The organism is Roseofilum sp. SBFL (assembly GCF_017746885.1).
GTDB lineage: Bacteria > Cyanobacteriota > Cyanobacteriia > Cyanobacteriales > Desertifilaceae > Roseofilum.
Window position 1 is genome coordinate 1 of sequence record NZ_JAGHZH010000092.1, and the last position, 57671, is coordinate 57671.

At 45.4% G+C, this 57671-nt stretch carries 49 protein-coding genes and 1 pseudogene (1 of these 50 running past the window's edge); 19 read left to right on the forward strand and 31 right to left on the reverse strand.

All coding sequences use genetic code 11. The features are described 5' to 3' along the window. The 8 genes and pseudogenes from J7545_RS24005 to J7545_RS10035 all read left to right on the forward strand — a co-directional run. Positions 1-125, forward strand: a pseudogene (locus J7545_RS24005) (DUF4157 domain-containing protein); the annotation flags it as partial. Next, positions 104-1726 (forward strand): hypothetical protein, encoded by a 1623-nt coding sequence (locus J7545_RS10005; RefSeq protein WP_413039288.1) that lies wholly within the window; start codon positions 104-106, stop codon positions 1724-1726. The pseudogene J7545_RS24005 and the gene J7545_RS10005, both read left to right, overlap by 22 nt. A gap of 105 nt (positions 1727-1831) precedes the next feature. Then, complete coding sequence (locus tag J7545_RS10010; RefSeq protein ID WP_318698609.1) at positions 1832-3433, forward strand: tetratricopeptide repeat protein; 1602 nt, start codon at positions 1832-1834, stop codon at positions 3431-3433. Between the two features lie 150 nt (positions 3434-3583). Next, positions 3584-5344 carry a response regulator gene (locus tag J7545_RS10015; RefSeq protein ID WP_318698610.1) on the forward strand — a complete coding sequence of 587 codons (1761 nt, stop codon included), beginning with the start codon at positions 3584-3586 and terminating at the stop codon, positions 5342-5344. Between the two features lie 106 nt (positions 5345-5450). After that, positions 5451-7931, forward strand: a complete 2481-nt coding sequence (locus J7545_RS10020; protein WP_318698611.1) for a DUF4157 domain-containing protein — start codon at positions 5451-5453, stop codon at positions 7929-7931. 406 nt (positions 7932-8337) lie between these two features. Then, positions 8338-11595, forward strand: a complete 3258-nt coding sequence (gene carB, locus J7545_RS10025; RefSeq protein ID WP_318719518.1) for a carbamoyl-phosphate synthase large subunit — start codon at positions 8338-8340, stop codon at positions 11593-11595. Positions 11596-11948: 353 nt separating this feature from the next. Next, positions 11949-12101: a hypothetical protein gene (locus J7545_RS10030; protein ID WP_271936213.1), complete on the forward strand. Its 153-nt coding sequence runs from the start codon at positions 11949-11951 to the stop codon at positions 12099-12101. Between the two features lie 213 nt (positions 12102-12314). After that, positions 12315-13271, forward strand: coding sequence for an RNA polymerase sigma factor, RpoD/SigA family (locus tag J7545_RS10035; protein WP_318698613.1), 957 nt, complete (start codon positions 12315-12317; stop codon positions 13269-13271). Positions 13272-13398: 127 nt separating this feature from the next. Here J7545_RS10035 and J7545_RS10040 read toward each other — a convergent pair whose 3' ends face one another. From J7545_RS10040 to J7545_RS10055, 4 genes are all read right to left on the reverse strand, one after another. Continuing rightward, positions 13399-14292 (reverse strand): tRNA-dependent cyclodipeptide synthase, encoded by an 894-nt coding sequence (locus tag J7545_RS10040; RefSeq protein WP_318698614.1) that lies wholly within the window; start codon positions 14290-14292, stop codon positions 13399-13401. A 142-nt stretch (positions 14293-14434) separates the two neighbouring features. Further along, positions 14435-14914 carry a TerB family tellurite resistance protein gene (locus J7545_RS10045; protein WP_318698615.1) on the reverse strand — a complete coding sequence of 160 codons (480 nt, stop codon included), beginning with the start codon at positions 14912-14914 and terminating at the stop codon, positions 14435-14437. Between the two features lie 134 nt (positions 14915-15048). Then, a complete protein-coding gene (locus tag J7545_RS10050; RefSeq protein WP_318698616.1) occupies positions 15049-16746 on the reverse strand; it encodes a mechanosensitive ion channel in 1698 nt (565 codons plus the stop codon). 266 nt (positions 16747-17012) lie between these two features. Next, positions 17013-17720, reverse strand: coding sequence for a 16S rRNA (uracil(1498)-N(3))-methyltransferase (locus tag J7545_RS10055; protein ID WP_318698617.1), 708 nt, complete (start codon positions 17718-17720; stop codon positions 17013-17015). Between the two features lie 241 nt (positions 17721-17961). Between J7545_RS10055 and J7545_RS10060 the strand changes: the two genes are divergently transcribed. Next, positions 17962-19296 carry a histidine phosphatase family protein gene (locus J7545_RS10060; protein WP_318698618.1) on the forward strand — a complete coding sequence of 445 codons (1335 nt, stop codon included), beginning with the start codon at positions 17962-17964 and terminating at the stop codon, positions 19294-19296. 38 nt (positions 19297-19334) lie between these two features. Here J7545_RS10060 and J7545_RS10065 read toward each other — a convergent pair whose 3' ends face one another. The 13 genes from J7545_RS10065 to J7545_RS10125 form a co-directional block, all read right to left on the reverse strand. Then, the gene (locus J7545_RS10065; protein ID WP_271936220.1) at positions 19335-19979 is read right to left on the reverse strand and encodes an LON peptidase substrate-binding domain-containing protein; all 645 of its coding nucleotides are present in this window, start codon (positions 19977-19979) and stop codon (positions 19335-19337) included. 144 nt (positions 19980-20123) lie between these two features. Continuing rightward, positions 20124-20441 carry a 30S ribosomal protein S10 gene (gene rpsJ / locus J7545_RS10070; RefSeq protein WP_271936222.1) on the reverse strand — a complete coding sequence of 106 codons (318 nt, stop codon included), beginning with the start codon at positions 20439-20441 and terminating at the stop codon, positions 20124-20126. 116 nt (positions 20442-20557) lie between these two features. Continuing rightward, entirely contained in the window at positions 20558-21787 is a 1230-nt protein-coding gene (gene tuf / locus J7545_RS10075) for an elongation factor Tu (protein WP_318698619.1), read from the reverse strand. Between the two features lie 155 nt (positions 21788-21942). Further along, positions 21943-24021, reverse strand: a complete 2079-nt coding sequence (gene fusA / locus J7545_RS10080; RefSeq protein ID WP_318698620.1) for an elongation factor G — start codon at positions 24019-24021, stop codon at positions 21943-21945. A 190-nt stretch (positions 24022-24211) separates the two neighbouring features. Then, a complete protein-coding gene (rpsG, locus tag J7545_RS10085; protein ID WP_318698621.1) occupies positions 24212-24682 on the reverse strand; it encodes a 30S ribosomal protein S7 in 471 nt (156 codons plus the stop codon). Positions 24683-24805: 123 nt separating this feature from the next. Next, on the reverse strand, positions 24806-25177 hold the full coding sequence (gene rpsL / locus J7545_RS10090) for a 30S ribosomal protein S12 (RefSeq protein WP_271936249.1): 372 nt from the start codon (positions 25175-25177) through the stop codon (positions 24806-24808). A 119-nt stretch (positions 25178-25296) separates the two neighbouring features. Further along, on the reverse strand, positions 25297-25623 hold the full coding sequence (locus J7545_RS10095; protein WP_318698622.1) for an iron-sulfur cluster assembly accessory protein: 327 nt from the start codon (positions 25621-25623) through the stop codon (positions 25297-25299). Positions 25624-25650: 27 nt separating this feature from the next. After that, positions 25651-26109 carry a phosphomannose isomerase type II C-terminal cupin domain gene (locus tag J7545_RS10100; RefSeq protein WP_318698623.1) on the reverse strand — a complete coding sequence of 153 codons (459 nt, stop codon included), beginning with the start codon at positions 26107-26109 and terminating at the stop codon, positions 25651-25653. Between the two features lie 101 nt (positions 26110-26210). Beyond that, positions 26211-26906: a Uma2 family endonuclease gene (locus J7545_RS10105; RefSeq protein ID WP_318698624.1), complete on the reverse strand. Its 696-nt coding sequence runs from the start codon at positions 26904-26906 to the stop codon at positions 26211-26213. Between the two features lie 8 nt (positions 26907-26914). Continuing rightward, the gene (locus J7545_RS10110) at positions 26915-28723 is read right to left on the reverse strand and encodes a phosphodiester glycosidase family protein (RefSeq protein WP_318698625.1); all 1809 of its coding nucleotides are present in this window, start codon (positions 28721-28723) and stop codon (positions 26915-26917) included. A gap of 232 nt (positions 28724-28955) precedes the next feature. After that, complete coding sequence (locus tag J7545_RS10115; RefSeq protein WP_318719519.1) at positions 28956-29843, reverse strand: hypothetical protein; 888 nt, start codon at positions 29841-29843, stop codon at positions 28956-28958. 211 nt (positions 29844-30054) lie between these two features. Beyond that, complete coding sequence (locus J7545_RS10120; protein ID WP_318719520.1) at positions 30055-31410, reverse strand: TIGR03279 family radical SAM protein; 1356 nt, start codon at positions 31408-31410, stop codon at positions 30055-30057. A gap of 3 nt (positions 31411-31413) precedes the next feature. Then, positions 31414-32364, reverse strand: coding sequence for an undecaprenyl-diphosphate phosphatase (locus J7545_RS10125; protein WP_413039092.1), 951 nt, complete (start codon positions 32362-32364; stop codon positions 31414-31416). A 186-nt stretch (positions 32365-32550) separates the two neighbouring features. On the opposite strand from J7545_RS10125, the gene J7545_RS10130 reads away from it, so the two are divergent. From J7545_RS10130 to cobD, 8 genes are all read left to right on the forward strand, one after another. After that, complete coding sequence (locus J7545_RS10130) at positions 32551-33294, forward strand: DUF3120 domain-containing protein (RefSeq protein ID WP_318698629.1); 744 nt, start codon at positions 32551-32553, stop codon at positions 33292-33294. Between the two features lie 149 nt (positions 33295-33443). After that, positions 33444-33689: a hypothetical protein gene (locus J7545_RS10135; protein ID WP_318698630.1), complete on the forward strand. Its 246-nt coding sequence runs from the start codon at positions 33444-33446 to the stop codon at positions 33687-33689. A 143-nt stretch (positions 33690-33832) separates the two neighbouring features. After that, on the forward strand, positions 33833-35350 hold the full coding sequence (gene trpE, locus J7545_RS10140; RefSeq protein WP_318698631.1) for an anthranilate synthase component I: 1518 nt from the start codon (positions 33833-33835) through the stop codon (positions 35348-35350). Between the two features lie 233 nt (positions 35351-35583). After that, complete coding sequence (locus J7545_RS10145) at positions 35584-35877, forward strand: ferredoxin (RefSeq protein ID WP_318698632.1); 294 nt, start codon at positions 35584-35586, stop codon at positions 35875-35877. Between the two features lie 178 nt (positions 35878-36055). Further along, entirely contained in the window at positions 36056-36382 is a 327-nt protein-coding gene (locus tag J7545_RS10150) for a 2Fe-2S iron-sulfur cluster-binding protein (protein WP_318698633.1), read from the forward strand. 143 nt (positions 36383-36525) lie between these two features. Then, a complete protein-coding gene (locus J7545_RS10155; RefSeq protein ID WP_318698634.1) occupies positions 36526-38796 on the forward strand; it encodes a calcium-binding protein in 2271 nt (756 codons plus the stop codon). 251 nt (positions 38797-39047) lie between these two features. After that, positions 39048-39335: an HU family DNA-binding protein gene (locus J7545_RS10160; protein WP_271944720.1), complete on the forward strand. Its 288-nt coding sequence runs from the start codon at positions 39048-39050 to the stop codon at positions 39333-39335. Between the two features lie 25 nt (positions 39336-39360). Continuing rightward, a complete protein-coding gene (gene cobD / locus J7545_RS10165) occupies positions 39361-40413 on the forward strand; it encodes a threonine-phosphate decarboxylase CobD (protein ID WP_318698635.1) in 1053 nt (350 codons plus the stop codon). 64 nt (positions 40414-40477) lie between these two features. Here cobD and J7545_RS10170 read toward each other — a convergent pair whose 3' ends face one another. The 4 genes from J7545_RS10170 to J7545_RS10185 form a co-directional block, all read right to left on the reverse strand. Further along, on the reverse strand, positions 40478-41371 hold the full coding sequence (locus J7545_RS10170) for a metal ABC transporter permease (RefSeq protein ID WP_318698636.1): 894 nt from the start codon (positions 41369-41371) through the stop codon (positions 40478-40480). Further along, a complete protein-coding gene (locus tag J7545_RS10175; protein ID WP_318698637.1) occupies positions 41368-42150 on the reverse strand; it encodes a metal ABC transporter ATP-binding protein in 783 nt (260 codons plus the stop codon). The genes J7545_RS10170 and J7545_RS10175 overlap by 4 nt, the downstream gene beginning before the upstream one ends. Before the next feature lie 81 nt (positions 42151-42231). Further along, on the reverse strand, positions 42232-43191 hold the full coding sequence (locus J7545_RS10180) for a metal ABC transporter substrate-binding protein (protein ID WP_318698638.1): 960 nt from the start codon (positions 43189-43191) through the stop codon (positions 42232-42234). Positions 43192-43327: 136 nt separating this feature from the next. Continuing rightward, the gene (locus J7545_RS10185) at positions 43328-43813 is read right to left on the reverse strand and encodes a carboxypeptidase-like regulatory domain-containing protein (RefSeq protein ID WP_318698639.1); all 486 of its coding nucleotides are present in this window, start codon (positions 43811-43813) and stop codon (positions 43328-43330) included. A gap of 362 nt (positions 43814-44175) precedes the next feature. On the opposite strand from J7545_RS10185, the gene psb34 reads away from it, so the two are divergent. Then, complete coding sequence (gene psb34 / locus J7545_RS10190; protein ID WP_318698640.1) at positions 44176-44346, forward strand: photosystem II assembly protein Psb34; 171 nt, start codon at positions 44176-44178, stop codon at positions 44344-44346. Positions 44347-44414: 68 nt separating this feature from the next. Here the strand turns inward: psb34 and J7545_RS10195 are convergent, their stop codons facing one another. The 10 genes from J7545_RS10195 to J7545_RS10240 form a co-directional block, all read right to left on the reverse strand. Further along, a complete protein-coding gene (locus J7545_RS10195; RefSeq protein ID WP_318698641.1) occupies positions 44415-45248 on the reverse strand; it encodes a metal ABC transporter permease in 834 nt (277 codons plus the stop codon). A 216-nt stretch (positions 45249-45464) separates the two neighbouring features. Next, complete coding sequence (locus J7545_RS10200; RefSeq protein ID WP_318698642.1) at positions 45465-46238, reverse strand: metal ABC transporter ATP-binding protein; 774 nt, start codon at positions 46236-46238, stop codon at positions 45465-45467. A gap of 265 nt (positions 46239-46503) precedes the next feature. Beyond that, positions 46504-47676: an esterase-like activity of phytase family protein gene (locus J7545_RS10205; RefSeq protein ID WP_318719522.1), complete on the reverse strand. Its 1173-nt coding sequence runs from the start codon at positions 47674-47676 to the stop codon at positions 46504-46506. A 211-nt stretch (positions 47677-47887) separates the two neighbouring features. Then, positions 47888-49654 (reverse strand): sodium:solute symporter family protein, encoded by a 1767-nt coding sequence (locus J7545_RS10210; protein WP_318698645.1) that lies wholly within the window; start codon positions 49652-49654, stop codon positions 47888-47890. A 181-nt stretch (positions 49655-49835) separates the two neighbouring features. Continuing rightward, entirely contained in the window at positions 49836-50567 is a 732-nt protein-coding gene (pflA, locus tag J7545_RS10215; RefSeq protein ID WP_318698646.1) for a pyruvate formate-lyase-activating protein, read from the reverse strand. A 102-nt stretch (positions 50568-50669) separates the two neighbouring features. Then, positions 50670-52958 (reverse strand): formate C-acetyltransferase, encoded by a 2289-nt coding sequence (gene pflB / locus J7545_RS10220; RefSeq protein WP_318698647.1) that lies wholly within the window; start codon positions 52956-52958, stop codon positions 50670-50672. A 213-nt stretch (positions 52959-53171) separates the two neighbouring features. Next, positions 53172-53987, reverse strand: a complete 816-nt coding sequence (locus tag J7545_RS10225) for a YwiC-like family protein (protein ID WP_318719523.1) — start codon at positions 53985-53987, stop codon at positions 53172-53174. 30 nt (positions 53988-54017) lie between these two features. Continuing rightward, positions 54018-54347: a cupin domain-containing protein gene (locus J7545_RS10230; protein WP_318698651.1), complete on the reverse strand. Its 330-nt coding sequence runs from the start codon at positions 54345-54347 to the stop codon at positions 54018-54020. 10 nt (positions 54348-54357) lie between these two features. Beyond that, positions 54358-55134: a class I SAM-dependent methyltransferase gene (locus tag J7545_RS10235; protein ID WP_318698652.1), complete on the reverse strand. Its 777-nt coding sequence runs from the start codon at positions 55132-55134 to the stop codon at positions 54358-54360. Positions 55135-55496: 362 nt separating this feature from the next. Then, positions 55497-56252, reverse strand: a complete 756-nt coding sequence (locus J7545_RS10240; protein ID WP_318698653.1) for an amino acid ABC transporter ATP-binding protein — start codon at positions 56250-56252, stop codon at positions 55497-55499. A 148-nt stretch (positions 56253-56400) separates the two neighbouring features. Here J7545_RS10240 and J7545_RS10245 point away from each other — a divergent pair, with 148 nt between their 5' ends. After that, a protein-coding gene (locus J7545_RS10245; RefSeq protein WP_318719524.1) for an ABC transporter permease subunit crosses the window boundary here: on the forward strand, positions 56401-57671 show its 5' portion. It continues 244 nt past the right edge of the window; only the first 1271 of its 1515 coding nucleotides appear in the window; it begins with the start codon at positions 56401-56403; the stop codon falls past the right edge of the window.

Here is a 57671-nt window from a genome sequence, read left to right on the forward strand (position 1 = left end):
CAAAGCCTTCACCACCGGGCAAGATGTATTCTTTAAGCGTGGAGCATACAACCCAGGCTCTCAGGGAGGGCAGGAGTTAATTGCCCATGAATTAACCCATGTTATGCAGCAGGGAGGAGCTAATCCGCAAACAGCTCAACGCAAACCAGCAAACCGTTCCCAGTCGCCTGAGCAAGTACAGACTCGTGTCAGAAGCTCAAGCTCTCCAGTCGTGCAACGTTATGCTAATTTTACCTCCCAGCTTAACGGACTCGAACCAGCACCCAAAAATGACGTAGACCCCCATAGTGCAAAACGAGATGCATTAACAGCATTGCAGGGGTATCTTGGCAGTCAAAATGGGGCGATTGTAGTCAAGGGGAGCGGCGATAGATTTGCTTGGGCGAGTGAACAGATAATCGAACATTCTAATGAACAACTAGAGGCTGGCGGATCTTTTGTTACCTTAAAACAAGGGAATGTATTCTCTAAGCAAAGTCATTTAAATACGGCTTACAATCAAGAGCTACCCAATCTTTACGAGATCAAGCCCATATGGAACCCACGAGAAGAGGCTCAAAGTAAGGATAACGTACACTATCGCACCCAGCAACAGAACTTGGGGAACCCAGTACCTGCGCCCAAAGAAGAAAAGCAGATTGATGACAATGATGAAAATCATGAAAATGTGGCTCCTCAAAATGGCTCAGATATGGCTCCTCTAGCTCCTCTAGCTCCTCTAGCTCCTACAGCTCCAATGCCTAACAATGGTCTTCCTCAGCAACAAGAAATACGCCATGTAGAGCTTAATGAGCAGAGTATCATCAACAGTACTCTGGAATTATGGAAAGATTGCCGCAAATCCTCTGGTGCTGTAATGGGATCTCAACTAGAGAGAGAAATACGATATGACACTAGCCCTCCCGATGAAAAACAACAAGAGGACTTGACTCCAAAGATCATCAAAAAGTACAAGTCGGACATGCCAGAATTGATGCTTTCCAAGATCAATTTCGATTTGCTTAAGGCATGGTTCAAAACATATCCAAGACCTAATCAAGAACAGGCTAAAAAAATGGTTCAGCGTCTGATGCCTCCTGTGAAACCGGAGAAGGAAGATCAAAAATCGTATGATAAGAGGCTGAGGAAATGGAAGAGGAGGAATAAAAACAAAATCTCGGCTGACGATGTTTATTTTGGGCTAGACGATGAAGAGCAAGACCAATTCAACGAGCATCATGGTATGGGTAAGTATGCTCTCCCTGATGTAGGAGAGGGTTACGTTATTATATCTGGGCAAAGAGCAACAGGTTTTGACACACACCACAAATATGCAGATAAAGGTAAGGCTTACATCTTTCCTTATCACTGGGGAGGAGTCGTGGCACAAGATGGTAATGATCGATTAACTTTAGAGGCAGCATCTGAGGGAGATGAACATGCCATAAAAGAAGGTTGGACATTTGAGCTTTATGGTACGGAAGAGGGTCAATCGTTTCACGAAAAACATGCTGCTACCGGAAGGTATGGTAACATGCATCAAACGCTCCGAGTATACAAGCCCACAGAGAGGAACAAACAGAACCAATTAGACGTTCCAGTCATGGGAGGAGGTGGACTTGCACCTATAGCACCTGTGCCTGGAATCCCTGCGCCTATGGCACCTGTGCCTGGAAATAATGATAACCTTCCTCGCGTCGCTCCTATGCCCAAACCTCCCATGGCTCCTAAAAACGAGCAGGAGTAAGTAAAGGAGGTCAGATGGGTAAGGGTCTTTAATCTGTTGAATTCAGGCTAATATACCCTGTCTTTTTCCGTGCATAAAATAGTTCTTGTAACTATGAAGGAGTTCATGCAACCTAACCGTGTTAAATCTAGCATTTTAGAAACCCATCAGCGCTTCTCTCAATCCTTGCTGTGGCGGTTTCAACGCGAGTTTTTCAACCAAGAGGGGGTGCAAGCATGGAATACAGGAAAAGTCCCCCACTATGTCACGAGCAACCCCTTTATCGCGAATGCTTATGGAAAAGTGGTACTGGGTTTTCTGCGTGACTGTGTGCAACATCCCCAAGATCAAATTGATTTTAGTCAACCGGTCTATATTGTAGAGTTAGGGTCTGGATCGGGTCGATTTGCCTATCACTTTCTGAAGCAATTTTTTACGTCCCATTTTAACTCGGCATTGCGAGCAATTCCGGTCAAATATATTATGACGGATTTAGCCGAGCAAAACCTAGAATTCTGGGATACTCACCCTTCATTACACCCGTTTATCGAAAAAGGATTGCTGGATTTTGCGCGATTTGATATTGAAGAGGATGTCACTCTTAGCCTACGGCATTCTGGAGAGGTTTTGTCTTCTGAAACGATCAAAAATCCTCTGATTGTTTTTGCTAATTATTTCTTTGATAGTATTCCCCAAGATCTATTCTCGATCCAAGGGGGGAAACTCTACGAAACGTTGCTGACGGTTACTGCTCCTGAAGCGAATCAGGATCTGACGGATGCTGCTTTACTGGACAATCTGGATATTACTTACGAAGATGCAGAAATTGATGCCGATCGCTATTACGAGAATCCGGCGTTTAACCAAATTTTACAGGATTACCAAACTTATTTAGGGGATACCACGCTCTTATTTCCCTCTGTGGGTTTGCAGGGGATGGAGAATTTGCAGAAACTGAGCCGCGATCGCCTGCTTCTGCTCTCTAGTGATAAAGGTTACGGTTCTGAAGAACAGTTGCAAAAGCGACCCAGACTGAAACTCTCCTTTCATCAAGGTTGCTTTTCCCTGATGGTGAACTATCCAGCGATCGCCCGATACACGGAATATGAAGGGGGTATGGCTCTGCTTCCCCATCATAAATCCCGCAGTATTGTGATTGGTGCGTTTCTATTTGCACCAGAGATCGAGTGTTTTGTCGAAACATCCCATGCCTATCAAACGGCGATTGAAGAATCGAGTCCCGATGACTTTTTTGTCCTCAAAAAGGCGATTGAACCCCATTTTGATAGCCTCACCCTAGAGCAAATTTTGACCTATTTGCGCTTCAGTCATTGGGACACTAAGCTCTTTTTCGGCTGCTTTGATACTCTCATGCGACAAGTTGAAAGTGCCTCCGAGGTCTTACTCCAAGAGCTAACCCGTGCCATTCACCAGATCTGGGAAACCTATTACTTTATTGGCGAACCGGAAGACTTACCCTTTCATTGCGCCATGTTACTGTATAAAATAGAAGCTTACGATCGGGCGATCGCCTTTCTACAATATTCCCTCTACTTCTACGGTGAAGATCCAGGCATGTATCATAACCAAGCCCAATGTTATTGCAAACTGCAACAGTGGAATAGGGCATTAGAGGTACTCGATAAAGCTTTGGCACTGCATCCAGAATTTACAGCAGCACAAGAATTAAAACAACAGATAGAAGGCGAGAACTTGAAAAAAATGTAAAAATTGTGCCATCTGGACTCAGCAAAATTATAACCGAGGATTAATGTCATTTTAAAGTTGGGTTGCTTCAATAATAGAGCGCGATCGAACAATTGCTTGGGTGCTGACTAGGCTGAACTGTTCTTAAACATTTTCACTGATTTTCCTGTGATGACTTTACCTCGCCCCATTTCCTCTGCTTCCCCTCAAGTTCCTCTACGTTGGGTTCTCGTGGTTCCCTTTGTCCTGCAAATTTTTGCGGCTGTAGGATTAACGGGGTATCTCTCCATTCGCAATGGACAACAAGCAGTGAATGAAGTCACACAGCAGCTCCGGAGCGAAGTCTCCAGTCGTATTCAAGAACGGTTAGACTCCTATTTAGAAAGCCCTCATTTGGTGAATGCTCTAACGGCTAAAGCCATTCGTCGCTTCAACTTGTGGAATGTAGAAGACATGAGTGCCATGGAAGGCTATGTTGCCGAGCAACTGATTCAATTTCCAAATCTCAGTTATCTGGGATTTGGTGGAGAGGAACAGGAATTTGCCGGAGCAGGACGAAACAATGATGGATCTTTAGTGACTTATTTGACCGATCGTAGCACCAATTTTGTCAACACGGTTTATGAGGTTGATGCTGAAGGAAACCCTGGTGAATTTATTGAAGAAAAGCCAAATTATAATCCCACAATTCGCCCTTGGTATCGAATCGCAATAGAAGCCAACCAAGCAGTTTGGACAAATATTTATTTAACGTCCGAGAAACGTCCTGTTTTTTCTGCGGTGGAACCGTTTTATGATTCCCAAGGAATCCTACGAGGAGTCTTGGTTGTCGATTTGAGTCTTTGGCATATTAGCGAGTTTCTGAGAGAGTTGAAGATTGGCAAAACAGGACAAGCATTTATCATTGAACGCAATGGCTTTTTAGTTGCTTCATCCAATCCGGAACAACCTCCGGTTAATGAAGAGGGAGAACCGCAACGTTTACCAGCTTCTGAAAGTCGTAATGAACTGATTCGCTTTAGTGTCGCGTCTCTAAAAGATGAATTTAGTCGTTTAGAAGCAATTACAGAAACCAGACAACTCAAGTTTACAATGAATGACCGTCCGCAACTGCTGCAAGTTACTCCAGTTACAGACGATCGCGGATTGGATTGCTTAATTGTTGCCATGATGGGCAGTGAAATACAAGTTAAAAGTACCTTTGGAGCTGGAAGTACCTTTTGGTTTGATGTTGATTTTCCAGTGTCTACAGAATGGGTGAGTAGTGCCACCGTTTCAGAACAGGGGAAAATTATAGGCTATTTGGGAGAGCCAAAGAAAATCCTCGTTGTAGACGATCGCCCCGTCAATCGAAGCGTAGTCGCAGAAGTCTTAAAACCCCTAGGATTTTCGATTGATGAAGCGGAGAATGGGGAAGAAGGATTAGAGCATTTACAAGACTTTCAACCCGATTTAGTGATTACAGATATTGTCATGCCAATCTTAGATGGGTATGAATTCGCTCGACAAATCCGCACACATCACTCAAAAGAGTTACCTATTTTAGCCGCTAGTGCCAGTGTATCCCTAGCCGATCAAAGTTTAGCGATCGCCGCCGGATGTAATGATTTTCTAGAAAAACCGTTGGATTTACAAACACTACTGATTCGCTTACAGAACTATCTGCAACTGAGTTGGATTTATGAAGAGACTCAATCTGCACCAGAAACTCCAGTCGAAGATCTCAACATTCCCTCTGAATCAGAAGTGGCTCTTCTCTATCAAGCGACCAAAATTGGAGACATTGAAGCCATAGAAGAGAGAGTTCAACACTTAAAAGAGCAAGATTCCATCTATGACGTATTCTGCGATCGCATTCTAGCTTTAGCCAATGAGTTTGATGACGAAGGAATCCTCAAGTTCCTGGACTCGGTAGGTTGCCTGCAAAACTAAGTCACGATCGCTCTACTCAAACTCAAGTGTTTAGGTTTGAGAAAATAAAGATAAAATAGAAGAAGCCACTCCATGATAGGGCGATCGCCAACAGGAGAAAAAACTTATGGCACGTGGACAGATGCGAATCAGGAAACGTTCAATCCTTTCATCTCCAGGTAAAGGTAAAAAAGTCCGCACAATGCAAGCCCAGTTTAATACCATCCAACGAGAAGGCAATCAAGATACTGCCATGAGGAAAGATTGCCCCCTAGTGTCTCATGGCAATATCCTACAACGGATTATGGAGCGAGAGGCCCGGCAACACGTTGTCCAGCGAGATAATGAAGGTCAAGAACAACAATCGGTCAATCTCTACCCCACAGGCAAAGGAGAACCCCTACCGAATGAAATTGTAGACAACTTTACCCAGCAAGGCCATCCAGAAGTGGCAAAAGCTGAAGTTCATGTCGATGATGTTGCCACCCAAAGCATCGGCGCTCAAGCTTACACCACCCAGAAAAAAGATATTGTCGTCCAATCAAGCGTAGCCAAAGACCCTAAAGTATTGACCCACGAGGCAACCCATGTAGTACAACAACATAACATGGATGTGCAACCCACCATTCCCAACACTCCCATCAACGATACCTTAGAAAAAGATGCCCAAGATAACGAAAAACGAATCAGTCAAAATCAACCCGTTTCCGTACAACTCAAACACCAGAATAACAATAGTTCCGGTTCCCCAATGATCCAACGTCGGGTAACAGCCAGCACGTTTCCAGAATTTTTACACGATCAACACCAACTACAAAATCGTGCCCAAAGCTTGAATCCTGACGAACATTACACCACCGTGGGATTTGAACATGAATTTGCTCAAATGGAAGATGGTCCTTTGCAAGGTTTAACCCATGTTGAGGTGGGAGAATCCCACGAAAGTATGCCCTACACAGGTATCAACTTTAAGTTAGAAACCGATGCAGCCGATGCCCTAGAACTGGTAAGTCCCCCCTTCTTTGTAGAAACCCTAGAACCCGGTAGTACCATTCCCGTCCCTGAAGATGTCCAAAAAATTAATCGCATGATTACTACTCAGTTACAAAGTACGGTTGTTAGTGGCTCAACAATTGGGGACTTTACTAAAACGATGAAAAGCTCTTCAAACCTCAACTTTAGCTTAAAATGGAGACCCTCAATTAAAGCAGAAAACAAAAGCGGTGATAATAAACGCCGGTTTTTTAGCCGGAAAGAACGACGATGGTTTAGATTTGATTGGAAAAAGGGATTCCGCAAGGTAATTCCTGGAATTCACCTCAAACCCTCAAGTAAAAATGGTGGGATTTCTGCCCAAGCGAACATTGCTTTAGGCGGTAAAGATATTGGAAAAATCACCGAACTGATGCAAGCTCCAGAGTCTTCATCCATTGACAAAGCGGCAGCATTTGGGAAAATACAAGTCGCGATCCAAAACAAACTCTTGGAAAAGGCACAAACTTTACAAGAAGGCCCCTTAACCCATGAAATGGTAATTTTTATTAGACAACTGGCTCGAACCCTAAGCGGGATCTTTTCTGTCCCTTCTCAAAGCAAGCAACTCGCGGCAAAAGGGAAGAACACTAAAATGTTTACGAGGGAAGCTAGGCAATATTGGAGAGGCTATGGCGATAGTGAAGGAGATAAAAAAGAGAAAAAATATGCTCAAAAGTTTCAGGATGCCCGTCACGCTTCTAGCTATGTTAAAGATGTACAAGACGTTTGGGTCAAGGATACGATTATGAATTTTGGATTGGGCATATTGAAGCCTGGTGATTGGGCAAGTGTTCTACAAATTATCAGTGATGATTCAGTTCGCACTATGGTCTCCTCAATTGAACAAGATGATGGTCTGATGGGAGATATGAAGAGGGAATATCCTGAAGCCTTCAAAAAAGACCGGGGAATTGGTCAAAAGATGATCGCTGCCCTAAATCAAATTGTTGGTGATATTAACAGCAATAACCTGACCCAAAAAGAAGATGTATCGGGACTCTATTTAGGCCCAGAGCAACAGCCAGGTTTTCTATCCCATGACCCCAAATACATTGGTGTTCGTCAAGATACTTATTTACCCGGCAGTAAAGTTCGTTTGCCCAACAGTGATAAACGTACCCATGTTTTGGAAACTCGACGAAATATTGATAATTTTATTGGGAAAATAGATACGTTAAACACAACCAAAGCCCCCTTAGCACCTTTGGCCCCGATCCCCGTTACCAATAATCCAGAACAGGACAAAGTAAAACTAAGGAAGCGATACCCAATAGGTTCGTTTATTCGATACAGAGCTGCCGATCGGGTGAACAGAAGGGGTCAAAATCATAGTGTTGATTGTTTAGCTAAAGTGGTTAGATATGGCCATAACGACCAAGGCACTCAATACCAAATAGCCGTAAAAGGACTTCGTTTTGTAGAATCTAAAACTTTCCAGTTGGTTAGTAATGATTTTTATGATTATGGCTCATCTAATTTTACAGTGTATCCAGAAGATTTCAATGTTGAAGAACAAGGTAGAACTCATTTCCGAATGCATTTTATTCAACAAGAGGCAGTTCTAAGCAGTTAGGAATTCATGATGGCCAGTGATGGGTCGCATTATTGCTCAGGAAAGAATCAGGGTTTGACCCCCTTTTTCAGAAACTGAACAGAAGAAGGAGAATGACCTTAACAGTCATCCTTAAGCCTCCCTTAATAGGGAGGATACCAAAATTTAGCTAAAGGAAATACAGCACCATCCTCCCAAACCCGTAAAATAACTGTTGGCCATTGGCTGTTGCGTCTTGCCTCTATAGTAGGCTGGCTTGGCGGCAGGTCACTGGTAACTGAATAATAGACCTCTTGCATAAGTGGGCAGAACATGAATAGTCATGCAGTAATCATCTATTCTTATGACTATTGCCTATTGCTTATTGCCTCTTGCCTGACTTCTGCAAGAAGTCTAATCTCTCTTCGCACTCTAAAACTCAAGAACTATGCCCCGTCGCAACGATATTAAAAAAATTCTTCTCCTCGGTTCTGGTCCGATTGTCATTGGCCAAGCCTGTGAATTTGACTATAGTGGCGTACAAGCGTGTAAAGCGCTACGCTCCGAGGGATATGAAGTGGTGCTGATTAACTCCAACCCAGCAACCATCATGACCGATCCAGAAACGGCAGAGCGGACCTATATTGAACCGCTAGTGCCTGAAATTGCTGAGAAAGTGATCGCCCAGGAACGCCCAGATGCTCTATTGCCGACGATGGGCGGGCAAACGGCGCTCAACTTGGCGGTTAACCTGGCGAAAAATGGCACACTGGAGCGTTATGGGGTGGAACTGATTGGAGCCAAACTTGAGGCAATTGAAAAGGCAGAAGACCGACTCTTGTTCAAGGAAGCGATGCAGCGCATTGGGGTAAAAGTGTGCCCGTCGGGAATTGCCAACACCCTGGATGAGTCCAAACAAATTGCAGCCGAGATTGGGGTGTATCCCCTGATTATCCGCCCAGCGTTTACCCTGGGGGGAACCGGGGGCGGTATTGCCTATAACCAAGAGGAATTTGAGACGATGGCCCAGTATGGGCTAGATTGCTCGCCCATGTCCCAGATTCTGATCGAACAGTCGTTGATTGGCTGGAAGGAGTACGAGCTGGAGGTGATGCGCGATTTGGCGGATAATGTGGTGATTATCTGTTCGATTGAAAATATTGACCCCATGGGGGTACATACGGGGGATTCGATTACGGTGGCTCCAGCACAGACGCTGACGGATAAGGAGTATCAGCGCCTCCGAGATGCGTCGATCTCCATTATTCGTGAGATTGGGGTGGAAACCGGTGGCTCGAATATCCAATTTGCAGTCAATCCGGTGGATGGGGATGTGATTGTGATTGAGATGAATCCCAGGGTATCGCGCTCCTCGGCTCTGGCTTCTAAGGCAACAGGGTTCCCGATCGCCAAATTCGCCGCTAAACTGGCAGTCGGCTATACTCTCGATGAGATTCCCAACGATATTACCCAGAAAACACCGGCTTCCTTTGAACCGACCATTGATTATGTGGTCACCAAGATTCCCCGGTTCACATTCGAGAAGTTCGCGGGAACGGAGCCGATTTTAACGACGCAAATGAAGTCGGTGGGCGAAGCGATGGCTATTGGGCGCACGTTCTGCGAGTCGTTCCAGAAGGCCCTGCGAAGTCTAGAAACCGGAAGAGCCGGTTGGGGTTGCGATAAGTCCGAGGTACTGCCCAGTTTAGAGTCGATTCGCCAGGGTTTGCGGACACCGAATCCCGATCGCATATTCACCTTGCGTCATGCCCTGATGGCTAAGATGTCGCTGGATGAGGTGTACGAGCTGACAGGAATTGACCCCTGGTTTTTGGACAAGTTTAAACAACTCTTGGACGCGGAGAAGTTCTTGAAGCGTACGCCCCTGTTAAGTATCAAGACCGACGAGATGCGGGAGGTTAAACAATTGGGATTTAGCGATCGCCAAATTGCCTTCGCCACGTCTACCAATGAAACTACCGTACGATCGCGCAGACAAGAGTTGGGTATTATACCCGTATATAAAACAGTGGATACCTGCGCGGCGGAGTTTGAAGCCTTTACGCCCTATCACTACTCCACCTATGAACTAGGGGAAACCGAAACCCAACCCTCTGAACGGCGGAAAGTGATGATCCTCGGTGGTGGTCCCAACCGCATTGGCCAGGGGATTGAGTTTGACTATTGCTGCTGTCATGCTAGTTTCTCGTTGCGCGATGCTTCTTTTGAGACGATTATGGTCAACTCGAACCCGGAAACGGTTTCAACGGACTACGATACGAGCGATCGCCTCTATTTTGAACCTCTCACCCTGGAGGATGTCCTCAACATTATTGATTCGGAACAGCCAGAGGGCATCATTATTCAGTTTGGAGGACAAACGCCCCTGAAGTTGGCAGTTCCCCTGCAGAGAGCCTTGGAAGATCGTCCCAAAACTAAGATTTGGGGCACATCCCCCGATTCCATTGATACGGCAGAAGACCGGGAGCGGTTTGAGGCAATTTGCCAGCAGTTAAATATCTTGCAGCCACCCAATGGGATTGCGCGATCGACTCAAGAGGCGATTCGCGTGGCAGGTCGCATTGGCTATCCGGTGGTGGTGCGTCCCTCCTATGTTCTAGGAGGAAGAGCGATGGAGATTGTCTATTCCGATGGCGAACTAGAGCGGTATATGACGACCGCCGTGCAGGTGGAGCCAGACCACCCGATTCTGATTGATAAGTTCTTGGAAGGGGCGATCGAGGTGGATGTGGATGCCCTCTGTGATGCCACAGGTGAGGTGGTCATTGGCGGCATCATGGAGCATATCGAACAGGCAGGAGTCCATTCGGGGGACTCTGCCTGCGCGCTTCCGCCGTTTACGCTCGCCTCATCGGTATTAACGACAATTCGCACTTCGACGGTGGCTTTAGCGAAGGCTCTGAACGTGATTGGCTTGATGAATATTCAGTTTGCGGTGCAGCGCACTTCGGCTCCGCTCAGTGACCGGGTTTATATCCTGGAGGCAAATCCGAGGGCTTCGCGAACTGTACCCTTTGTGTCGAAGGCCATTGGTAAACCTTTGGCTAAGTTGGCTTCTCTCGTAATGTCAGGGAAAACCCTAGCAGAGGTGGGACTGACGGAAGAGATTATTCCACAGCATGTGTCGGTGAAAGAGGCGGTGCTGCCCTTTGAGAAGTTCCCGGGCGCGGATACCTTGTTGGGGCCAGAGATGCGCTCGACTGGGGAGGTGATGGGGATTGACTCGTCGTTTGCGACGGCGTTTGCCAAGGCAGAGGTGGCGGCTGGGGTGCGGCTGCCGTTGTCGGGTTGTGTGTTTGTCAGTTTGAGCGATCGCGAGAAGGAGGCGATCGTTCCGGCGATCGAGGAGTTGATGGAGCTGGGCTTTAGCGTTATGGCGACTGCGGGAACTCGGCGGGTGCTGAGGTCGAAGGGGCTGGAGAATGTGCAACCGATCTATAAGCTCCATGAGGGACGGCCCAATGTCCTTGATGAGATTAAGAACCACAATATCCAATTGATTATTAATACACCTTCTGGTGAAGAGGCCCAGGCTGATGGACGGTTGCTGAGGCGATCGGCTCTGACCTATAAGTTGCCCATTATTACTACGATTGCTGGCGCTAAGGCCACGGCTGAGGCGATTCGGTCTCTGAAGTCTTCTCCCTTGGAAGTGAAGGCTTTGCAAGACCATATTCAGGCTTAGGTTTTGCTCGGTGGCGTGAGGGGTTTAACTATTCTTATTTCTTATAGATAGAATTCATTCCTTACGCTCCCCTGACTTTGCGATCGCCCCGTAGACCCTAGTCTATGGGGTTAATCTTTGGAATAAAATGGGGTTTCCCTATTGCCTTTTGCCTCTTGCCTCCCCTCTCCCCTAAGAAATTTACAAAAATGTTGTAAACAATGCATTTCTTCATAAAGTTCCTGGGTAACCTATGGGGAATCACAACTAGACAAGACCCGGGAGGTATTCCTCTATTCATTCTTAACCAGTAGACGCTAGCTTAAAACAATGTTACAATACTTAACATAATAGAATTCTGGTAGATAACGACAATGACAAGCGAACTCATTTTAGTCACAGCCACATCCGTTATCGGTCTGATCGTTGCCCAACGGCTCATTGAAAACCCATCGGAATCTGCCCCAGAAGCAGAAGTCGTTCCTATCCCTGTCAGAACAGATGAGACAGATAGCGCTATGCGCTAGGAAATAGGCAATAGCAAAGGGTAACAGTTCAAAATACTGTGCATTTTGTCAAGTCCAAAATAGAGCGCCAAGCTCATTGAATAGCACGATTTTTGGACACTTCAAAGAAACAGTGAAACCGGGTATTGCCTTTTGCTAGAGTGCCTTTTACCTCTCCTTACTCCTAGTCCAAGGACTAGCCTTCCTATTGTTGTCAACCCAAGACGCAGACCTATGAAAACCGCCCAAAACCCTACCGATCCCGTTCGTGCTTATCTTCGCGAAATTGGCCGTGTTCCTCTGCTCACTCATGAGGAGGAAATCACCTTGGGTAAGCAAGTGAAGTATTTAACCGATCTTCAAGAAATAAAAGATACTTTAGTCAAGGAAACTGGCCAGGAACCGAGTTTAGAGAAATGGGCATCAGTGGCTGGCGTTTCTGTAGGGGAGTTGCGTCAGTCCATTGCCCAAGGAGAACGAGCCAAGCGCAAGATGGTGGAAGCGAATCTGCGTCTGGTGGTCTCAGTGGCGAAGAAGTATATTAAACGCAATGTAGACTTGTTGGATTTGATCCAAGAAGGAACCATTGGGATGCAACGGGGGGTAGAAAAGTTTGACCCCACGAAGGGCTACCGGTTCTCTACGTATGCGTATTGGTGGATTCGTCAAGCCATTACTCGAGCGATCGCCGAAAAAGGACGCACCATCCGCCTACCGATTCATATTACAGAAAAACTCAATAAGATTAAGAAAGCTCAACGGCAACTGTCTCAAACCTTGGGGCGATCGGCAACCATTAATGAGTTGGCCGAAGAGTTGGATCTGACTCCCAAACAAGTGCGGGAATACTTAGAACGCTCTCGTCTTCCTTTATCCCTGGATTTGCGCGTGGGAGACAACCAAGATACAGAATTGGGTGAGCTTTTGGAAGATACTGGCCCATCTCCAGAAGATTTCACCATGAATACGTCTCTGCGAGCTGAATTAGAGCAAATGATGACAGATTTAACCCCCCAACAACAGCAGGTGTTATCGTTGCGGTTTGGGTTGGAAACCGGTCAATCCATGACCTTAGCCAAAATCGGCGATCGGCTCAACATTAGTCGCGAGCGTGTCCGTCAAATTGAACGGGAAGCTTTAGGTAAGTTACGCAAGCGGAAAGCGGATATGCGCGAGTACATCGCCAGTTAGCGTCTCGATCTCAAGAACGATACGATGTTGCGTCCCTTAATTCTCAACAAAAAGCAAGCTGGTTCTACTGAACTGGCTTGTTTTCTGTTGGAGCGAAATCAAAAGATAATCGGCGATCGCCGTGTCTTCAATGTCTCTCCATCACCCTATCCCCTCGGGTTTTCTTAGAAGTTTTCTTCAGGCGCAAACTTACCCAAATCATGCGCTGGAGAGGCTCAGGGACTTCTGGGTGGAGACCTTCCGATATTTCTTCAAAAGTTTTGATTGCTCCTGGATAGATAAACACTGAGTCTCCTGCTTCAACCAGACAAGCTAAAATGGCTGATTCTTCCAGAAAGTAAGTGGTAACTAGAGCTATTTCTTGACTTTTCTGTTGATTTTCTTGATCGATATGAATGGCTTTCCCTCGATGGAGATAGGCGTAAACAAACCGATTGACGAGATCTTGAAAAGATTGCTCATTTTGATAAAGTTCTTGCAGTTGCTGATAATAAGCTAAAAACTGCGATGTTTTCTCAATTTCTGAAGTTCGTTTGAATTGAAAATTACACTTTTGTGCGTATTGATAAAAATAGCTCTGATTCTGTTTTATAAACTCTTTGCCCGTCTGGAGAGCTGCTTGCAAGGCAGTTTCTGCCGTTGATTGATGTCTGACTTCAAGAGTTAGTCGATAAAGGCTATCTCCAATAATAACGATGCAGCTCCGGAAATTTTCACTAATCCACTCGATGGTAGCTTTAAGCCGCCTGGTGTCCATAAAGTTTTTACTACCTAAGCTAATTAAGAAAACAGAGCTTTGATAATCAGCGAGTGAGTTACGAAGATGGTGAGGAAAGACTTTTGCTAGTCCAGCTTGGTAATGGTACATTGGACTCGTCTTATTCTCGTTTAAACTTAAGGACTTTTGTTTGCAACTAATAGCTTGACTGACTTGGGATTGAATTTTTTTGAGTTGTTCGAGCGAGAATTGATTCCAATCCAGATGGTTTACGATCGTTTCTTGATCTTGGTATTGACTCATTTTAGAGTTAAAGTTATGTGTTATACTTAGAAAGAGAAAAGCTTTAAAAATCCCCCAAAAAAACATCTACAAGGTCTTTCTTGGGGGATTGGATCGGATTGACAGGAGCCTCTGCAAATTGATAATCCAGTATTAACGAGACTTAAACATCAGTTTCAAATAAGGCAAGGCGTAGCCGTTGGCTGGCTTCTTCTAGCTCTGCCATAGATTCCAGACTAACCACAACACTACGTTCAATTCCTAAAATTTTTGCGGCTTTGGCAACGGCTGCTTTTTCTTTCTCATGATAAGTTCCATCAGCACGGCTCATTTTGATAGCTTGGTACAACATCGATCGCCGAAAGTTGAGTGGAAATGTATAGCTAATTCCAGTGAGTAACTCTTCTACACTAACATTTTTCCAGTCGAACTTACGAAGTTCTGCAATATATTCTTCTGAGTTTTCCATGAGCAGTTCTTGCTCATCAATGTACCATTGAAATTCGGCTTCTGCTAATTCACCATCGGCTCCAGCGATCGCCATTAGTGCCCCACCGTACTTGATGGCAACATCAAAATCAACCGGTTGAGTGAGATTGTACCGGTTCCGGGCATATTTAGTCGGTTTAAGAGACTCAGGCATTTTAATCTATCCTTAATTGAATTTTGTCCAAATTTTTGCTCTAAGGGAAACACTCTCAATGCAAAACTGAATGAGATAGGTCACCCATCACCTAGACTATATCAGGAACAAAGGTAATGGGTGACTGATGGAATTTAGTTTTTAGAGTCGTCCTTAAAGCTGGATAACCATTCTTGGATTTGGGAGGAAGCAATATCACGACCTCCTAATCCGAAAGCAATGGCGATCGCCACAGCAACCGCTCCAAATAACAATCCAAAGGCTAGATTCACGATATCTGGGGCAATTCCCATCTGTCTCAACGCCATCGCCGCCACCAAAATAATAATGGCAATGCGGGCAGCTTGAGCCAACATATGTCCTTGACGACTACCTGAACTGTCAATCACCTTAAACGCCAGATTAGCAAAGTATAAACCGATCGCAAATACAACCACACCAGCTAAAACTTGACTGGCAATTTGAATGATTGCGCCTACAATCAGCGTCAATGCTTCAAGTCCTAAAACATCAGTCGCGGTAACGGTGGCAAATAGCAAAATCGCAATTAAAACCACCATACCCACAATTTCTGAAGGGGTGCGGAAGTCAGACGGAGGGGGAGGAAGAGGTAGATCCGATTCTCCTGCTTCTGGTGGTGGAGCAGTAGCATAAGGTTCTTGTTGCAACCCCAACCAATAGAAGAGATTATCAAACCCAAATCCAGTTAAAACATTGGTGACTAAATCAGAGACAAATTTACCTCCAATGTAGGCAATAACCAAGATGATAGTCGCAGTAAACGCCAAGGGCACATAGCCCATAATCATTTCCAGCATACTGATGGCAGGTGCGGAAATTGCCTCGATTTTGAGGGCGTTGAGGGCAGCGATCGCAAAGGGAATCAGAATTAATACATAGGAGATCGTACCAGCAATCCAGGATAATCCATGGGTTGCGCCTCCACCCGATAATCCAAAGCGATCGCCCATGCGATCGGCTCCACTGACCATGAGTAAATTGGTTACAATGCGACGGACAATGGTTGCGACTAACCAACCGGCTGTAGCAATCAAAATCGCACCCAAAATATTGGGTAAAATTAGCAGAATTTGATTCAGCAGAGCTTGTACCGGTTGCAGGGTTCCCTCTAACTGTAAGGTACTCAGAATCGAGGGTAAAAATAACAGAAATACAAACCAGTACATGGCATTAGCCAACGTACTGCTGACGGAAACGGGCGCAGTTATCCCCTCATCAACCACTTGAGATTCTAAGCGTTGATCGAGATTGAGAAGGTTTAATCCTCGCAGAACCGCCAGTTTCACAACAGTTGCCATTACCCAAGCAACGGCTAAGAGAATCCCTGCACTAACAATCTGAGGCACAAAGCCAAAAACTTGGTTGAGCAGGGTATTCAGGGGTTGGGAAACGATTTCTAGATCCAGAGAATCTAGAACCCCCACAAACACCACTAACATAATCAGCCAGAAAATGGCTGAACCGACCCATTTTTCAATCGGTGGGGCGGCACCCGAATCAGTTGTTCCAGAAACCCAAGCGGCTAATTTATTGTCGATTTTTGTGCGTTTCAGCAGTCCTTCGGCAACGCCGGAAATTGCCCAAGCGACTAGAAATCCGCCGACTAAAATAGCAGCAGCAATAGCAATAGTCGAGACTAAACTCCACCATTGGGGAATTGCGCCAGAGATGCTACTCAAACCAGGAACTGGTATCGCTGGCTCAGAGGCTGGGGCTTGCAAGAAGGGATCTAAGAGATCCTGTGCTTGCGTCCAACTGGCATCCTCTGGTATTGACAGATCAATGTTGATGCTTTGCCCAGTAAAATTCATAGGTTTTGCTCCTTAAGTTTTGTGATCAATGCGTTTCTATCCCCGATCTAGGAGAAACAGGGGAGAAACGCGATCGGGACAATCCCGAACATTGGCAAAATAACTAGAAGCGATTTACAGGCCTTATCGTACCAGAGTGATTGGCAGGGAGAGATAGGGGAAGTGAGGGATGGGGGAGCGCAAGAACACGCAGCCAGGGAGACGCGAGGATACAAGGACTCAGAAATAGCCGCTTTCCTGTTCCCCATTACCCAAATGTTTAATTTTTAATTAATCTCATAGTGTCCAGCGAGTAAAGACAGGGCGACGATGGGTGCGGTTACTGCTCTAAGGATACGTTGACCGAGGGAAATGGGTTGAAATCCAGCTATAGTGGCTTCTTCAACTTCTTGGGGAGTCCAGCCGCCTTCTGGCCCGGTGGCGATTAAAATAGTTTCGCTAGGAGAGGGTAGGGGGAGAGTGAGCAGATGAGGGACGCTAATGCGGGTAACGGCAAGATAGGGATGGATATGGGGTGTTTGCATAGCTTGGGTAAAGGATAGAGGATCGGCAATGGTGGGAATATGTTGGCGTTCGCATTGTTCAGCAGATTCCGTGGCAATCCGTCGCCACCGTTCGAGTTTTTGGGGTCTGGGTTTGAGGAGCGTGCGATCGGTAATTACAGGCATAATTTCCATCACCCCTAATTCAGTACAACAGCGGATAATCTCTTCAAAACCATTTTTGGGTAAAGCCACCATTAAGGTAATAGCGATCGCCAATTCCGTTTGCATGGGAATCATTTCTAGCCGTTGAGCAGTTTCTAGATCGCACAGTTCACTTAACCACCATTCCGGCTGTATCAAGGCAATAAAGCGATCGCCCGGTTGCAAACGCAGCACTCGATACAAATAATGCTGTTGCTGGGGAGTCAGTCGGATTATATCGTTATCCAGTTGTTCTGGGGCGATCGCCACCCGTTGCCATTGCGTCACAATAATTGCTATAGCACTTCGCGCTAAGGAATACGAACTAAGAAATAGATTAGACTTCTTACAGAAGTCAGACAATAGTCCTAAGAATATACATGGTTTATAGAGAAAAGGACTAAACGAGGTTTTTCCCTATTCCCCATTCCCCATTCCCCATTCCCCATTCCCCATTCCCTATTCCCAACTCCCCATTCCCCCAGGTTATGGGGTAAAATGCAGACCGCAACAGATCGAGTAAAAGCCCATGACTACCCGTGTTATCCTCGTCCGCCACGGTCAAAGCACTTATAATGCCCAGCAACGTATTCAAGGTCGGCTTGATCACTCCGTACTAACGGAACAAGGCAAAGCCGATGCTAAGTTAGTAGCCACTGCGCTTCAAGACTTACCTCTAGATGCTATTTATTCGAGTCCCTTGCAACGCGCTCGACAAACGGCTGAAGAAATTGTGGCTCATCTTGGTTCATCCCTCACTATCGAAAGTCCAGAGACCTTATTAGAGGTCGATCTACCCTTATGGCAAGGGATGCTTAGAAAAGAAGTACAAACCCAATTCGCCCAAGAATATCAGGTTTGGAAACAACAACCGGAAGCCTTCAAAATGGTGATTTCTACCCCAGAAGGGTCAAAAGAGCATTATCCAGTATTAGCTATGCATGAGCAAGCTAAACGGTTTTGGCAAGATCTATTAGCCAAGCATCAGGGACAAACGGTATTAGTCGTGGCTCATAATGGGATTAATCGCTGTTTGTTGAGTACAGCGCTGAATATTTCTCCAGCTTATTATCAATCTATACTACAGTCGAATTGTGGTATTAGTGTCCTGAATTTTGCTGGCGGTTGGGGAGAAGAGGCACAATTAGAATCGATGAACCTCACCAATCATTTAGGAGTTGCCTTACCGAAATTTAATAAACCGGAAGGAATTCGCTTGTTATTGGTGCGTCATGGCGAAACCCAATGGAACCGGGATAAACGCTTTCAAGGGGTGAAGGATATTCCCTTAAATGAAACGGGAAAAGAACAGGGACGCAAAGCAGGCGAGTTTTTGAAAGATGTGCATCTAGATTTTGCTGTTAGTAGTCCATTATTGCGCCCCAAAGAAACAGCAGAACTAATTTTGGAAGCTCATCCTGAAGTTGAGTTACAGCTTAATCCTCTCTTAGCAGAAATTAGTCATGGCTTGTGGGAGGGGATGTTAGAGAGTGAGATTGAAGCCGATTATCCTGGGATGTTAGCCGAATGGCAAAATTCGCCGGAAACGGTGCAAATGCCGGAAGGAGAGAATTTACAGCAGGTTTGGGATCGGGCGATCGCCGCTTGGAGCCGTATTCTCGAATCCGCTAAACCCGGTACAACTGGGATCGTTGCAGCTCACGATGCGATTAATAAGGCGATCGTTTGTCATTTATTTGATTTAGATCCTCAATATTTCTGGAATTTTAAACAAGGAAATGGTGCAGTCACGGTGATTGATTATCCCTATGGCGCTCAGGGCAAACCCATACTCAAATGCCACAATATTACCTCTCACCTCAATTCTGGCATTCTTGACCGTACAGCAGCCGGTGCATTATAAGGCAATCAGCAATAGGGCAAAACCGATTTGCCCTTTACTTATTCCTTTAACGTATCCTTAAGTACCGTACGGGCAGCCAAATGATTACGAGTTGAGGTGAGAATTTCCATTTCTCGCTCCAGTCGTTCGGTCGTACTTTGCATTTCTAATAAAGCTTGTTGTTCAGCCGCCACACCATATAAATTACTGGCGACCCAGTAAGATAACTCAACTGGAAGGGTGGGAATATTATCGGGTAACTCAATTTCCTGACCCGTCAATTTAGAAGATAGGTGAACCACGTCTTTGAGTAATTGTTCTACCTGAGTGCCCAAAGATCGCAAGTCTCGATCCGTCGGTTCATCTTCTATCCATTCTACCAACCCTACGCGATAGGGTTTTTCTCGCACATATTCTAAAACCCGAAACCGTTGTTGTCCCAGGGTGAGGATCTTCATGCGGTCATCGGGTAAACGTTGATGATTAACAATTTCCGCACAGCAACCGACAGCAGCGGCTTCATTTTTGACTGGGTTCCACATTAATACCCCAAACCGACTATCTGTGTCGAGAACGGTATTCATCATCATCCGATACCGAAACTCAAAGATATGTAAGGGTAGGGGTCTCCCTGGAAAAAGGACGACTTCAGGTAAGGGAAACAGAGGCAATTCTCGAACGGCGATGGAGGAAGAAGATGTCATAGTAATTTTCCTGTTCTGGGGACTCTCTTAAAAACCTGAAAATAGTAGAAACATCTTTTAGTCTATCGCATTGTTCGAGGCTGTAAAAACCTCACCGTTCATATTCAGCATCAATGCTTAACCAGGGAACCATCACTCAAGGGGTTACAGTTTCACTTCGATATCTACACCAGCCGGTAGATCCAGTTTCATCAAAGCATCAATCGTTTTAGAGGAGGGTTGATAAATATCAATGATTCGACGGTGGGTACGAGTTTCAAAATGCTCCCGTGAGTCCTTATCCACGTGAGGCGATCGCAGGATACAGTAGATTCGGCGCTTAGTCGGTAAGGGAATGGGGCCAACTGCTGTAGCGTTGGTGCGGTTAGCGGTATCGACAATTTTTTCGCAAGAGGTATCTAGGAGACGGCGATCGAATGCTTTCAGGCGAATGCGGATTTTTTGTTGTTGTAGAGTTGCCATGATTATTTACAGTTGTCAAGGTTCTGTTAAATTCTGAGAGATAAACCCTTCCCAACTGGGTTCATTGGTAACTTAGGGAAGGGTTTAATGGAGATGAACGGAGGACTCAGTCCGAGCTATTTAAGGATCTTAGCAACCACGCCAGCACCAATGGTACGGCCTCCCTCACGGATCGCAAAACGCATTCCTTGTTCAATCGCGATCGCATTGATCAATTCCACGTTCATTTTAATCCGGTCGCCAGGCATCACCATTTCTGCATCACTACCATCATCTGCGGTGAATGACTTAATTGTGCCGGTTACGTCCGTTGTCCGTACATAGAACTGGGGACGATAATTAGGGAAAAAGGGAGTATGGCGGCCACCTTCTTCTTTTTTCAACACATAAACTTCAGCTTCAAACTGAGTATGAGGAGTAATTGAACCGGGTTTAGCCAAAACCATACCCCGTTCAATATCCTCTTTTTTCATCCCCCGAAGCAGAAGACCAGCATTATCACCAGCCATCCCTTCATCCAGAGATTTCTTAAACATTTCCACACCGGTTACCGTTGTTTTGCGAGTATCTCTAATACCAACGATTTCCACTTCCTCGTTGATTTTGATTTTACCCCGCTCAATCCGTCCAGTTGCTACGGTTCCCCGACCGGTAATCGTGAATACATCTTCTACCGCCATCAAGAAAGGTTTATCCACATCCCGCTCTGGAGTCGGAATAAAGCTATCCACTTGATCCATCAAGTCCCAAATGGCATCAATCCATTCATTTTCACCCCGTTGAGCATCGGCTTTTTTGGACATGGTTTCTACTGCTTCTAGGGCAGAACCAGCAACAATGGGAATATTATCTCCATCAAAGTCATAGCTACTGAGCAGTTCCCGTACTTCCAGCTCAACCAGCTCTAACAATTCCTCATCATCCACTTGGTCTTTCTTATTCAAGAACACCACCAAGTTAGGAACGCCTACCTGACGAGCTAAGAGAATATGTTCGCGAGTTTGAGGCATGGGGCCATCAGCCGCAGAAACCACCAGGATCGCACCATCCATTTGCGCTGCCCCAGTGATCATGTTTTTCACATAGTCAGCATGTCCGGGACAGTCCACGTGAGCATAGTGACGGTTCCCCGTTTCATATTCCACGTGAGCAGTATTAATCGTAATCCCCCGTGCTTTCTCCTCTGGAGCAGCATCAATGTCTTCGTATTTCTTGGCTGTGGCTTGGCCAGCAGCGCCCAAGGTCATGGTAATAGCAGCCGTCAGGGTTGTTTTACCATGGTCAACATGACCAATCGTACCAATGTTAACGTGAGGTTTATTCCGTTCAAATTTTTCGCGTGCCATAACTAATTAATTGTGCCTAATGTTGACTAGATAAAAGAGGAAGTAAACGTTTTCTGACCCTAAGTCAGGACAAGTTCAGAGAGTCGAACCAGAGCATTAGAGTTAATAGAATTGATTCCTCAAACTGCTATCAACTCTAATTGCCCTAGTGGATTTTATGCTTCTCCCTTGCTCTTGGCAATGATCGCTTCTGCCACATTCCGAGGAACTTCATCATAATGACTAAATTCCATCGAAAAAATTCCACGTCCTTGAGTTTTGGAGCGAATATCTGTGGCATAACCAAACATTTCTGCCAGAGGAACTTTAGCCGAGACTTTACTAATCCCGTCTTCAGAACCCATCCCTTCAATCTGGCCGCGACGGGAATTGAGATCTCCCATCACATCTCCGAGGAAGTCTTCAGGAACTTCCACTTCTACCTTCATGGTGGGTTCGAGCAGCACGGGTGATGCCTTGGTTACTGCTTCTTTGATTGCCATAGAGCCAGCAATCTTAAAGGCCATTTCCGACGAGTCTACTTCGTGGAAGGAACCATCAACCAAGGTAGCTTTGAGGTCGATCACTGGATATCCGGCTAAAATTCCCGATTCGCAGGCTTCTTTCATCCCTTGCTCGGCAGGGCCGATGTACTCTTTTGGTACCGATCCACCCACAATTTTCGAGACAAATTCAAAGCCGCTACCTGGATCGCCAGGCTCAAGTTGGATTACCACATGGCCGTATTGACCTTTACCCCCACTTTGGCGGATAAACTTACCTTCAGCCTTGATCGCTTTACGGATAGTTTCTCGATAAGCAACCTGGGGCGCACCCACATTCGCTTCCACTTTGAATTCCCGCAACATACGGTCTACAAGAATTTCTAAGTGCAGCTCTCCCATCCCGGCAATGACGGTTTGGTTGGTTTCCGGGTCAACGCTGACTCGGAAGGTGGGGTCTTCTTCAGACAAGGCTTGGAGCGCTTTGGAGAGCTTCTCCATGTCTTGCTTGGTTTTCGGTTCTACAGCAACGGAGATCACCGGTTCTGGGATATAGAGAGATTCCAGAATTACCGGAGAACTGTCATCACAGAGCGTATCTCCAGTGGTGGTGTCCTTAAGACCCAAAATGGCTCCTAAGTCACCCGATCGCAGCTCATCGACTTCAATCCGTTCATCGGCCTTGAGAATAATCAAGCGAGAAGCTCGCTCTTTCTTACCCTTGGTCGAGTTCATGACATAGCTGCCTTTCTTCAGTACGCCTGAATACACTCGGGTAAAGGTCAAGCGACCATAGGGATCGGACATGATCTTGAAGGCTAGGGCAGAGAAGGGCTGCTCATCATCTGCTTTGCGTTCCGTAGGAGTCGTCTTATCTAGGAGCGTTCCTTGGATCGCTTGCACATCAATGGGAGCCGGCATATAGTCAATTACGGCATCCAGAAGCAGTTGTACCCCTTTGTTCTTAAAAGCAGAACCACACAGCAGGGGAACAATCGTTCCGTCAATGGTTCCTTTACGCAGAGCCTCATGGATTTCTGCTTCCGTTAACTCTTCTCCTTCCAAATATTTCTCGGTTAGAGCATCATCTGTTTCTGCTACCGATTCAATGAGTTTGGCACGGTATTCTTGGGCTTGTTCCAGAACATCCTCGGGAATTTCCGCATCTTCAATATCAGTACCTAGATCATTAGTATAAATCTTGGCACGCATTCGCACCAAATCGACAATACCTCTAAGATCGCTTTCTGAGCCAATAGGAATTTGAATGGGGACAGCATTCGCCCGAAGACGATCTTTAATTTGTTCGTATACTTTAAAAAAGTTCGCTCCGGTGCGGTCCATTTTGTTAACAAAAACAATCCGGGGCACTTTATAGCGATCTGCTTGCCGCCATACTGTTTCTGATTGGGGTTGAACGCCACCAACCGAACAAAATACAGCAATTACGCCATCCAATACACGCATGGAACGTTCTACTTCAATTGTGAAGTCTACGTGACCCGGAGTATCGATAATGTTTATTTGATGGTCTTTCCAACTGGTACTAATAGCTGCTGCTGTGATGGTAATCCCTCGTTCCCGTTCTTGGGCCATCCAGTCAGTCACTGCTGTTCCGTCGTGCACTTCACCAATCTTGTGAACAATGCCTGAGTAAAACAGGATTCTTTCAGTTGTTGTTGTTTTGCCCGCATCAATATGGGCAGCGATGCCAATATTGCGAATTCTCTCCAGCGGGATATTTCGTGCCACAGATACCTCCTTGGTCTTGAAAAGCAGTCTTGATTGTTTATTTTTTCGGCTCTTTTAGAATTGTATACTTTTTTTAAGCCAAACGATTAAGACTTCCTGAAGAAATCTAGCCTAAAACAGGGTTTAGACTAGATTCCGCTCAGTTCTTTTGAATTGGGCTAAAGATGAGGCGCTGAATTTGCCTAATCCCTTAGTAACGATAGTGAGCAAATGCCTTGTTTGCTTCTGCCATGCGATGGGTTTCTTCCCGCTTACGAATGGTGCTTCCGGTTTCGTTGGCAGCATCCATAAGTTCATTGGCTAATTTCATCGCCATGGATTTACCCGAACGCTGTCTAGAGAATCGAATTAACCAACGTAGAGCCAAGCTCACGCCCCGATCTGAGCGGACTTCCATGGGAACTTGGTAAGTCGCCCCACCTACCCGTCTGGCTTTTACCTCAACCAAAGGGGTTGCATTTTTCACGGCTTTTTCAAAGAGAGGTAGAGCATCAGAGCCGGTGCGCTCTTCAATAATTTTGAAAGCATCATATAGGATGTGAGAGGCTAAGGATTTTTTTCCACTCTTCATGATCCGCCTGATGGTCATGCTAACCAGGCGACTATTGTGTACCGAGTCTGGAGGGACAGAACGGTGATGAGATACTCCTCGACGAGACATAAGTTTAGATCTCAGACTTCAATAATGGATTGGGTTTACAGTATATATTTACAACGACCAGCGCTAAAAATAACGAAGAAGCTATAACGGTTTATTTCGATTCCTTAAACCGTTCTAAACGCTTTATTTGGGGCGTTTAGCTCCATACTTAGAACGACCTTGCCGCCGATCTTTTACGCCTGCGGTATCTAGGGTTCCACGAATGATGTGATACCTTACACCTGGCAAGTCTTTCACCCGTCCACCGCGAATCATGACTACGGAGTGTTCTTGAAGGTTATGCCCAATCCCTGGAATATAAGCAGTGACTTCAAACCCGGAGGTCAAACGCACACGGGCAACTTTACGCAGGGCTGAATTCGGTTTTTTAGGCGTTGTAGTGTAGACACGGGTGCAGACTCCACGGCGCTGGGGGCAGCTTTTTAGAGCTGGAGACTTGGTTTTCCGTTCTATTTTCTGACGTTCACTACGAATGAGTTGTTGGATCGTTGGCATAAGGTACGGAGGTTTGCTATAAACCGTCTCTGGTTCAACTTTGACGACAATTTTTAACTTTACCAACTAAACTCACCTTTTGTCAATCTTTTGGTCCCTCAACCCTTCTACTTGTAAGGCTAGTTAATGGCAAAGGATTGACCACAGCCACAAGTTCGGGTGGCATTAGGATTGTGGAAGCGAAATCCTCCACCCATCAAATCATCAGAATAATCGACTCTCAAATGATCGAGATAAGTTAATTGGGCTGGATCGACGATGATGGCGATCGCCTCATAATCATAGACCCGATCCGTCTCCTGTTTTTCTGAGTCAAACCGGATCTCATAGCTCAAGTCTGCACATCCCCCTGTCTGCACCTCAAAACGCACCCAAGGAGTCGATTGGGGATATCGGCTTTGCAACCGTTTTAATTCTGTGGCCGCAGCAGGGGTTAAATGAATCATGGGGAAGCGAGTTCAAATATCTATCATTTAGACTGTACTATCTTTGCCGTTCGTGCGGGCATAATCATCTTGGAAGCGCACGATATCATCTTCACCGAGATATTCCCCATTTTGGACTTCGATCAGCACTAAGGGAATCACTCCTGGATTTTCCAAGCGATGGGAGTTTCCTTGGGGAACATAGGTGGATTGATATTGATAAACCATGATTTCTTTGTCGCCACAGACAACTTTTGCCGTACCTGAAACCACAATCCAATGTTCGCTGCGGTGGTGGTGCATTTGCAGGCTCAGGCGATGACCGGGTTTAACTTCAATGCGTTTAATTTTATAGCCTTGTCCCTCTTCCAAAACCGTATAGGTTCCCCAAGGACGTTCTCCCACTTCTGGCAAGCTATTGGAGGATGGAGAAGACTTAGGAAGGGAGTCTTTAGTTTTGTCTGAATTATCTGAATTAACAGTTGGGCGTTCTGAGGCTTGTACCATGATTGATTTTTCTCCGTAGAAGGTTAGAAATCTTGGGTTGCAGAATTAAAAGGAGAGAAGAGTTCCCCTTAGATAACCATAACAATCTTCTCTCTTTGCTGTCATCTGTTAGGTGGTGATTTGGCATGAGTGCTAACCCACTGGCGAAATTCCCGAATCAATGCGGTTTCCTTAGTGGTTTTTCTCAATTCCAGAAAACCCATAATTTCTGTGGCTTGTAGGAAAGGAAAAGCCAAGGAGTGTTCGCTCTGTTTATATTCTTTTCCTTCTAGCTGATCGAATTGTAGGCGATCGCCATCATAGCGCCAGACCTCCGGCACTCCAAAATCGGCATATAAATCGAATTTATTAATAGAGTGGCTAGTCACATCAATCTCGACGATCAAATCTGGAGGCGGATCTTGACTGAGGTCTATTTGCTTTTTGTTCCACACGAGAGACTCGTTCTGAATGTAGTAGCACTCATCTGGCTCAAAACCGCGAGCTAAGTCCTCGCGCTTGCAAGTGAGCGAACCCAGGCTGCGAATTTCTATATTCAACTCCTCAGTCAGGGTTTCTACAAAACGTCCTATCAGCTTTTTATCACCTTCGTGGGGAGCTAAAGGAGTCATAATTTCCAGTAATCCTTGGTCGTAGGTCAGGCGCATTCCTGCTTGTTCGCTTAAATCTTCAAGCAGAGATTCGTAAGTCAGCCAGCTAATATTGCTTAGTAGGAGCGATTCTCCTACGGAGACGCTTCGCGATCGCTTGCCGAGGCTTGGCGCTACAACTGGCTCCTGTTTTAGTGTGGCTCTCATGGGGGTTACTAAGGTTGAAGAAAGATGCCTAAGCCATTATGAATGCGGGCGGCACTTCGGGGGGAGCGGTCTAATAATTCTCCTCCTAAATAAAGTCCGGTGGAACTGCCACCATCTAAATTCAGGGCATCCACTGTACCAAGGTGTTGCATAATTTGAGCCATTTCGGTGAGGGTTGGCCCTTTTCCGTAGGAGCGGTTATGGACAGCGGCGATAATCAGTTGTCCATTGGAGGTTAAACCGATCGCACTCCGGGAGGCTTGTTGGCGAATAAATGCTTGGCTAAAGCTCTCTCCTTGGGCATCTAGCACGATACGACCATTTTTCATCAAGAGAGGGCCAGCGCCTAGGGTAAAGGGATAGTTGGAGGTGAGATCGGGGGATGAGGTGGTTTGCAGTTGGAGACGACTTCTTGGAGGAATAGAGGGCCGAAGATCCTGCCCACGATGGACTAAGAGATATCCTTGGGGAGGGATGGAAAATTGGCCGGTTCCGGCTTGGGTGGTTTGGGTTTGAGAAATGACGCGATCGCCGTTTACCGAAATAAGGGTTTCATTGTCGGTCAGTGGCGTATAAGTTGACCCCCAAGCACGGGTATAGCGAGATAATCCCGGTTTGACATAGCCACTGTTGAGGTAAAGAATGGGATATTGTTGGCTGCTTTGAGTGGTAAGGGTTTCAGTGAGGGTTAGGCGATCGATGAGGAATTGTCCTCGGTCGTTCCAGGCGATCGCTCCCCGGTTGAGAATAGGGCCGGATATCCATTCTCCATTGTCGCGAATGACTCCCAAGGGTAAGCGATTATTACGATTAAAAAATCCCGCATTAATGGCGGCTGCCACTTGAGATTGACGCGCTAAAGTCACTAAGGGAGAAGTCCCCGATGCAGCTTGGGTATTGGTGCGAATGGGACGGAGTTGGATTTGGGGATTTTGCGGGTCAATTTGCAGCCAAAATACAGGAAACTGCGACGATCCAATGGTCACCGTTTGCTGTCGCCATTGAATTCCTGGGGCCCATTGGATTCGTTTTGTGGGAATATAGGCATCTAAATGAAAATCGATCGCCACCCGATAGGGCGCATTCGCGGTAAGAATTTGGGGACGCACTTGTTTGCTTTTCAGGTTAATTTCAATTTGCGTCCGTCCCGATTCCGGGGTAAACTTGATGCTATCAATAGCATTCCCAGCCTGGGATTCAAAGGCATCGAAGAGAGCAGAAGAAGCAACTGCCCCAAGAGTAATCACCGTCTTTCCGGGAGCATGGTTGATTTGTATCGGTGTTTCTTGATTCAAAGCGATTAGGAAGCGATCGCCCCAAGCTTCTTGTACCTGACGCATCCCCAAAACCTGACTCGCAGGCGCTTGTAGCCTCAGCATATTCCCCTGGGGAACCATCCGCCATCCCAACTCTTGCACCCACTCCGTCACATCCACATATCGTGCAGTCGAAGTCACCTGAACCGGAAGCGTCCACTGAGTTTGACGAGGAATTCCGTACCACTGAATCGGTTGGAGAGTAGGATTAGCAGTACTCAGCAATTCTACACCAAAACCCGACACCAAACCCACATCACTAATGCCAATCCGCAATTGATTATTCTCTCGCCATTGTTTCCAGGCAATGGGTAATGTTTGACCATTAATGATGATTTGATTGCCTTGAGCAGGAAGATTTTGCGCGAGGAATTCTTCCTCACTCATAGTTGATACAGGACACACTTCGGTTAAGCTATCCTCACAAGCGTTAACCGGAAGTGCATTTATACCAGAAAACATCCCAGCGCCCAACAATGCAATATAGAATAATGACAACATCAATCTGTTTACCCCACAACCATACCTAAATCATATCCTTGGACTTATTAGAAACCGGTAGAGATAAGGCGCACCTTATCTCTATGCACATCCTACAATCCATGGAAAACGTTATCTTCTCCATCCAGCGGTCAGTCCGATCCGAATAGATTGTCAAACTATGTCACAACTGAGTTCAAAATGATAGATTAATTAGGCCGACCAAATTTTGGCTAAGAGCATAACCTTGAAATTAGGATATAGTGTCTTCTGTTGGCAACGTTAATGTAACTATGCTAAACAGATTCAGACTGCGATAACCCTCAGATATTACATCTGCATATTCTTTAGAATAAAATGGCTCGCTATGATAGGCCGTCCCTTCTGCCACTTCATATCGATTGAGTTCCGGTAAATTCATGATGACTTGAACTTGTTGCTCATTTTGAGGAACAACGATCACATGATATTTAGCCGCATTAGAACCTTGGTTAATATACTCAGAGAACAAACCTTCTAATTCTGCGATAATCAACTGTTCTTGTTCGGAAACTTCTTCATCAATATTGACTAAAGCATTAATAATATCTTTGAATTCTGATACTTGTTTATGAGGGGGAGAGGTTGCCAAGTAATCCATAACATCCTGACGTAACTTGATCAAATTGATAGAAGCCCCTGCTCTTCTATTGTTTTGTAAATCATCCCAAGAATAATTAATATTCCAGTTGTCAGCAAAAGTTTGAATAAATTGCTTTTCTCGTTCATCAAGAAATTCATCAATCATTGCGACTTGACTTAAGATACTAATCACCTTTTTGGCTCCAGATGGTTTGAAAAACGATCGAGCCAAGTCTCCCGCCTCTTTTCTTTCTAAGTTGAGAGTTTGTTTGATTAATTCCCATAACCCTTTTTTTCGCTCTCCTTCTACCCATAAGGACGTACCTACTAGGATATAAAATACAGCCAAACCACCAAACAATGTGGTGTCGATTAAGCCAATAAGTTCACCTTGCAAAAGATAGTTGAGGGCAAAGATCAATCCAGGAATTAAAGAAACTAAGTTAGCCGTAACGGATATACTTTCGGCAACGGCTCGTTCGTGCTTTCGTTTCCAAATTTGGTTGATTGTTAGATACACTTCTGTTAGGGAAAAGCCTATGGATAGAAAAGCTAGAATAGATATTATTCTCTCGAAATTTTCCATGATGGTAATGCAATGTGTGATGATACAGCAGTTTCCGCTCTTACAAGGTATATTAAAGCCTTTTGTTCTGGGGAACAAGGAGCAGACTTTAGTTGTTTATTGAGATACGAGACGGTTACACTGTACTCCATAGAAGAGAGACGCGCTATATTACTTCTTGTTTTATAGCGGGACTTTCTGTAAAGCAAATATTGAGCAAAGTATCAATATTTTCGACTAGGAAAATCGGTACACCTAATTTTTCTTCGACCTCTTCTACTGTCCGATCGTCTAAAAAACAAGTTTCACCATGCTTTAACATCACCGTTGGTAATAAAATACCATCACCTAAGTCCTTTTCAGACAACTTATGTAGCAAATCTTCTCCCGTCAACAAGCCAGTTACGGTCATGTCTTGTCCCCAATAGTCGCTATTCATGGCTTGTAACTGAATGGTCAAGCCTGATATCTTATTTAATTGATTCACTAAAGGGGTAAATGCTTTTTCTACAGTGTTTCCTACTACCCAGGAGAATATTTTAGGAGGAGATACTTTAGCCACGGATCTCTTTTGTATCTTCTCTTCAAACTCGCGAATAAATAACCGAATTGATCCCACTCCATTGCCAATTTGAGGATAATCCTGATAATGGGATTCGGGAGGTAAATCCACTCCAGCAATTAAAAACCATTCATCGGCTAACCAAACTATGGTGGCATTTTTTTCTTGTTGAAATTTTTTCTGTAATCTTTGCACCTGGATAATCACTTCTTGTGCTTTTTCCACGGTTACGGGAATGAGTTCATCTTCACTAGGGCGAAAACGAGTTAAGCCGACAGGAACTACGGCTATTGAAGCAACGGCAGGAATTTCTCCTTGATGAAATCTTGCTAAATCTAAAATTGTTTTCTCTAAATGATCTCGATCATTAATTCCTGGACAAACGACGACTTGGGCATGAATTTGTAAGCGTTGTTCTTGGAACCATTCCAGTTGCTGAAGAATTTGACCGGCGCGAGGATTTTTTAATAAACGATTTCTGATGTCTGGTTCGGTGGCATGAACGGAAACGTAGAGGGGGGAGAGGCGCATGGCTTGAATGCGGCTCCATTCCTTGGGGCTGAGATTGGTTAAGGTTAAATAACTGCCGTAGAGAAAACTGAGGCGATAGTCGTCATCTTTGAGATAAAGGCTTTTACGTTTTCCGGGGGGTTGTTGATCGATAAAGCAGAAGGGACAGCGATTATTACATTGAATTAAACTATCGAAGAAAGCGCTTTCAAATTCTAGTCCTAAATCTTGATCGTAGTCTTTTTCGATTTCGACTTGATGGGTTTTGCCTTTAAGATCGAGAACTTCAAGATCGAGAATTTCATCGGCACATAAAAACTGATAATCAATTAAGTCTCGCGGTGCTGTGCCGTTAATGGAGACAATGGCATCACCGGGTTCAAAACCGATTTCGGCGGCGATGGAGTCGGGAAGAACTTGGGAGATTTTAGCGGGACGAATGGTACTCATGGTTTAGCTATTCTGGATAAGTTGGGTGCTAATGGCGATTAAAATAACGATGCCAAAAATCAGACGATACCAGATAAAGAGCCAGGTGCTACGGGTTTGGAGAAAACGGATTAGCCAGGCAATGGCGACATAGGAGAAAAAGGCGGAGGAAATTAAGCCGATAATTAGGGGAAATAAGCCGACTCCGGCAAGTCCTTCGTCGAGTAGTCCAGCGAGTTCAACTAATCCGGCAAGGGTGATGGCGGGAATGCCAAGGAGAAAGGAAAATCGGGCGGCACTGGCGCGTTCTAATCCCATGAATAATCCAGCGGTAATGGTCGATCCGGAGCGGGAAACGCCAGGGATAATGGCAAGAGCTTGGGCACATCCCATGAGAATTCCGTCTTGCATTCCGAGGCGATCGAAGTCCCGTTTTCGACTGCCCCATTTTTCGGCTAATCCGAGTAGAATAGCCATGACGATGGAGGCGATCGCAATGGCAGAGAGTTTGCGAATGGGAGATTCGTCGAAGTTGGGGATCAGTAGTTTAACCCCTAAGCCAATCACCACAATGGGTAGGGTTCCGATCGCAATCCCGGATACCATGCGGACACTATTGGACTGATAGTCTTTTTTCTGGATGGCTTGAAGGGTTCCTAGGGTCAGTTGCCTCAGATCGTCCCAAAAATACCAGAGGACAGCACCGATACTGCCCAGTTGAATGATAGCAGAAAAGGCAACTCCTGGATCGCCCCATCCGAGTGCCACAGGGACTACTTTCAGGTGAGCGGTACTGCTAATGGGAATAAATTCTGTCATTCCTTGTACCAGTCCTAAAATAAAGGCTTGAAAGACATTAATCTGCCCGGAAACGCTGTTGGAGGTGTCTTGTGCTTGCGCGAGGGGAGGTAAAAGTAGGGTAGAGAGGAAGATTAGTCCAAACAGGAGGGGGCGATCGCTATTTTTTTTAAGCATTACGAATCCTTGATGGAGAACTGTCCCATTATTGCCAAAAACAGGGGGTTGTGCCTTGTAGGTTTCATTTCTCTGGCGATCGGTTATCATACACTTATCCCCCCCGGGGGGGATATCAGATCCAATAGACAGAATTAAAAAATCTGATATCTTAAACAATGTAAAGTTAAGTAACGAAACTTAATTGTGGTTCATCAAACCTTTCCCCCCTATTCTTCCTCAACATCCAAGTCAGCCTCAAATCCTGTAAAGGAAGGGTTGAAAGGGCTGGCATTCCCTCAACATTGGCAAATCTGGCTGGCATCTGGGGGGTTAGTGATTGTACCTGTGTTCTTCCAAGCGCCCTTAGTGCGCCTGTTCCCAGAATTAAGTTTTGTAATGACCCTCGGCTGGCTTGGTGTAAGTTGGATGCTCAAGACTCGTCACTGGGGGCAGCTTTGGGGCGATCTCTTATTAGGATTTAGTTGGAGTTGGTTAGCCGGCTCGATCTATTGGGGGTGGCTCAGGTGGGAACCGCTCTATCATTTACCCATCGAGGCGATCGCCCTACCCTTCGTTTTACTCGACCTAGTACTGCGCTGTAGACAGTCTAGAAATTCTTGGGGATTAATCGGCCATTTCTTCTATCTTGGTTCCCTGTTGGGGACGGCGATCACCGATATTTATTTTTACCTAGTTGACCTGATCCCCCACTGGCGGCAACTGATGCAAGTCGAACCCGAATTTGTACGCCCTGTCTTTCAAGAGGCGATCGCCCAAATCTATACCCCTTGGGGGGGATTTTGGGCGGGAGCGTTGTTAACTCTCTTGCTAGTAATGGGTTTATTTCCCGTGCGCTCCAAACAAATCCAGTGGTGGGCCTTTAGTGGTGCAGTCCTCAGTACCCTAGTCGTAGACGGACTCTTCTGGCTGGCAGCTCTTTGTGCCTAAATTCCAATCGGCTTTAAAGACAACATTTTTCGATCGGTAGAAAGAAATCAGGGCTAGTCTTTATTGTGACTCAAATCACAACCCATTTCCCAAATCATCACGGAATGAACAGAGCATCCCCAGGAGAATAAGATTAAAGACCCTTGAGAATGCTATCTCAACATCAAGCGATGGAAGTCTCCTTACATCTCCTCCCCTGTGCCCTAAGCGATCTGATTGTTCAAGCCTATACGAAGCGCAAATTAACCCAAGCTGACCGATATGGATTAATGGCAGCTATTTTAGATCCCAATCTGAGTGAAGAAGAGCAACAGGCGATCGATCGCCTGTTCTATCTTTATTATCGAGGACGCTTAGAACTAACGGATGAACTCTCAACCCTAGATGGAGAATAGCCAAATCTGAAGATTAGTGAAAAAGGGTTGATCCATTACCAGCGCGTTTGATGTCCGCAACAGCGGAAAGCACGATATGATTGATCTTCAGCATAAGCAGGATCCCCTTGGATGGCGACTCCTGTTCCATCACCTCCCGATCCATGATTTACCCCGATTTTTCCGAATTTAAACAGCTTGCCCAACAGGGTAATTTTATTCCCGTTTGTCAGGAATGGGTCGCTGACTTAGAAACCCCGGTTTCGGCATGGTACAAGGTTTGTGCCAATCATCCCTACAACTTTTTGCTAGAGTCGATCGAAGGCGGAGAAAAGATCGGTCGCTACAGTTTATTAGGTTGCGATCCCCTATGGATCTTAGAAGCAAGAGGCGATCGCACCACACAAACGTTTCGAGATGGCACTCAAAAAGAATTCCAAGGCGATCCTTTCGGGCACTTAGCCAATTGTTTAGAACCCTATCATCCTGTCAAACTGCCCCAACTGCCTCCCGGAATTGGGGGATTATTCGGATTTTGGGGCTATGAGCTGATTCGTTGGATTGAACCTACCGTTCCCGTCCATGGAGGGGATAAGATCGATCTGCCTGATGGCATATGGATGCAGGTCGATCATCTGTTGATTTTCGATCAAGTAAAGCGTAAGATTTGGGCGATCGCCTATGTGGATGTGCGCGATCCTAACACCAAACTGAAGAAAGCCTATAAGAAAGGGTGCGATCGGATCAAATCCCTCGTTAAGAAACTCAACAAACCCCTCTCTCGCAAACACATATCTCTGGAATGGACATCCCCAAACCGGGTGAACCCAGACTCTAGGGTGTCTTACACCAGCAACATTACCCCAGAAGCCTTCTGTACCAACGTCAAAACAGCTCAGGACTATATCTTGGCAGGAGATATCTTTCAAGTTGTTCTCTCCCAGCGTCTCAGTACTGCCTATAGAGGTAAACCTTTTGACCTCTATCGCTCCCTGAGACTGATTAACCCCTCGCCCTATATGGCCTATTTTAATTTTGGCTCTTGGCAACTGATTGGTTCATCTCCAGAAGTCATGGTTAAAGCTGAAAAAGCTTCCAATGGCAAAACTATCGCCACCGTTCGACCCATTGCCGGAACCCGTCCCCGTGGCGCTACTCCAGAAGAAGACCAAGCCTTAGCCGACGAACTCTTACAAGACCCCAAAGAAATTGCCGAGCATGTTATGCTGGTCGATTTAGGTCGCAACGATCTAGGGCGAGTTTGTACCAGTGGCACCGTTAAAGTCGATGAGCTGATGGTGATTGAACGCTACTCCCATGTGATGCACATTGTCAGTAACGTCGTGGGGGAACTGGGGAGAGATCGCAGTGCCTGGGACTTACTCAAAGCCTGTTTTCCCGCTGGAACCGTCAGTGGCGCACCGAAAATTCGCGCCATGGAGATTATTCACGAACTTGAAGGCGATCGGCGCGGCCCCTACTCGGGTGTATATGGATACTACGACTTTGAAGGACAGCTCAACAGTGCCATTACCATTAGAACCATGGTTGTACAGGATAAAACCGTATCCGTTCAAGCAGGAGCCGGTCTAGTCGCTGATTCTATTCCCCAGAACGAATACCAAGAAACCCTGAATAAAGCTAAAGGATTATTACAAGCTATTCAATGCTTGTACCCCTAAGTCTTCCCGATAATCTGAAGGGACGAACTAGAGGCATGAAGTATAAGCAATTAGAAAATCAAATCATCGATCTGATTCAAATTGTTGATTAAATTTTGCTTGCAATTTGTCCAAAATCCCGTAATATCAAGAATGAAGACAAGCGATCGTACAGACGATTAAGCCAGGAAATTGGCTATCGTTTGTATTAATCAACCTTATACTCATTCAACTAATCTCTGAGGAGTAACACCATGGCTACATACAAAGTTACATTGAAAACCCCCACTGGTGAAACAGTAATAGATTGTCCTGAAGACGAAATTATTCTAGATATTGCTGAAGAACAAGGGCTTGACCTGCCTTATTCCTGCCGTGCCGGTGCTTGCTCCACCTGTGCTGGTAAAATCACTGCGGGTACGGTCGATCAAGACGATCAATCCTTCCTTGATGACGATCAAATTGAAGCCGGTTGGGTTCTGACCTGTATTGCTAAACCAACATCAGATTGCACCATTGAAACTCATAAAGAAGACGATCTGACCTAGTTCTTCAACTCTCAAAATCCTTAGCATAACTAAGTCCCTAAGCTACCCAAATCCCCTTTTAATAGTAAGGAGATTTGGGTGCTAATAGTTTGTAAGATCCAATGGAACAGTTACACCTCAACAATCATCCTTAAACCTCTAAAAAATCAAGCTGAAAACAGATTAAGGAAGCAGCGAAATGGCTAAAAAAAACTACAGCGTTCGACTGGTGAACGAAGAAGAAGACCTTGATGAAATTATCGAAGTTCCTGAAGATGAATACATTTTAGATGTAGCAGAAGCTCAAGGTGTGGATCTTCCCTATTCCTGTCGGTCGGGAGCCTGTTCTACCTGTGCTGGTAAGTTAGTATTGCCAGAGAACACCTATCCAGAAGATGTGGTGGATCAATCGGACCAGTCTTTTTTAGACGATGGGCAAATAGAAGCCGGTTATGTCCTGACCTGTATAGCGTATGCTAAGGCAGACTGCACCATTCTTACTTATCAAGAAGAAGAACTCTATTAACTCTTAAACCTTATTCGGTTTACCCCTAGCCTCCCCAGACAGGTCTCGCTTCATCTGCAATCAACTCTCAAGTTAGCTAAGTTAAGCTTTAATGGGATTGAAGGTCTTATATCTCTTAATGCAGTTGTGAGGAGGCTTAAATTATGCCAACGATTAATGGAACCCCCGGGCCAGATTTACGTAATGGAACTGAGCAAGGGGATATTATCTCGGGTTTTCAAAGCAATGATACCCTGAACGGACTAGGGTTTAATGATATTATCCTCGGCAATCAGGATAACGATCTCATCGATGGTGGGCCAGGTAGGGATACCCTATTTGGCGGTCAAGGAAGCGATACACTCTTTGGTCGCACAGAGGCCGATCAGATCTCAGGGGACTTTGGAGATGACTTTATATCCGGAGGAGAGGGTATTGATTTAATCCTGGGAGGACCAGGTAACGATCAGATTTCTGGAGGCTCATTTAATGATGCCCTCTTTGGAGGAACGGGTATAGATGCCATTAATGGGAATGGAGGAAACGATCTCATTTATGGCGGCCAAGATAGCGATTATCTGGTCGGCTCTCAAGGTAATGATAGTCTCTTTGGAGATTTAGGTAACGATACCATTGAGGGGGGAGACGGTTTAGAAAGTATTCGAGGCGGTCAAGGGATTGATTTCATCTTTGGCGGGAATGATACGGATACAATTTTTGGAGATAATGAAGGTGATGTGATAACTGGGGACAGGGGTGCAGATAGTCTCCTCGGTGGTAATGGTGCAGATTTTGTGGCGGGTGGTACGGAAAATGATACCCTGCTGGGCGACCCAGGTAATGATTCCCTGTTTGGGGGACAAAATGAGGATCGGATGGAAGGGGGAGAGGGCAATGATTTCCTTTCCGGCGATCGGGGCAATGATACGCTACAAGGTAATGCAGGTAATGATGCCCTAGCTGGAGATTCAAATAATACTATACCCGGTAATGACTTTCTCTTTGGCGGTACGGGAGCAGATACCCTGCTCGGTGGTGCAGGACGGGATACGTTTGCGATTGATGCCAACTCCGGTAGTTTCCAGCTCTCGGGTGCAGATGTAGTCAACGACTTCTTTGTGGATGCGAATGGAAACAAGGAAGATAAAATCGGCTTAGGAGACGGACTAACCTTTGCTAACCTGTCTATTACCCAAGGAACAGGAGCCAATGCCAATGATGTAGTCATTCGTCAGATTGCGAGTACAGGTCAAGCAGGGCAAGTACTGGGCGATTATTTAATGGTCTTGCGAAACGTCAACGTGGCCCTGATTAACCAAACTGATTTTGTCACGGTTGATCTGCCCACCCCAACTCCAAGCCCGACCCCAACGCCAACGCCAACGCCAACCCCCACCCCAACGCCAACCCCCACCCCCAGCAACCAACGACCCACCCCTCCCCAATTAGTCGGTGGAGAAGTGCTGACGGTTAGTAATGACAGTGGCATTGATGCCACCCAACCCGGAACAGTAATTGGGCAAATCCGATCCTCAGATAATTCCGGGATTCAATCCTATGAAATTTCCCGCGTTACTGGAGGTGGTTCTAGTGCTAACTTTCGTATCGATTCGAGTGGAAATATCACCCTCAACAGCGCTCCGGGGGGCAATGGGCCATTTGGCTTGGTAGTACGCTCTACAAATACCGGGGGCAGAGTATCAGAAGAAGCAACGATTAATGTCTATACCACTGTGGGCGCAGCCAGCAGCGATCCAATCCTTAGAAATAATCGGAATGACAGTTTTCCCGCAAGCGGCAATGTATCCGGTCAAGATACGATTATTGTCGCTCCCGGTAAATATGATGAAGCTAGCTTAAGTGTTACTCAGAATACCACCCTACGATTTACCATTCCTCCCGATCCTACAGGAGCAGGTGTTGCTCGATTAACTGCACCGGCAGTTCCTACTCCCATTACGGGGAGTTTGGTTGCCGGTACAACCCTATCGGAAAACTTCCGAGGGAATAGCTCTAGCGACTTGTTCTTTGGAGGACAGGGGGCCGATACCCTGAATGGAGTATCTGGGCAAGATTATTATGTGTATACCGCCCTGAATGAAGGAGGGGATGTTATTCAAGGCTTTGGCAATAGTAGTGTGATTTTGGTCAATGCTCAGACCTTTGGTGCAGGTCTAACAGCGGGACAATTGTCTCAAGGACAGTTATTCTTGTCTAATTCTGTCTTTAATCCGGCTAGCCCTCCGAGTGCTTATCAGAATGCTGCCAATGGTGACCAGTTGCGCTTTATTTACGATTCCCAAGGCAACTTGTTCTTTGATGCCAATGGCTCGGCGGCTGGTGGTATCGCCAATAATCAACCCCTGGCAGTTCTCAATGCTCCCGGTCGTCCCTCGGTGAGTAACTTTAGTAATGCTAATATTTTTGTCTATTGACGCAATTGGGTAATGGGTAATAGGTAATAAGCAGATGAGGATCTTGCCGATCTCTTGATCTCCCCATCTGCCTATTCCCTAAAAATAGTATCCTGTGATACTATTTTGGAATGATTTGTGAAGAAAATCCTGAAATCCATAGAAATTAAAGGTTTGGCCGATCCATATGGGGATGACAGAGATTAGAATAATCCAGTGAAACTCTGAAATAATGGGAGTTTCAGCAGTTTAACCTGAAAAGGAGATGCAACATGAATAAAGGTGAATTGGTCGATAAGGTGTCTGAAAAGGCTTCAGTGACCAAAAAACAAGCGGATGCGGTGTTGAGTGCTGCCCTGGAAGCGATTATGGAAGCGGTGTCTGAAGGTGACAAAGTGACCTTGGTTGGCTTTGGGTCGTTTGAGTCGCGGGAGCGGAAAGCACGAGAAGGACGCAATCCTAAAACTGGAGATAAAATGGAAATCCCAGCGACTAAAGTTCCTGCGTTTTCGGCCGGTAAGCTGTTTAAGGAAAGAGTAGCTCCTCCGAAAGACGAGTAAGTTTCCGATTTATTCCATTAAGTCAGTGTCTTTCCAACGTCCGGTTCATGGAGGAAATGTTGTTTGGGCAGCCTCAATTGCAGGCTGTTCACCCGATCGCCTTCTGGATTTTTCCGCTAGTATCAATCCGTTAGGCCCTCCACAATCGGCGATCGCCGCAATTACAACCCATTTGCATCGGATTACTCTGTACCCAGATCCCCAGTATTCCCAGCTACGGGAACATCTGGGGCGATTTCATCAACTGCCCCCAGAGTTCATTTGGCCGGGGAATGGGGCGGCAGAATTACTGACTTGGATTGCTCGTCAGTTTCAAGGGTGTGGCGGTGTGACGTTGCTCACTCCTGCATTTCGGGACTATGAACGAGCGCTTCAAGCTTTTGGAGTTCCCATTCAACCCTATCCCCTAAGTTGGTCTGGGTTAGCCTCTTCCCTTCCTAATTCTGCTAATCCTGGATCGGGCTTATTGCTGAATAATCCCCATAATCCGACGGGTAAATTATGGCGGCGTGAGGAGATTTTGCCGGTTTTGGATCGATTTAAGTTTGTGGTGATTGATGAGGCGTTCATGGACTTCCTAAACCCCTCAGAAGACCAAAGTTTAATCCCGCTGCTCCAAGATTATCCTCATCTGGTGATTGTGCGATCGCTCACTAAGTTTTATAGTTTACCCGGCCTGCGTCTGGGTTATGCGATCGCCCATCCAGCCTTAATTGCACAATGGCAAAACTGGCGCGATCCTTGGCCGGTGAATATCCTTGCGGAAGTAGCCGGAATTGCGGCGATCCAAGATTATGATTTTCAACGGCAAACTTGGGACTGGTTACCTCCCACCCGCGAGTATGTTTTTGAAAGGTTGCGATCGCTGCCGGGGTTCGATCCTTATCCAGGAGCGGCGAATTTCTTATTAGTCAAGGTCGATCGATCCGTTAAGAAGCTACAAGAGCGGTTATTAAAAGAACACCAGATCCTGATCCGAGACTGTGCGAGTTTTCCTGAACTGGGCGATCGCTATTTCCGCATTGCCATCCGTTCGTCCTCTGATAATCAACGCTTACTTGATGCTCTCAGCAATTAACTCAAATCTTGATTAACTCATATCAATGAAGCAATCAATTAAAAAAAGAACCCTGAGCGCTGTATCATTCCAGTTTATTAACTCTGGACTGTTGGGCTAATATGCCGTATTTGGGAGCAAATACCATGGCTAGAATGAAGAAGAGGGTCAACAGCACCACGATCGCTCCTCCTGTAGAGATATCCAGATGATAACTGACATAGGTTCCCAGGATACACGATAGCACACTGCTAGTAATGGAGAGTCCCATCATCCGATCGAAGCGATCGGTCAGTAAATAGGCTATTGCTCCTGGAGTCACGAGCATAGCAATCACCAGAATAATACCCGCCGTTTGCAAAGCCGTAACAATGGTTAGAGCCAAAACTGACAACAAGGTATAATACATCAATTGGATATTTAACCCGATCGCCTGAGCATGATTGGGATCGAAACAGAACAGCAATAAATCCTTACGTCGCAACAGAATCACCAGTAACGTTATGGTTCCTGCAATCAGGGTTTGAATAATATCACTGTTAGAAATGCCCAACACATTGCCAAACAGGATATGAAACAGATCCACATTACTGGGAATTTTGGTAATCAACACAATTCCAAAAGCAAAAAAACCGGTAAAGACTACGCCAATTACCGCATCTTCCTTTAACCGAGTTTTCGATTGCACATACCCTATCGCCACCGTTGCGCCAAATCCAAACAAGAATGCTCCCACCGCAAAGGGAATATTCAGAGCATAGGCAACCACTACTCCAGGAACTACCGCATGGGAAACCGCATCCCCCATCAGTGACCAGCCTTTGAGGGTAATATAACAGGAGAGTACAGCACAAACTAAACCGACAAAGGCACTCACCCACAACGCTCGGACTAAAAATCCATATTCTAGGGGTTCAAGGAGCCAATCTAAAACTACTAGGGAATAGGGAATAGGGAATAGGGAATAGGGAATAGTCAAGAATCGACCTCGAAATTTGGGGACAGAGAGTGCAAACTTTGTATGGGTAAACCGCCAAACGTCATCGCTAGGTTCTCTTGGGTAAAGGTTTCTGCTGTGCTTCCAGATGCCAGAATCGTCTGATTAATTAAAATTGTGCGATCGCAGAATGTGGAAATCGAGGCTAAATCGTGGGTAGAGACCAGAATTGTGTATCCTTCATCGCGCAACTGCATCAGCAAATCAACGATTCGCTTCTCCGTTTTCACATCCACCCCGGTAAATGGTTCGTCCAATAAAATCACTTTACCGTCTTGAGAGAGCGATCGCGCCAAAAATGCCCGTTTCTTTTGTCCTCCTGACAGTTCCCCAATTTGCCGATTCCGAAATTCTACCATTCCCACCCGCTCTAAACTTTCCATCACCAACCGCCGATCTTTCGCACTCGGAATTCGCAACATATTCATATAGCCATAGCGTCCCATCATCACCACATCAAAGACGCTGACCGGAAAATTCCAATCCACTTCATCTGACTGGGGAACATACGCCATTAACTGCCGCTTTTGAGCTATTTTCACCGGCATTCCACCCACCCGAATTTGTCCTTGCTTAGGAGGTAAAAAGCCCATAATGGATTTAAATAACGTCGATTTTCCGCCCCCATTGGGCCCCACTAAGGCGGTAATCGTTCCGGGTTCCACTGTACAATTGGCATTATAAATGGCCAGCCGAGCATTACTGTAAGTAACACTCAGATTATTAACAGTTATATTGAGCGGTTCAGTCAAGGATGACATCGTTTTCTCCAGTGGGTAATTATGGAATTTTCAATGGATTGATTGAGGCTTGCTCTCCCACGTGAGAGAGAGGGAAGGCAACTATAACAATCCATTTGTAATCAGTTGCACATCATATTCGAGCAACTCTAAAAATGTGGGTACAGGCCCCTCTGCTGTAGACAAGGAATCAACATAAAGATTGCCGCCAAACGTTGCGCCTGTGGTTTCCGCCACTTGCTTTTGTCCTTTATCATTCACCGTCGTTTCACAAAAAATTGCGGGAATTTGCTTACTTTTGACTCGATCGATCACCCCTTTAACTTGTTTGGGCGTAAACTGTTGCTCGGAATTAATCGGCCAGATATAAATTTCATTCATCCCGTAATCCCGTGCCAGATAAGAAAAAGCGCCTTCACAGGTAACTAAGTAACGTTGATTTTTGGGGACTTTTTCTATAGCTTCGCGCAGTTTTTGGTCAATGACTTTGAGCTTTTCACTATAAGCTGCTGCATTAGTATTATAGGTTTCGGCGTTGTCTGGATCGAGGGTAACAAACGCTTGGCGGATATTTTCCACATAAATTAGGGCATTTTGGGGAGACATCCAAGCATGAGGATTGGGTTTGTCGATGTAGGGGCCTTCAGCAATGGGAATGGGTTCAATACCTTCAGTTAAGAGGACAGAGGGCACATTTTCCAGGTTGCCTAAAAATTGCTCAAACCACCGCTCTAGATTCATGCCGTTATATAAAATCAGGTCAGCGTTTTGTGCTTTGATGAGGTCGCTGGGGGTGGGTTCGTAACCGTGAATTTCTGCACCGATGCGGGTAATGGACTCGACCGTTAGTTGATCCCCGGCAACGTTTTGGGCAATATCAGCAAGAACGCTAAAGGTGGTGAGGACTTTCTTTTTATTTTCGGTTTCTCCAATGGTAGAGCTTGGATTTTCAGGAGTTTGCTCTAAGGTTGTATTGCTGTCTATACCTGCACAGCTTGTCAGACCTAGGGTGAGGACTAAACTAGCGATCGCCATTAAGGTGGATGGATAGGAATAAGGCATGGAGAAATCAGCCCAGTTAATTTCATAATCGTTTCATCTTTCATATTTATATCATAATTTGCTCGGTGTGTATTTAAAAAAATTGTAGGGGCGAAAACTTTTTCGCCCCTACAGGAATCTTGGGATGGCGGTTGAATTAGCCTTTGAGCTTGCGACGCAAGATGCCGCCACCAATACCACCAACAAGAGTCACCCCTACAACCCCAGCGAGAATGTAACGATTGGCGATACGGTTACGGTTGTGGGTATGGTAAGGATGTCCCTCAAGATAGCTGATATTCTCTGATTCAATCCCTTCGCCACTCACGGGAACGATAATGTTATCCCAATGACCGCCTTCTCCAATTTCTACGGACCACTCACCGGGAATGGAGGGATCGGGTTGGAGGACAAATTCACCATTCTCATCTGTTGTGGTTTCGAGCCAAGGTGTGGTGGGGTCGTTGGGAGCGTAAACAACGACAGGGGCACCTTCAAAGGCTTCACCACTGCTAAACATCGATTGGATTTCTAGGCGATCGGACATAGACTGGTAATCTGTTTCTACGGAGTGGGCAAGGGCAACTTTGGGTAAGCTCACGATGCTCAGTAGCACGGCAGATAGGGTAAGGAAGGATTTCATTACGATACTCTCCTGTTGGTTCTGAGGGTTTTAGTCAATCTTAAAAGCAAATCACTGGCATTGGGCACATAGATACTGCTCATTGCCCATAGACCAATTCTTCGTAACATGGCTCTGTCAATCAGGATCTGATCTCCATTAAACATGGGGTGGGGGGGTGGAATGGGAGCGTCTTGAGCGCTGGAGGCGAAAAGCGAGCAAGATGTTTGCGCGACTGGCTTTACCTCATTTTTTCCCGATCGCCCCTCTTTCTTTCCATCTTGTGATTAACATCACTAAAAAGATTCTGTCAAGTCACAGAAACATTTCTTTATAATTTGTTATATTAGTTTACAACAACGAGAAACAAAGAGGTCAACCTGATGTACACAACGGTTAATCCTGAAGGACAGCTCAATAACTACGCTAACGAGCCTCAAATTTACTATGCAGACTTCCCCAGTCAAGAACAGCAGCAACGCTACATGCTCCAAGGGGCAATTTCTCTCCTCCTCACAACCGCTTTGATCCTCACTGGAATTGCTGTGAGCTAACTCTCTTCTCTCCTCTCTATACAAACGCTAGTCGAGCCGCTTAGTTAACTACTAGGTGGCTTTTCTTTTTATGAGGTAATCGGTCTTAGGTTAGCAAAGCCGATCGCACTCAAGAAAAATCCCAATTGCACGATCACAATACTGGGGCCGGAGGGCAAGTCAAATAAGGCAGAGAGGACAATTCCGCATAAAGCGGCGATCGCTCCAATAACCGCAGATAAGATCGCATAGGTGGTGAAGTTCTGAGTCATTAAGCGAGCGGAACAGGCAGGAATGACAATAAAAGCGCTCACCAGTAACACCCCGATCGCCTTGATCGCGACACCAACAACTAACGAAAGCAGCACAACGAAGGCGGTACGATGGGTTTCTACCGATACACCACGGGCGATCGCCATTGGTTCATGAAGTGTCAACATCATCTGAGTGCGCAGGGTTGAGGCAATAAATCCAATACAAACCAATAATAGGAGCGTGCTAATGATTAGATCGAAGGTTTGTAGAGCTAAAATATCCCCAAAAAGTAAGTGATTGATGCCTCCTTTGTATTCCCCGATCAGACTGAGAGTAATAATGGCAAAGGCTAAGGAGGAGGAATAAACAATATTGAGGACAGCATCTGTCCACAGTTGGGTGCGCTCTAGAAAGGTATTGACCACCAGGGCAAAGATCGCTGCAAAGGGGAGAATCACCCATGAAGGATTCAGTCCTAATAATAGCCCTAAACTTAATCCCAAGAGAGTCGAGTGTCCCAGGGCATCACTAAAAAATGAGAGTTGCCGCAAAATCGTAAAACTGCCCAACAGTCCCCCCATTGTTCCCATTAATACGCCTCCCATCAGTGCCCGTTGCATAAAGGCAAATTGGAAGAGTTCTATAGCGCGTGAGATTTCGGTTTCCATTACATTCACAATTAAACAACGTTGTGGGGGTGGGTTCACAAAAAATCTACAAAACACATCAATAACTTTACTCAACCCGCCCTCATCCTCTAAGCCCTACCCATGTTCAATTTTTAATTAATACAGCGCTTTGCTTGCGTTATGAAATACAAGCTTGAATTCTCTCTCTCCATGTACCACAACTCTATTCCCTATTCCCCAGCGCAAAGCTCTGTATTAGGATCGACAGGAATGATGATAACGAGTAAAGGCAGAACCGTAAGCGGCAATTAGATTTTCGGTACTGAGCGTGTTTTCTGGTGTCCCTTGACAGAGTAAGGTACGGTTTAGACAAAGGACGCGATCGCATTGTTTTTTCACCATATCCAAATCATGGGAAATCTGTAAAATTGCCCAATGATATTCTTGTCGCAGTTCTTCGAGGAGTTGATAAAACTCGGCTTCTCCTCGGATATCTAATCCCGCAGGGGCTTCATCTAAAATCAGTAATTTTCGGGGTCTAGCCAGACAATAAGCGAGTAAGATGCGCTTGGTTTCTCCACCGGAAAGTTGACTAATGGGTTTGTGTTTTAAATGCCAGGCATCGACCCGCGAGAGCGCTTCTCGGACGGCTTTACGGCGCTCTCGATAGCCTGACCAGGGCAACTGAAAACCGAGCCGATCCCAACCTAAGCCGACCAGTTCGGCTACTGTCATGGGCAGACGGCGATCGAAGAGAAAGTTTTGCGGTAAATAGGCGATTTGTTGACGAATTTGCGCCGGCAGTTTACCTTTAGGATTCATCGGTTTTCCTAATAGGGAAATATGACCTGATTTTCGAGGTAAGATGCCTAAAATGGCTTGAATTAGGGTGCTTTTCCCTGCTCCATTGGGTCCGATGAGGGCGGTATCTGTACCCGTAGATAAAGTAAAGGATACGTCATGGACGACCCCTGGTGTGCGATCGCGATCGACGATTAAGCCTTCAACTTCCAATACTATTTCGGTCAAGCTCGATCTCCTGGTTTCTTAAGGTTCTCTAGGCTTTTCCTGGATTAGTAGATTTTTGGACTAGGAGAGCCTGTGTAGAATGATTATCATTTTAGAGTGTCACGGGAGAAAAAACAAGGCGATCGAGAGGATATAGCGTTAGGCAATAGGTAATATCAAATCCTTAGATATGTGCTACAGATGGTTGACACTCTGGACACGGAGAAACGGGGACACGGGGATTGATATGTAGCGTGATTTTTAGGATTTGATATAATAGGCAGTTTTACCCTTCTCTTGAGGAGTCCATAGTCAAGATACGAAATAACAGAAACTGCGTTTTCTGATAGGCATTAAAATTATCATCACTGACTAAAATTAAGCTGGGACTGCCATCGGCAAAATGGGGGCCAAATGTCATCCCTTCGAGGTTATCCAAGGTAATGCCCAACTGAGCTAAATCTAAAACCAATTGTTTACGAATAGGTTTCAACTCTCCTAAATTGCCTTGAAGAGAGGATACATTAGAAATATCGCTGGCCGATCCGGTCACTGCTTGAAAGATTTTTGCTGTAACTACAGAGCCATTAAAAGAGCGCTCTAGGGTGAGAAAATGTCCGGGTTCATCTAAGGCTAAAATTTCTGTTAATCCTTGGGCGATGATATCTGGTTCAGGTGTATCGAGTTCATAGAAATGTTCGGAAACTAACAGGGGTGGCCCTTCACTGAGTAGATAATGCATCCACCGCACTCTAGTATTCACTAATTCTTTGGGTTCTGGATCTCGATCTTGGATTAAGGCGGCTTCTGTAGCAACAAATACGCGTAAAGGTTCGCCAGTTGTGGGAACGAGGCCGATGGGGTTGGTGGTTAAGGACTCAAACCCTAGGTTATTTTGTACTCCTTTTTGTTCTTCTTTTCCTGAAGTATCAGGGATATAGCGTTGAGGAATGGGGAGCTGATTGAGCCATTGTCCTGTTTGCCGGTCATATTCAGCGATCGCCGGGGGGATCTGTTGGTTTGCAACCCCTTCACTGGCAATGAGTAGGGTTCGGTTGGGAGTGAGAGCTAACCCTTCTGGATCGAGGCTACCTTCTGCATATGGCGTACCTTCCGGGGTTTTTAAGGCAGTAACGGTTTCTACATCAATTTCAAAGGGGTCAAGACTCAGATTCAAGGTATAAAAGCGAGCGGGGCCGTGGAAACTGCGGTCATCCGAAAGAGCATAGAGGCGATCGCGTTGGCGATCGTAGGCGATCGCTGATAACCCACCCACGATGGTTTCCTGAAACTCCTGTTTGGGTAGGGTGACTTCTCCCACCCATTCCAAAGATAAGGGTAAAAACAGCCGATCTTGGGCACTCACTTGCGGTAGACTACAACCGGTCAGCAACCCAAGCAGACAGCAACCGAAGACAAAAAGGGGAACTAAGAAGCGTTTCATTCGGGCAAAACTCATATAGCACTTTGTGCTAGGGAATAGGGAATGGGGAATAGGGAATAGGATTGTGGTACATGGCTTTGGGAATTCAACAGCTTACTCTATAAAAGCACAAAGTGCTGTATCAATTAACCATTATAGCGATCCTTTTTTCTATAGCAGTGAATCAGTTGCTGAGGACGGTTAGGTTATTGTTTATAGTAAAGTGTCCTAACTCTCCCTTCCCCTGCTATAACTCATCTTCTAACCCTGGTCGAGCCATGGGAGCAACCCTTACTTTACTCACATAGCGCAACATCATCGCCCCAGCAACCGCTACAATTAAGCTCATCCAACCGACTCCCTGATTCAAGAGTAAAAAGCCGCCTACAGCAAACATCGCACCAAATAAGAGCAATGTGGCTGCACTGATTTTGAGTAAATCTTGGGGTAAGCTTTGTGCCGGTTTCAAGCCCGTGCGCGATCGCTGCCGTCGCCATCCAGGACCGCCAGGGCGCACTAACCGATAGAATTCATCTAAGGTTTGATCTGATTCTGGTGCCGTTAACAACATGGCAGCTATCCAGCAAATTCCACTAATCCCAGCCGTCACCAGTAATCGCAAGCCAAAATCTTTAATGGTTAATAGAGGTACAACACTGGTGGTTAATCCTATGATAAATCCACCGACCATCGAGGCTAATTCCGCTGCGGCATTAATGCGCCACCAAAACCAGCGTAGAATCAAGACTAATCCGGGCCCTGTACCGATCGCAATCACTAATCGAAATACGGTGGCTACATCTTGGGCATAGAACGCGGCGATCGCCCCTAAAACGGTTACCATAACCGAAGACATACGACCGACTAAGACTAACTCCGACTGGGTAGAGTCAGGACGGAAAAAGCGTAAATATAAATCATTGGTTAAATAGGATGCGCCCCAGTTAATGGAGGTTGAAACCGTACTCATAAACGCTGCCAGCAAGGAAGCCACCACTAATCCCAACATCGCTGGAGGCAAGAAATCGAGCATTAATTTTGGATAGCCCAGCTCCGGATCTTCCAAATTGGGATAAACCACTAGAGCCACCAGAGCAACTAAAATCCAAGGCCAAGTCCGCACCCCATAATGCAGAATATTGAAAAACCAGGCCGCTTTTTCCGCTTCTGCTTCATTTTTTGAGGCTAATAATCGTTGGATAAATTCGCCACCCCCGTCACTACGACGAAACGCCCACCACTGAATCAACAAATACGCTCCAAACGTACTTAAGCTGAGACTGGCGGTTTCCGTATTCAGAGGAAAAAAGGCTAAGATATCCGTATCTGTGCGCTCTTGCACGAGGGGAATTAACTCGTGAATGCCGCCCACATGACTCACTGCGATCGCGGCAACGGCGATCGCCCCAAATAACCCGAGAAAAAACTGGAAAAAATCCGTCGCCACCACCCCCCAAAGTCCAGAAATTCCGGCATAGAATAGCACAAATAAACTCACCCCTACCACACTCCAGAGTTTAAGGTTCTCTGCCGGTTCTATGCCCAAACTTTGCCATAATTCCAGGGCATCAATCACTTTCACCATCGCCAACATCGCGTAGCCAATGCCAATACAATTAATCGGAACTGCAAACAAAAAAGCCTTCACTGCTCGTAGAATGGCTGCCATCGATCCCCCATAGCGAATTTCCGTTAACTGGGCATCCGTAACCACTCCCGATCTGCGCCACATCCGGGCAAAGATATAAATCATCACCACATGAGCCATACCAAAGCTCCACCATTCCCAGTTTCCCGCAACCCCTCGACTGGCAACCACTCCAGCAATGTAGAGGGGAGTATCAATAGAAAAAGTAGTCGCTGCCATACTGGTTCCGGAGAGCCACCAAGGGAGCGATCGCCCCGATACAAAAAATGCCTCCAGTCCCTCCGAGGCTTTTCCTGATAGATATAACCCTAATCCTAACGTTAAGAGCAAATACAACAGAACAATCAACCAATCAATGGCAGCCATACCCTTCCTATAACATCGGCGCTCTTATCTTACGGCTAATTCTGCGCGATCGCCCCTTGAGTTTTGGGCATAATTGCTAGGATCGCTATTTTATCGGCTCATTTAGGGTATCCCTTATGTCTCTAGGGGAGAACTAGGAGGCAATTTGCACCCAACCTAGACTGAAAAATATAGGTAACGATTATTGAACGACTAGGTTATGACGTTTGAAAATACCAATCGTTTGTTCTAATAATTCCTGGGAAGGAGGTTCAGTGTTCTTGAGTTGATAATCATAGCCGAGTTGTTGCCATTTGTATTCTCCCATTTTATGGAAGGGTAAAATTTCAACTTTTTCTACATTCTCAAAAAGAGCCACAAATTCAGCTAGTCCATTAACATTATTAAAAGCATCTGTCAACCCAGGGACTAACACAAATCTGATCCATGTTGGCTTCTGAATTTTGTTGAGATATCGAGCAAAATCAAGCGTTGGCTCAATAGAAACATGGGTTACTTTTTTGTAAATTTGAGGATCGAAAGATTTGATATCTAATAAGACTAAATCCGTATAGTCTAAAACCGATTTAGCCATCTCTACATTGATGTACCCGGATGTATCTAAAGCAGTATGAACTCCAATCTGGCGACATCTTTGAAAAATTTCTTTAACAAACTCAGGTTGCATCAAAGGCTCACCTCCAGTCACCGTTACACCGCCACCAGAAAATTGAAAGTAAGACCGATATTTCTCAATTTCTACCATCAATTCATCAACAGATATTGCTTCTCCATCTTCAATACAACGAGAATCAGGATTATGGCAGTATAAACACCGTAAAGGACAACCTTTTGTAAAAATCACAAATCGAATTCCAGGACCATCGACTGTCCCACAAGTCTCTATTGAATGAATAATACCTGTCGATCCCATATAATTAGTGATGATAACGTTGACCGCTTAAACTTAACTTCATACAATTATCCCCATCCTTATTGTTAGCATAGGATGGGGATTGGCGATCGCAGCTTAAGTTTACAGTTGACTGTGGAATGTGCGGTTAATCACATCCAATTGTTGTTCGCGGCTTAGTTTAATGAAATTGACGGCATAACCAGATACTCGAATCGTCAACTGAGGATATTCTTCAGGATGGTTCATTGCATCGACTAAGGTGTCTCGATTGAGAACGTTAACATTGATATGATGCCCCGTGTCGTGGAAATAACCATCTAGCATTCCGACCAAATTATTGACTTTCCCATCGTCAGTTGTCCCTAAGGCTTGAGGCACAATTGAAAAAGTGTATGAAATCCCATCTTGAGCATGTTCATAGGGTAATTTGGCAATGGAAGCCATAGAAGCAATCGCCCCTTTAGTATCTTGTCCGTGCATCGGATTGGCTCCAGGAGCAAAGGGTTCTCCTGCCTTTCGTCCATCCGGTGTACTGCCCGTCTTTTTACCATAAACCACGTTGGAGGTAATGGTGAGAATGGATTGGGTAGGTGTTGCCTGACGATAGGTTTTGTTTCTACGGATTTTATCCATGAAGGTCGTTAAAATACCAGAGGTAATCTGGTCAACTCGTTCGTCATTATTGCCAAATTTTGGATAATCTCCAGTCACTTCGTAGTCAATGGCTAACCCTTCTTCATTACGCAGGACTTTCACCGTCCCATATTTAATCGCTGCCAAGGCATCTCCAACTACGGATAAACCCGCCATCCCACAAGCCATTGTCCGATAAACATCGCGATCGTGCAATGCCATTTCTAAAGTTTCGTAGCAGTATTTATCATGCATATAGTGAATGACATTGAGGCTGTTAACATACAGTTTGGCTAACCAGTCCATCAAAAGGTCAAACTTAGCGGTGACTTCTTCGTAGTCTAGATATTCACCAGTAATGGCAGCATAAGGAGGGGCGATTTGCTCGCCTGTTTTTTCATCCTTACCCCCGTTAATGGCATACAGTAATGCTTTGGCGAGGTTAACTCTCGCGCCGAAAAACTGCATTTGTTTGCCAATTTTCATCGCCGAGACACAGCAAGCAATACCATAATCATCGCCAAACTCTGGACGCATCAAGTCATCATTTTCATACTGGATGGAACTGGTATCGATGGAAACCTTGGAACAATATTGTTTGAACGCGATCGGCAATTTTTCCGACCACAAAATTGTTAAATTTGGCTCAGGTGCAGGGCCTAAATTGTAGAGGGTATGCAAGAAACGGAAACTATTTTTAGTGACTAGGGGACGGCTATCAACTCCCATTCCTCCAATAACTTCTGTCACCCAAACCGGATCGGCTGCAAATAATTGGTTATATTCAGGAGTGCGTAAGAAGCGTACCATCCGCAGCTTCATCACAAATTGATCGATTAATTCTTGAACTTGAGCTTCAGAGATTTCTCCTGATTTCAAATCCCGTTCAATGTAAATATCGAGGAAATTGGAAACACGCCCCAAGGACATCGCTGCACCATTTTGCTCTTTAACCGCAGCTAAGTATCCAAAATAAGTCCATTGTATGGCCTGTTGAGCATTGGCGGCTGGATTTCCCAAATCAAAACCATAACTTGCCCCCATGATTTTCAATTTTTTAAGGGCTTTGATTTGTTCAGAGATTTCTTCTCGTAAACGAATCACTTCCTCGTCCATGACATCATATTCTAAGGAAGATAACTGTTGCTGTTTATCTTCGATTAGAAAATCAACACCATAGAGGGCAACACGGCGATAATCTCCAATGATACGTCCCCGTCCATAGGAATCAGGTAAACCGGTGATAATTCCTGAGTGGCGAGCCTTCCGCATTTGGCGGGTATAAGCATCGAAAACACCGTCATTATGGGTTTTACGATATTGAGTAAAAACGTCATGAGTTTCAGGATCTATGGTGTAACCATAGGCTTCTAAAGATTTCTCAACGACTCGAATTCCCCCAAAAGGCATGATGGCTCGTTTGAGGGGTTTGTCTGTTTGCAGTCCGACAATTTTTTCTAGGTCTTGATTGATGTAACCTGCACCATAGGCAATAATGCCAGAAGGAATTTTGGTTTCTGCATCCAAAACGCCTTTTTCGCGCTCCTGTTTCATCAATTCTTTAACTTCAGCCCAAAGTTGGTCTGTTGACTGACTTATGTTTTCCAGAAAAGATTCATCTCCCTCATAGGAGGTGTAATTTTTTTGGATAAAGTCTCTGACGTTAACTTCTTGCGCCCATGTTCCTCGTTTAAATCCTTGCCATGCTTGGTCTTGCGATGTTACTTGGCTTTGTAATTTAGATCGAGTTTGTTGAATGTCGATGTTGCTAACCATTTTTTTTGAGTGCTTTTGACTTTTTTCACACTCACCTCCTTCTTCTCTTATTTGTAGCACATTTTTTTATTATGCTCCTAATGATGCATGAATTTTCATGATTTTTTAATATCTTTTTTCTACATTAAAATTTGTTCATCCCGATTAGTTTATCTTTAAAAAACAAGATAAACTGACAAGCTAGAGATGGGAATTAATGAGTCTTTGGCTAAGTTAGATGAACAGGAATTGGGAGATCGCAACTACGGACAGAAACAATAGACTAAAGCTCGTTTCTAGCTTGGCAACGTTGTAGATGGGAGTGGTACAATACCAATTTTTTTTCCAAAGAATTAAGGCGATTTTGAGTAGGGCAATTCCAAAACTCAGGGCAGCGATCGCCGAGAGCCAGCCCAAAAACCAAAGTTCGGTAATGATAGCAGTCGCAATGAGATGATAGAGAACAGGTGGAATGAGCGATGAGGTTTTGGATTTGCGCAGTTTGACGGTAAAAATAGCACTGCTAAAAAATAGCGTGTTGAGTAGCCATAGACCGATGATAGACGTTGTCCAGGTTCCCGTTGTAGCGATGTAAGCCAATGGAACAGCCAGACAAACTGCGGCGAAAGTGATGAACTCATTAACATAGGTTTTTTGCTGACGATTTAAAACTGAAAGAGTATCGATCGCCAAGGTAACGATCGCTCCTAGATAAATCCATCGCAATAGGGGCGCTTGTAGATATAAGTAACCGCCAGTTATTAAGGCTATGCCTGCATAAATACTACTCCAAAGCAGAAATCGAGGTTTCCAACTGTGGCGCTGTTTGATTTGTAAGGTAAGGGGATGTTCGGCTTGGAACCCGGCAAAAGCACACACTAGAGCTAGAGTTGTGGAGAGAGTCCAGTGTTGAGAAGCCGCAACTCCCGTCAAAAATGAAATCACCAGCATGACATAGATACCATGATGGGGCGATAGAGTGGGGCGATACCAAAGGCGAGGTAAAGAGGTTACTGATTCTGGAACGACATTGGATTGAGAGGATGCCACAATATTAGAATCTCCTGTGTAAAGCTTGTCTTAGGCTGATAAGGTTAGCAAAAAGGCCAAGTTCGTCTGAGCCTTGAGAGAGTGAGGAGCATGGGCAGGCATGACGACGAAGACTCCGGTTTCCAGTTCAATCTCCTCGCCCTCTAGCGTCAAAGTTCCTTTTCCTTCCAATACGCTGATGGTGGCATTGCGAACAGCAGTATGTTCGGAAATTCCCGTATTTGCTGCTAGACAAAACAGGGTGTATTTACAGCAATCATCTTGGAGTACAACTTTGCTTAATATCCCTGCTTCGGGGTATTCAATAACATCAGGTAATTTTAGGTATGAGGAGGCAATGTTGAGTAGAGTGGTTGTCATGGGTTTTCCTCTAGGGGCGTTGAGCGCACAAAACGATGTATCCTAAATCATCTTTATATTCTTGGAAGACTTGCCGCATCTGCAAGATTCGCGATCGCAGTTGGGGATCGATCGACATATTCCAGGTAATTTTCATCGTGCCGAGCCAGCCTTCATCATGGAGCATTTGTTTGGGATTGAGCAAACCCATGGCACCAGTTTGATGAAACTGCACTTGTAGTCCTGCACTTTCACAGGCTTGAACCCACTCAATTTGGGTGAGTGGGTTGGCATTGACGCGAATCGCGGAAGATAATGCCTGACGAATTTCGCTGTTTTGACTGCATACGAGCAGTTCGTGGGATAGAAAGCGTCCACCAGGACGTAGGCGATTTCGCACTCCTCTGAGAATTTTGGCTTTAGCCGATGGAGATTGCATAGTCAAAATGGCTTCGGCTAGCACAAAATCAAATTCACCTGGAACCCGATCTAAGTTGAAAATATCGCCTTCTATGACGCTCACTCGATCCTTAGCTCCAGCAGCAACAATGTTAGCTTGGGCTGTTGCCACACTGTCAGTATTTCTTTCAATCCCGATGACCTTAACTGGGTGCTTTTTAGCTAAGGCGATCGCGCTATGCCCAAAACTAGCGGCTAACTCCAGTACGCTATCGCCTGGCTGAAAATTGGCCGCTGCCAACAACCTATCCGTTGCAGCTCGTCCACCAGGACGTAGAAGCTTTTTTCCTGCCTTTGCTAACACCTGATGTCCAGGAGCTGTTTTTAAGTTCAGTACTTTTTGCGACATAACTTAGGGGTGGGGTGAATTTAATGCAAATTTTTATCAATAGATTACAATCTAATTGTAGTACAAAAGCTTGAGGTATCGGGTTTAGCTTTATATTTTTTTAATCAATCTCTGCTTCACCCTGGGCTGAGTTAGGGACGTTTGTCCCATTTTCCCTGTAATCCATACAGAGATTGCCTTTCGACTCTTCTTCACTGGGATGAATTCTAGTTTCTAACACGGATTCGTCCGTCTGCCAGATCTATGGATTAGCAATAACCTTGAATGATCTATAAAGTTTAATGAGAATATTTATGAATAGATAGATCGCCCAGGAAAAGTGTAGAACCAAGTTTCCTTGCATCAAATCCCAAAACGCTGTATTATTGATTGATTCGACTGAGAAAGGATTTCAGGCGATCGCTCTTAGGTTGGGAAAATAGCTCTTGAGGATCGCCAGATTCTTCGATAATGCCTTGGTGGAAGAACAAAACTTTATTGGAAACTTCCCGCGCAAACTGCATTTCATGGGTCACCACCACCATAGTCATTCCCTCTTGAGCGAGTTGCTTCATCACGCTGAGAACTTCCCCAACCAACTCTGGATCGAGGGCACTTGTCGGTTCGTCAAACAGGAGAATACTAGGGTTCATGCATAAGCTACGGGCGATCGCCACCCGTTGTTTTTGTCCCCCTGAAAGTTGTTCTGGATAAAACTGAGCTTTATTGCCTAAACCCACCTTTTCTAAGTAATGGATTGCTCGCTCTCGACCTTCTGATTCCGACTGTTTCAAAACCTTCAGAGGGGCAAGCATCAAGTTTTGTAAAACCGTTAAATGGGGAAACAGATTGAAGTGCTGAAAGACCATCCCCACTCGACTTCGGAGTTGACGCAGCGTCGCTTGACTGACTTGCGCATGGGACAGATCGATCCCCATCACTTCTAAGCGTCCTTTATTAATAGACTCTAGACGATTTAAGCACCGTAAAAAGGTTGTCTTGCCACATCCAGAAGGGCCAATTACCGAAACCACATCCCCTTCAGATAAAGTGGTCGTTACCCCTTTTAGCACTTCAAGGTCGTCAAAACTTTTATGCAAGTCTTCACATGCCATTACGGGAGTTGCTGAATTAACCATCGTTTTTGAACCATCTTTAGGGGGATTGAGTTTAGAGTATCTAAACCTTCAACCTCTAAAGTGTATCCAGGATTACTTTTCTTCACCAAGCAACCGTTGATACTAATCAACACTCTGATGTGGTTTTATGGAGAAAAGAGGCCTGACAATGATGGGGAGTAAGTGGTTGAAGCGCAAAATTCAAGTTTGTCTGGCGATCGCCAGTTGTCTACTCGTGGTCATCTTCACCAGTTTATCAACTTTCGCCCAATCCTCTGCACCAACCCTCCAGGTGGCGACAGAACCCACGTTTCCCCCCTTTGAAATGCAAGACCAAGCAACCGGAGAGTTAAGTGGATTTGATATTGATTTAATGACAGCCATTGGTGAAGCGGCTGAACTGAATATCGAATTCGTCAGCTTACCCTTTGATGGCATTATTCCCGCTCTCCAGTCGAAAACTATGGATGCGGCGATTAGTGGCATGACGATCACCGCAGAGCGAGCGCAAACCGTATCCTTTTCTCGCCCTTATTTTAAAGCGGGTTTAGCTATAGCGGTGCAAGAGGACAATACCAGCATTAAAAATTTTTCTGATTTAGAAGGCAAACAAATAGCCGTTCAAATTGGCACCACTGGGGCCCAGGAAGCCAGTACCATCGAAGGGGCAAATGTCAGTTCTTTTGACTCAGCCTCTTTGGCTCTACAAGAACTGATTAATGGCAAAGTGGATGCTGTGGTTAATGATGGGCCGGTGACTTTATACGCTATAAAACAAGCCGGCTTACAAGGCGTGAAAGTCGTCGGTGAATTAGTCACAGAAGAATATTATGGCATTGCTATGCCTAAAGATTCTCCCTACTTAAATGACATTAATAATGCTCTGGAGTTACTGATTCAGGATGGTCGTTATCGCGCTATTTATCAAACTTGGTTCGCGGGTGAACCCCCGGAATTACCCCTCGTTCCCCCTGCCTTAGAAACCCAAGAAGTAATTGTTTTTGATTGGGGAAAACTATTTGCTAATTTAATTCAAGGCTCGACGATTACTTTATTACTCACCGCTTTGGCTTTCGCTTTTGGGTTAATCGGAGGTACGCTAGTGGCGATCGCCCTAATTTCCCCCTACAAACCTTTGCGCCTACTCTGCCGCATTTATGTAGACTTCTTCCGGGGCACTCCCATGCTCGTCCAACTGTTTATGATCTACTTCGGTCTCCCCGGTTTATTCAAAGAATTAGGGTTAGAGTTTAGCTTCGATCGCTTTCCGGCAGCCGTCTTAGCCTTAAGCTTAAATAGTGCCGCCTACTTAGCCGAAATTATGCGCGGGGGCATTGAATCCATTGATAAAGGTCAATGGGAAGCCTCTCAATCCCTAGGCATGAGTCCCCTACAAACGATGCAAGACGTGATTTTTCCCCAAGCCTTACGTCGCATGTT

Excerpts from the sequence above, each read along its gene's own strand:
- J7545_RS10060 (WP_318698618.1), top strand. The coding sequence starts at position 17,962 with ATGACTACCCGTGTTATCCTCGTCCGCCACGGTCAAAGCACTTATAAT.
- J7545_RS10120 (WP_318719520.1), bottom strand. The coding sequence starts at position 31,410 with ATGAGTACCATTCGTCCCGCTAAAATCTCCCAAGTTCTTCCCGACTCC.
- J7545_RS10230 (WP_318698651.1), bottom strand. The coding sequence starts at position 54,347 with ATGACAACCACTCTACTCAACATTGCCTCCTCATACCTAAAATTACCT.
- J7545_RS10010 (WP_318698609.1), top strand. The coding sequence starts at position 1,832 with ATGCAACCTAACCGTGTTAAATCTAGCATTTTAGAAACCCATCAGCGC.
- J7545_RS10175 (WP_318698637.1), bottom strand. The coding sequence starts at position 42,150 with ATGTCATCCTTGACTGAACCGCTCAATATAACTGTTAATAATCTGAGT.
- J7545_RS10110 (WP_318698625.1), bottom strand. The coding sequence starts at position 28,723 with ATGTTGTCATTATTCTATATTGCATTGTTGGGCGCTGGGATGTTTTCT.
- J7545_RS10135 (WP_318698630.1), top strand. The coding sequence starts at position 33,444 with ATGCTATCTCAACATCAAGCGATGGAAGTCTCCTTACATCTCCTCCCC.
- rpsL (WP_271936249.1), bottom strand. The coding sequence starts at position 25,177 with ATGCCAACGATCCAACAACTCATTCGTAGTGAACGTCAGAAAATAGAA.
- J7545_RS10030 (WP_271936213.1), top strand. The coding sequence starts at position 11,949 with ATGACAAGCGAACTCATTTTAGTCACAGCCACATCCGTTATCGGTCTG.
- J7545_RS10035 (WP_318698613.1), top strand. The coding sequence starts at position 12,315 with ATGAAAACCGCCCAAAACCCTACCGATCCCGTTCGTGCTTATCTTCGC.
- J7545_RS10015 (WP_318698610.1), top strand. The coding sequence starts at position 3,584 with ATGACTTTACCTCGCCCCATTTCCTCTGCTTCCCCTCAAGTTCCTCTA.
- tuf (WP_318698619.1), bottom strand. The coding sequence starts at position 21,787 with ATGGCACGCGAAAAATTTGAACGGAATAAACCTCACGTTAACATTGGT.
- J7545_RS10005 (WP_413039288.1), top strand. The coding sequence starts at position 104 with ATGCAGCAGGGAGGAGCTAATCCGCAAACAGCTCAACGCAAACCAGCA.
- J7545_RS10145 (WP_318698632.1), top strand. The coding sequence starts at position 35,584 with ATGGCTACATACAAAGTTACATTGAAAACCCCCACTGGTGAAACAGTA.
- J7545_RS10180 (WP_318698638.1), bottom strand. The coding sequence starts at position 43,191 with ATGCCTTATTCCTATCCATCCACCTTAATGGCGATCGCTAGTTTAGTC.
- J7545_RS10195 (WP_318698641.1), bottom strand. The coding sequence starts at position 45,248 with ATGGAAACCGAAATCTCACGCGCTATAGAACTCTTCCAATTTGCCTTT.
- J7545_RS10160 (WP_271944720.1), top strand. The coding sequence starts at position 39,048 with ATGAATAAAGGTGAATTGGTCGATAAGGTGTCTGAAAAGGCTTCAGTG.
- J7545_RS10155 (WP_318698634.1), top strand. The coding sequence starts at position 36,526 with ATGCCAACGATTAATGGAACCCCCGGGCCAGATTTACGTAATGGAACT.
- J7545_RS10105 (WP_318698624.1), bottom strand. The coding sequence starts at position 26,906 with ATGAGAGCCACACTAAAACAGGAGCCAGTTGTAGCGCCAAGCCTCGGC.
- J7545_RS10210 (WP_318698645.1), bottom strand. The coding sequence starts at position 49,654 with ATGGCTGCCATTGATTGGTTGATTGTTCTGTTGTATTTGCTCTTAACG.
- J7545_RS10095 (WP_318698622.1), bottom strand. The coding sequence starts at position 25,623 with ATGATTCATTTAACCCCTGCTGCGGCCACAGAATTAAAACGGTTGCAA.
- pflB (WP_318698647.1), bottom strand. The coding sequence starts at position 52,958 with ATGGTTAGCAACATCGACATTCAACAAACTCGATCTAAATTACAAAGC.
- J7545_RS10045 (WP_318698615.1), bottom strand. The coding sequence starts at position 14,914 with ATGCCTGAGTCTCTTAAACCGACTAAATATGCCCGGAACCGGTACAAT.
- J7545_RS10040 (WP_318698614.1), bottom strand. The coding sequence starts at position 14,292 with ATGAGTCAATACCAAGATCAAGAAACGATCGTAAACCATCTGGATTGG.
- pflA (WP_318698646.1), bottom strand. The coding sequence starts at position 50,567 with ATGGGATCGACAGGTATTATTCATTCAATAGAGACTTGTGGGACAGTC.
- J7545_RS10020 (WP_318698611.1), top strand. The coding sequence starts at position 5,451 with ATGGCACGTGGACAGATGCGAATCAGGAAACGTTCAATCCTTTCATCT.
- J7545_RS10235 (WP_318698652.1), bottom strand. The coding sequence starts at position 55,134 with ATGTCGCAAAAAGTACTGAACTTAAAAACAGCTCCTGGACATCAGGTG.
- J7545_RS10100 (WP_318698623.1), bottom strand. The coding sequence starts at position 26,109 with ATGGTACAAGCCTCAGAACGCCCAACTGTTAATTCAGATAATTCAGAC.
- J7545_RS10150 (WP_318698633.1), top strand. The coding sequence starts at position 36,056 with ATGGCTAAAAAAAACTACAGCGTTCGACTGGTGAACGAAGAAGAAGAC.
- J7545_RS10125 (WP_413039092.1), bottom strand. The coding sequence starts at position 32,364 with ATGCTTAAAAAAAATAGCGATCGCCCCCTCCTGTTTGGACTAATCTTC.
- rpsJ (WP_271936222.1), bottom strand. The coding sequence starts at position 20,441 with ATGGCAACTCTACAACAACAAAAAATCCGCATTCGCCTGAAAGCATTC.
- J7545_RS10050 (WP_318698616.1), bottom strand. The coding sequence starts at position 16,746 with ATGAATTTTACTGGGCAAAGCATCAACATTGATCTGTCAATACCAGAG.
- trpE (WP_318698631.1), top strand. The coding sequence starts at position 33,833 with ATGATTTACCCCGATTTTTCCGAATTTAAACAGCTTGCCCAACAGGGT.
- carB (WP_318719518.1), top strand. The coding sequence starts at position 8,338 with ATGCCCCGTCGCAACGATATTAAAAAAATTCTTCTCCTCGGTTCTGGT.
- J7545_RS10065 (WP_271936220.1), bottom strand. The coding sequence starts at position 19,979 with ATGACATCTTCTTCCTCCATCGCCGTTCGAGAATTGCCTCTGTTTCCC.
- J7545_RS10240 (WP_318698653.1), bottom strand. The coding sequence starts at position 56,252 with ATGGTTAATTCAGCAACTCCCGTAATGGCATGTGAAGACTTGCATAAA.
- J7545_RS10185 (WP_318698639.1), bottom strand. The coding sequence starts at position 43,813 with ATGAAATCCTTCCTTACCCTATCTGCCGTGCTACTGAGCATCGTGAGC.
- psb34 (WP_318698640.1), top strand. The coding sequence starts at position 44,176 with ATGTACACAACGGTTAATCCTGAAGGACAGCTCAATAACTACGCTAAC.
- J7545_RS10205 (WP_318719522.1), bottom strand. The coding sequence starts at position 47,676 with ATGAGTTTTGCCCGAATGAAACGCTTCTTAGTTCCCCTTTTTGTCTTC.
- rpsG (WP_318698621.1), bottom strand. The coding sequence starts at position 24,682 with ATGTCTCGTCGAGGAGTATCTCATCACCGTTCTGTCCCTCCAGACTCG.